49 protein-coding genes and 2 pseudogenes (1 of these 51 running past the window's edge) are annotated in these 57,671 nt (G+C 70.0%); 23 read left to right on the top strand and 28 right to left on the bottom strand.

Going from position 1 to position 57,671, the window contains the following annotated elements; translation table 11 throughout:
• Positions 1-159: 159 nt before the first annotated feature.
• Both ACIQRL_RS36175 and ACIQRL_RS36170 read left to right on the top strand, forming a co-directional pair.
• Entirely contained in the window at positions 160-1,347 is a 1,188-nt protein-coding gene (locus ACIQRL_RS36175; protein ID WP_401339632.1) for an MFS transporter, read from the top strand.
• 102 nt (positions 1,348-1,449) lie between these two features.
• The gene (locus ACIQRL_RS36170) at positions 1,450-2,295 is read left to right on the top strand and encodes an aldo/keto reductase (RefSeq protein ID WP_401339630.1); all 846 of its coding nucleotides are present in this window, start codon (positions 1,450-1,452) and stop codon (positions 2,293-2,295) included.
• Positions 2,296-2,372: 77 nt separating this feature from the next.
• On the opposite strand, the gene uvrA is transcribed toward ACIQRL_RS36170, so the two are convergent.
• Entirely contained in the window at positions 2,373-4,841 is a 2,469-nt protein-coding gene (gene uvrA / locus ACIQRL_RS36165; RefSeq protein ID WP_401339628.1) for an excinuclease ABC subunit UvrA, read from the bottom strand.
• 418 nt (positions 4,842-5,259) lie between these two features.
• Between uvrA and ACIQRL_RS36160 the strand changes: the two genes are divergently transcribed.
• Positions 5,260-6,378 carry a hypothetical protein gene (locus ACIQRL_RS36160; RefSeq protein ID WP_401339626.1) on the top strand — a complete coding sequence of 373 codons (1,119 nt, stop codon included), beginning with the start codon at positions 5,260-5,262 and terminating at the stop codon, positions 6,376-6,378.
• A gap of 289 nt (positions 6,379-6,667) precedes the next feature.
• Here the strand turns inward: ACIQRL_RS36160 and ACIQRL_RS36155 are convergent, their stop codons facing one another.
• Positions 6,668-6,970, bottom strand: a complete 303-nt coding sequence (locus ACIQRL_RS36155) for a putative quinol monooxygenase (protein ID WP_401339624.1) — start codon at positions 6,968-6,970, stop codon at positions 6,668-6,670.
• 234 nt (positions 6,971-7,204) lie between these two features.
• Positions 7,205-7,453 carry a hypothetical protein gene (locus ACIQRL_RS36150; RefSeq protein WP_401339622.1) on the bottom strand — a complete coding sequence of 83 codons (249 nt, stop codon included), beginning with the start codon at positions 7,451-7,453 and terminating at the stop codon, positions 7,205-7,207.
• Positions 7,454-7,794: 341 nt separating this feature from the next.
• Here ACIQRL_RS36150 and ACIQRL_RS36145 point away from each other — a divergent pair, with 341 nt between their 5' ends.
• The 3 genes and pseudogenes from ACIQRL_RS36145 to ACIQRL_RS36135 form a co-directional block, all read left to right on the top strand.
• On the top strand, positions 7,795-8,970 hold the full coding sequence (locus tag ACIQRL_RS36145; protein WP_401339619.1) for a glutathione-independent formaldehyde dehydrogenase: 1,176 nt from the start codon (positions 7,795-7,797) through the stop codon (positions 8,968-8,970).
• 285 nt (positions 8,971-9,255) lie between these two features.
• Positions 9,256-11,433, top strand: coding sequence for an FUSC family protein (locus ACIQRL_RS36140; protein WP_401339617.1), 2,178 nt, complete (start codon positions 9,256-9,258; stop codon positions 11,431-11,433).
• A 30-nt stretch (positions 11,434-11,463) separates the two neighbouring features.
• Positions 11,464-11,667, top strand: a pseudogene (locus ACIQRL_RS36135) (hypothetical protein); the annotation flags it as partial.
• A 278-nt stretch (positions 11,668-11,945) separates the two neighbouring features.
• Here ACIQRL_RS36135 and ACIQRL_RS36130 read toward each other — a convergent pair.
• The 4 genes from ACIQRL_RS36130 to ACIQRL_RS36115 all read right to left on the bottom strand — a co-directional run bounded on the left by ACIQRL_RS36130 (position 11,946) and on the right by ACIQRL_RS36115 (position 18,183).
• On the bottom strand, positions 11,946-13,550 hold the full coding sequence (locus tag ACIQRL_RS36130; protein ID WP_401339615.1) for a family 43 glycosylhydrolase: 1,605 nt from the start codon (positions 13,548-13,550) through the stop codon (positions 11,946-11,948).
• Positions 13,551-13,611: 61 nt separating this feature from the next.
• Positions 13,612-13,956 carry an MFS transporter gene (locus ACIQRL_RS36125; protein ID WP_401339612.1) on the bottom strand — a complete coding sequence of 115 codons (345 nt, stop codon included), beginning with the start codon at positions 13,954-13,956 and terminating at the stop codon, positions 13,612-13,614.
• A 294-nt stretch (positions 13,957-14,250) separates the two neighbouring features.
• Positions 14,251-16,692 carry a beta-glucosidase gene (locus ACIQRL_RS36120; RefSeq protein WP_401339610.1) on the bottom strand — a complete coding sequence of 814 codons (2,442 nt, stop codon included), beginning with the start codon at positions 16,690-16,692 and terminating at the stop codon, positions 14,251-14,253.
• A gap of 201 nt (positions 16,693-16,893) precedes the next feature.
• The gene (locus ACIQRL_RS36115; RefSeq protein ID WP_401339608.1) at positions 16,894-18,183 is read right to left on the bottom strand and encodes an MFS transporter; all 1,290 of its coding nucleotides are present in this window, start codon (positions 18,181-18,183) and stop codon (positions 16,894-16,896) included.
• 188 nt (positions 18,184-18,371) lie between these two features.
• Here ACIQRL_RS36115 and ACIQRL_RS36110 point away from each other — a divergent pair, with 188 nt between their 5' ends.
• A complete protein-coding gene (locus ACIQRL_RS36110; RefSeq protein ID WP_401339605.1) occupies positions 18,372-19,382 on the top strand; it encodes a LacI family DNA-binding transcriptional regulator in 1,011 nt (336 codons plus the stop codon).
• Between the two features lie 456 nt (positions 19,383-19,838).
• Here the strand turns inward: ACIQRL_RS36110 and ACIQRL_RS36105 are convergent, their stop codons facing one another.
• The 5 genes from ACIQRL_RS36105 to ACIQRL_RS36085 all read right to left on the bottom strand — a co-directional run bounded on the left by ACIQRL_RS36105 (position 19,839) and on the right by ACIQRL_RS36085 (position 24,708).
• A complete protein-coding gene (locus tag ACIQRL_RS36105; protein WP_401339603.1) occupies positions 19,839-20,150 on the bottom strand; it encodes a hypothetical protein in 312 nt (103 codons plus the stop codon).
• Positions 20,147-20,455: a transposase gene (locus tag ACIQRL_RS36100; RefSeq protein ID WP_401339600.1), complete on the bottom strand. Its 309-nt coding sequence runs from the start codon at positions 20,453-20,455 to the stop codon at positions 20,147-20,149. Before ACIQRL_RS36100 ends, ACIQRL_RS36105 begins: the two co-directional genes overlap by 4 nt.
• Positions 20,456-20,635: 180 nt before the next feature.
• The gene (locus ACIQRL_RS36095; protein WP_392179093.1) at positions 20,636-20,929 is read right to left on the bottom strand and encodes a putative quinol monooxygenase; all 294 of its coding nucleotides are present in this window, start codon (positions 20,927-20,929) and stop codon (positions 20,636-20,638) included.
• Between the two features lie 31 nt (positions 20,930-20,960).
• Positions 20,961-23,522, bottom strand: coding sequence for a GH32 C-terminal domain-containing protein (locus ACIQRL_RS36090; protein WP_401339596.1), 2,562 nt, complete (start codon positions 23,520-23,522; stop codon positions 20,961-20,963).
• A 223-nt stretch (positions 23,523-23,745) separates the two neighbouring features.
• Complete coding sequence (locus ACIQRL_RS36085; RefSeq protein ID WP_401339593.1) at positions 23,746-24,708, bottom strand: carbohydrate kinase; 963 nt, start codon at positions 24,706-24,708, stop codon at positions 23,746-23,748.
• Between the two features lie 256 nt (positions 24,709-24,964).
• Here ACIQRL_RS36085 and ACIQRL_RS36080 point away from each other — a divergent pair.
• From ACIQRL_RS36080 to ACIQRL_RS36060, 5 genes and pseudogenes are all read left to right on the top strand, one after another.
• A pseudogene (locus ACIQRL_RS36080) lies at positions 24,965-25,992 on the top strand (sugar ABC transporter substrate-binding protein).
• Positions 25,993-26,132: 140 nt separating this feature from the next.
• Positions 26,133-27,128 (top strand): ABC transporter permease, encoded by a 996-nt coding sequence (locus ACIQRL_RS36075; protein WP_392179089.1) that lies wholly within the window; start codon positions 26,133-26,135, stop codon positions 27,126-27,128.
• The gene (locus ACIQRL_RS36070; protein ID WP_401339590.1) at positions 27,125-27,964 is read left to right on the top strand and encodes an ATP-binding cassette domain-containing protein; all 840 of its coding nucleotides are present in this window, start codon (positions 27,125-27,127) and stop codon (positions 27,962-27,964) included. The genes ACIQRL_RS36075 and ACIQRL_RS36070 overlap by 4 nt, the downstream gene beginning before the upstream one ends.
• Before the next feature lie 69 nt (positions 27,965-28,033).
• On the top strand, positions 28,034-29,056 hold the full coding sequence (locus ACIQRL_RS36065; RefSeq protein WP_365880717.1) for a LacI family DNA-binding transcriptional regulator: 1,023 nt from the start codon (positions 28,034-28,036) through the stop codon (positions 29,054-29,056).
• A gap of 622 nt (positions 29,057-29,678) precedes the next feature.
• Positions 29,679-32,045, top strand: a complete 2,367-nt coding sequence (locus ACIQRL_RS36060) for a SpoIIE family protein phosphatase (protein WP_401339587.1) — start codon at positions 29,679-29,681, stop codon at positions 32,043-32,045.
• A gap of 147 nt (positions 32,046-32,192) precedes the next feature.
• Here the strand turns inward: ACIQRL_RS36060 and ACIQRL_RS36055 are convergent, their stop codons facing one another.
• A complete protein-coding gene (locus tag ACIQRL_RS36055; RefSeq protein ID WP_401339585.1) occupies positions 32,193-32,321 on the bottom strand; it encodes a hypothetical protein in 129 nt (42 codons plus the stop codon).
• 900 nt (positions 32,322-33,221) lie between these two features.
• Here ACIQRL_RS36055 and ACIQRL_RS36050 point away from each other — a divergent pair.
• Genes ACIQRL_RS36050 through ACIQRL_RS36040 form a run of 3 tightly spaced genes read left to right on the top strand, consistent with a single transcriptional unit; the run spans position 33,222 to position 35,445 of the window.
• The gene (locus tag ACIQRL_RS36050; RefSeq protein WP_401339583.1) at positions 33,222-34,286 is read left to right on the top strand and encodes a Rieske 2Fe-2S domain-containing protein; all 1,065 of its coding nucleotides are present in this window, start codon (positions 33,222-33,224) and stop codon (positions 34,284-34,286) included.
• Positions 34,283-34,513 carry a hypothetical protein gene (locus ACIQRL_RS36045; RefSeq protein WP_401339580.1) on the top strand — a complete coding sequence of 77 codons (231 nt, stop codon included), beginning with the start codon at positions 34,283-34,285 and terminating at the stop codon, positions 34,511-34,513. The genes ACIQRL_RS36050 and ACIQRL_RS36045 overlap by 4 nt, the downstream gene beginning before the upstream one ends.
• Positions 34,510-35,445: a PDR/VanB family oxidoreductase gene (locus ACIQRL_RS36040; RefSeq protein ID WP_401339578.1), complete on the top strand. Its 936-nt coding sequence runs from the start codon at positions 34,510-34,512 to the stop codon at positions 35,443-35,445. Before ACIQRL_RS36045 ends, ACIQRL_RS36040 begins: the two co-directional genes overlap by 4 nt.
• On the opposite strand, the gene ACIQRL_RS36035 is transcribed toward ACIQRL_RS36040, so the two are convergent.
• Entirely contained in the window at positions 35,396-36,211 is an 816-nt protein-coding gene (locus tag ACIQRL_RS36035) for an IclR family transcriptional regulator C-terminal domain-containing protein (protein ID WP_401339577.1), read from the bottom strand. The two genes, ACIQRL_RS36040 and ACIQRL_RS36035, sit on opposite strands and share 50 nt — an antisense overlap.
• 186 nt (positions 36,212-36,397) lie before the next feature.
• Here ACIQRL_RS36035 and ACIQRL_RS36030 point away from each other — a divergent pair, with 186 nt between their 5' ends.
• Genes ACIQRL_RS36030 through ACIQRL_RS36015 form a run of 4 tightly spaced genes read left to right on the top strand, consistent with a single transcriptional unit; the run spans position 36,398 to position 39,823 of the window.
• On the top strand, positions 36,398-37,369 hold the full coding sequence (locus ACIQRL_RS36030) for an ABC transporter substrate-binding protein (RefSeq protein WP_401339575.1): 972 nt from the start codon (positions 36,398-36,400) through the stop codon (positions 37,367-37,369).
• Entirely contained in the window at positions 37,366-38,175 is an 810-nt protein-coding gene (locus tag ACIQRL_RS36025; RefSeq protein WP_401339573.1) for an ABC transporter permease, read from the top strand. The genes ACIQRL_RS36030 and ACIQRL_RS36025 overlap by 4 nt, the downstream gene beginning before the upstream one ends.
• 5 nt (positions 38,176-38,180) lie before the next feature.
• Entirely contained in the window at positions 38,181-38,990 is an 810-nt protein-coding gene (locus ACIQRL_RS36020; protein ID WP_401339656.1) for an ABC transporter permease, read from the top strand.
• Between the two features lie 20 nt (positions 38,991-39,010).
• Entirely contained in the window at positions 39,011-39,823 is an 813-nt protein-coding gene (locus ACIQRL_RS36015) for an ABC transporter ATP-binding protein (RefSeq protein ID WP_401339571.1), read from the top strand.
• 47 nt (positions 39,824-39,870) lie between these two features.
• Here ACIQRL_RS36015 and ACIQRL_RS36010 read toward each other — a convergent pair whose 3' ends face one another.
• The 11 genes from ACIQRL_RS36010 to ACIQRL_RS35960 form a co-directional block, all read right to left on the bottom strand.
• On the bottom strand, positions 39,871-41,472 hold the full coding sequence (locus ACIQRL_RS36010) for a glycoside hydrolase family 13 protein (RefSeq protein WP_401339568.1): 1,602 nt from the start codon (positions 41,470-41,472) through the stop codon (positions 39,871-39,873).
• 39 nt (positions 41,473-41,511) lie between these two features.
• Positions 41,512-42,387 carry a carbohydrate ABC transporter permease gene (locus ACIQRL_RS36005; protein WP_401339566.1) on the bottom strand — a complete coding sequence of 292 codons (876 nt, stop codon included), beginning with the start codon at positions 42,385-42,387 and terminating at the stop codon, positions 41,512-41,514.
• A complete protein-coding gene (locus tag ACIQRL_RS36000; protein ID WP_401339564.1) occupies positions 42,384-43,355 on the bottom strand; it encodes a carbohydrate ABC transporter permease in 972 nt (323 codons plus the stop codon). Before ACIQRL_RS36000 ends, ACIQRL_RS36005 begins: the two co-directional genes overlap by 4 nt.
• 8 nt (positions 43,356-43,363) lie before the next feature.
• Positions 43,364-44,713, bottom strand: coding sequence for an ABC transporter substrate-binding protein (locus tag ACIQRL_RS35995; protein WP_401339562.1), 1,350 nt, complete (start codon positions 44,711-44,713; stop codon positions 43,364-43,366).
• 191 nt (positions 44,714-44,904) lie between these two features.
• Entirely contained in the window at positions 44,905-45,903 is a 999-nt protein-coding gene (locus tag ACIQRL_RS35990) for a LacI family DNA-binding transcriptional regulator (protein WP_401339560.1), read from the bottom strand.
• A 95-nt stretch (positions 45,904-45,998) separates the two neighbouring features.
• Positions 45,999-46,688 carry a GntR family transcriptional regulator gene (locus tag ACIQRL_RS35985; protein WP_401339558.1) on the bottom strand — a complete coding sequence of 230 codons (690 nt, stop codon included), beginning with the start codon at positions 46,686-46,688 and terminating at the stop codon, positions 45,999-46,001.
• Positions 46,689-46,804: 116 nt separating this feature from the next.
• A complete protein-coding gene (locus ACIQRL_RS35980) occupies positions 46,805-47,806 on the bottom strand; it encodes a proline racemase family protein (RefSeq protein ID WP_401339555.1) in 1,002 nt (333 codons plus the stop codon).
• A gap of 58 nt (positions 47,807-47,864) precedes the next feature.
• Complete coding sequence (locus ACIQRL_RS35975) at positions 47,865-48,764, bottom strand: dihydrodipicolinate synthase family protein (protein ID WP_401339553.1); 900 nt, start codon at positions 48,762-48,764, stop codon at positions 47,865-47,867.
• Between the two features lie 230 nt (positions 48,765-48,994).
• Positions 48,995-50,569, bottom strand: a complete 1,575-nt coding sequence (locus ACIQRL_RS35970) for an FAD-dependent oxidoreductase (RefSeq protein WP_401339551.1) — start codon at positions 50,567-50,569, stop codon at positions 48,995-48,997.
• Positions 50,562-50,861, bottom strand: coding sequence for a (2Fe-2S)-binding protein (locus ACIQRL_RS35965; protein WP_401339549.1), 300 nt, complete (start codon positions 50,859-50,861; stop codon positions 50,562-50,564). Before ACIQRL_RS35965 ends, ACIQRL_RS35970 begins: the two co-directional genes overlap by 8 nt.
• Positions 50,858-52,009, bottom strand: a complete 1,152-nt coding sequence (locus ACIQRL_RS35960) for an NAD(P)/FAD-dependent oxidoreductase (RefSeq protein ID WP_401339547.1) — start codon at positions 52,007-52,009, stop codon at positions 50,858-50,860. The genes ACIQRL_RS35965 and ACIQRL_RS35960 overlap by 4 nt, the downstream gene beginning before the upstream one ends.
• A 407-nt stretch (positions 52,010-52,416) precedes the next feature.
• Between ACIQRL_RS35960 and ACIQRL_RS35955 the strand changes: the two genes are divergently transcribed.
• The 4 genes from ACIQRL_RS35955 (at position 52,417) to ACIQRL_RS35940 (ending at position 55,785) form a co-directional block, all read left to right on the top strand.
• Positions 52,417-52,935, top strand: coding sequence for a toxin-antitoxin system HicB family antitoxin (locus ACIQRL_RS35955; protein WP_401339545.1), 519 nt, complete (start codon positions 52,417-52,419; stop codon positions 52,933-52,935).
• An 82-nt stretch (positions 52,936-53,017) separates the two neighbouring features.
• Positions 53,018-53,860 carry a DUF4097 family beta strand repeat-containing protein gene (locus tag ACIQRL_RS35950; protein WP_401339544.1) on the top strand — a complete coding sequence of 281 codons (843 nt, stop codon included), beginning with the start codon at positions 53,018-53,020 and terminating at the stop codon, positions 53,858-53,860.
• A 150-nt stretch (positions 53,861-54,010) separates the two neighbouring features.
• On the top strand, positions 54,011-55,006 hold the full coding sequence (locus ACIQRL_RS35945) for an ATP-binding cassette domain-containing protein (RefSeq protein WP_401339654.1): 996 nt from the start codon (positions 54,011-54,013) through the stop codon (positions 55,004-55,006).
• A complete protein-coding gene (locus ACIQRL_RS35940) occupies positions 55,003-55,785 on the top strand; it encodes an ABC transporter permease (protein ID WP_401339541.1) in 783 nt (260 codons plus the stop codon). Before ACIQRL_RS35945 ends, ACIQRL_RS35940 begins: the two co-directional genes overlap by 4 nt.
• A 104-nt stretch (positions 55,786-55,889) precedes the next feature.
• Here the strand turns inward: ACIQRL_RS35940 and ACIQRL_RS35935 are convergent, their stop codons facing one another.
• The 3 genes in view from ACIQRL_RS35935 to ACIQRL_RS35925 are tightly spaced (at most 10 nt apart) and all read right to left on the bottom strand, a layout consistent with a single transcriptional unit that may run on beyond the window.
• Positions 55,890-56,705 (bottom strand): ABC transporter permease, encoded by an 816-nt coding sequence (locus tag ACIQRL_RS35935; protein WP_401339540.1) that lies wholly within the window; start codon positions 56,703-56,705, stop codon positions 55,890-55,892.
• Positions 56,706-56,715: 10 nt separating this feature from the next.
• Positions 56,716-57,606: an ABC transporter permease gene (locus ACIQRL_RS35930; RefSeq protein ID WP_401339537.1), complete on the bottom strand. Its 891-nt coding sequence runs from the start codon at positions 57,604-57,606 to the stop codon at positions 56,716-56,718.
• Between the two features lie 7 nt (positions 57,607-57,613).
• A protein-coding gene (locus ACIQRL_RS35925) for an ABC transporter substrate-binding protein (RefSeq protein WP_401339534.1) crosses the window boundary here: on the bottom strand, positions 57,614-57,671 show its 3' end. The gene runs 1,151 nt beyond the window's last position; 58 of the gene's 1,209 nt are visible here — the last part of the coding sequence; the start codon falls outside the window, past its right edge; the stop codon is at positions 57,614-57,616.

The raw sequence follows: 57,671 nt of genomic DNA, 5'->3' as shown, positions 1-57,671 counted from the left end.
GTACCCCTGCCTGCCGTACCGACGCCGCTCAGCCGTCCCACAGCCCACGCTCCCGGCGACCCGACCCACCGGATACCAGCACCCGCTCCCGCCGACCTGCCGCCCCGCGCCCCCGCCCGGCGCCGTACCTCGCACACGACCGGCTTCTGGTTCGTGGCGGTGGCCTTCACCGTGCTGATGGCCTTCGGCACCGCGCCGACCCCGCTGTGGCCGCTGTACGAGGCCCGGGACCACTTCGGCGCGACCACGGTCACGGTGGCGTACGCCTCGATGGTCGTGGGCGCGGCGGCCGCCTTCCTCGGACTGGGACACCTGTCGGACCGGCTCGGCCGGCGGCGCATCATCGTCCCGGCGCTGCTGGTCGGCATCGTCGCGTCGGTCGTACTGATCGTGTGGCGGGACCTGCCGGGGCTGATCGCGGGCAGAATCCTGAACGGCGTCGGACTGGGGCTGATGGCCTCGACCGCGACGACGTACCTGCACGACCTCCACCACGAGGCCCACCCGGAACGGACGGGTTCGGTGCTGCCCGGCATCGTGGCCACCGCCGCCAACCTCGGCGGCCTGGCCTCAGGCCCCCTGATCGCCGGAGCCGCCGCCGAGTGGCTTCCCACGCCCCTGATCACCACCCAGGCGATCTTCACGCTCGCCATGGCAGTGTGCCTGGCGCTGGTGCTGTCCACCCCGGAGACCGTGGACCTGGAGCTGCCCGCGGCCGAACCGCCCAGCAGGTTCGTCCTGCGCCCCGGCGGCCGGCGGACGTTCGGCGCGGCCGGCGCGCTGGGCGCCTTCGCCTTCGCGATCCTCGGCCTGATCTCCTCCCTCGGGGCGAGCGTGCTCCACGGCACCCTGCACACCGACTCGCACCTCGTGGTCGGCCTGGCCGCCTTCCTCATGTTCGGTTCCGCGGCGGCCGCCCAGCTGGTGCTGGGCCGCCTCCCGCTGCCCCGGGTCCTGACCGTGGGGGCAGTGGTCTTCCCGGTCGGCCTGGTCCTGTGCGTCGTCGCCCTCTACCACCCGGCGCTCTGGCTCTACCTGGTCGCCGTGTCCCTGTCGGGAGCCGGCTCCGGGCTGCTGTTCAAGGGAGGCGTCGAACGTGCCGTTTCAGGGGCCGAGCCCGCCTCACGCGCGGGGGTCCTCGCCGTGTTCTTCGTCGTCGCGTACCTGGGAATGGGCCTGCCCTCCATCCTGTTCAGCATCGCCCTGAGGCATTTCGCCGTGCAGACCGCGATGATCGGCTTCGCGGCGGTCCTCTCCTGCGGCGCCGTCGTGTCGGTCGCCGTCGCGTTGCGCGACCGCGCACCCGGTCCCGGCACGCTCCCGGCGCGCTCCGCTCGCCCCTCCTGACCTCCCTGCGCCGCATGCGACCCCGGTTGTCTGGGAGGCGCGGACCTGGGCACTCGGTGCGGGCGCGCGTGACACGGATCCGCGGCAGACGGGAGACCCGAGATGTCTGTGGAATCGGCCAGAACGATCGCGCTCCCCTCCGGTGAAGAGATCGCGGCACTTGGGCAGGGCACGTGGTACCTGGGCGAGGAACCGGCCCGGCGTGAACAGGAGATCGCCGCGCTGCGGCTGGGCGTGGACCTGGGCATGACCGTCGTCGACACAGCGGAGATGTACGGCGACGGCGCAGCCGAGGAGCTCGTCGGGGAGGCCCTCCGGGGACGCCTGGAGGAGGTCTTCCTCGTCAGCAAGGTGCTGCCCGGCCACGCCGACCGGAAGGGCACCGTCGCCGCCTGCGAGGGCAGCCTGCGGCGGCTCCGTGCGGAACGGCTGGACCTCTACCTGCTGCACTGGCGGGGACGGTGGCCCCTCGAGGAGACTCTTGCGGGCTTCACCGACCTGATGGAGGCGGGGAAGATCCGCTACTGGGGCGTGAGCAATCTGGACGTCGCCGACATGGTCGAGCTGACCACCCTCCCCGGTGGCGACGCCGTGGCCGTCGACCAGGTGCTGTACAACCTTTCCCGGCGCGGCATCGAGTGGGATCTGCTCCCCTGGTGCCGCGAGGCCGGGGTGACGGTCATGGCCTACTCACCGGTCGAGCAGGGGCGGCTGCTGAAGGTCGAGGCACTGGATGCCGTGGCCCGGGCCCTCGGAGCCACGCCGGCCCAGGTGGCACTCGCCTGGGTGCTGGAAAAGGGAATGGCCGCGATCCCGCGTTCCGCATCGCCCGACCACGTGCGGGAGAACCGCGGCGCGGTGGACCTCCACCTTCCCACCGAGGCGGTCGAGGCCCTCGACGAGGCGTTCCCGCCGCCCAGCGGGCCCACGCCCCTGGAGATGCTCTGAAGCTGGAACGCAGCATCGACGCGCGCGATCCTGCGCCCCGGACCCGGCTGACCGGTGCTCAGCCCCTCGCCCCGTCGTCATGAGCGCGCGAGCCGGGCCGCGAGATAGGGCGCGGTGGCGCTGCGGCGGGCCCTCGCCACCTTGGCCGGCGGGCCCGCCGCGACCACCCGCCCGCCCGCGTCGCCGCCGCCCGGCCCGAGGTCGATGACCCAGTCGGCGGTGGCGATCGTGTCCAGGTCGTGCTCGACGAGGACGACCGTGTTGCCGGCTTCGACGAGCCGGTGCAACTGTCGCAGCAGCAGCGCGATGTCCGAGGGGTGCAGCCCCGCCGTCGGCTCGTCGAGCAGGTAGAGCGCGTGACCGCGGCGGGCTCGCTGGAGTTCGGTGGCCAGTTTGATGCGCTGCGCCTCACCACCGCTGAGTTCCGTCGCGGGCTGCCCCAGCCGCAGATACCCCAGTCCCACCTCGCGCAACGTCTCCAGACTGCGGGAGGCGGCCGGGACGGCGGACAGGAACTCGGCGGCGGCGTCGACGGACAGCGCCAGCACTTCCGCGATGTTCTTGTCGCGGTAGGTGACTTCCAGCGTTTCGGCGTTGTACCGGGCGCCCTGGCAGGTCGGGCACGGCGCGTAGGTGCCGGGCAGGAACAGCAGTTCCACCGCGACGAATCCTTCGCCCTGGCAGGTCTCGCAGCGCCCTTCGGGCACGTTGAAGGAGAACCGTCCGGCCGAGTAGCCGCGCGCCCTGGCCTCGTCCGTCGCCGCGTACAGCTTGCGCACCGCGTCGAACATCCCCGTGTACGTGGCCAGGTTGGACCGGGGAGTTCGGCCGATGGGCCGTTGGTCGACCCGGACCAGCCGGTCGAACGACTCGACCCCCGACGCGTCCAGGACGTCGACCTCCAGCTGCGCCTCGTCGGGCTCCTCGGGTACGAGTCCGAGGTGGCCGCGGACGACCTCGGCGAGCACCTGCGTGACCAGCGTCGACTTTCCGGAACCGGACACGCCCGTCACCGCCGTCAGTACGCAGAGCGGTACGTCGACGGACACGTCGTGCAGATTGTGGCGGGAGACGCCGCTCAGGCGCAGCCAGCCGTGCGGTGTGCGCGGGCGGTGATCGAGCGGCTGGGCGCGCCCGAACAGGTACTGGCCCGTGGCCGACTCCCGGACCTGCTCAAGACCGGCGACCGGGCCGCTGTACAGCACGCGTCCACCGCCCTCACCCGCGCCGGGGCCGATGTCGACCACCCAATCCGCCCGCCGTACGACGTCCATGTCGTGCTCCACGACGAACAGGGAGTTGCCCGCCGCCTTGAGGCGGTCCAGCACGTCCAGCAGCGGTTCCGCGTCAGCCGGGTGCAGGCCGGCGGAGGGTTCGTCGAGGACGTAGACGACGCCGAACAGCCCCGAGCGCAGCTGGGTGGCGATCCGCAGGCGCTGCGCCTCGCCGGGCGACAGGGTCGTCGAGCGGCGCCCGAGGCTGAGATATCCGAGGCCCAGGTCGAGCAGTACGTCGACCCGCGCGACCAGATCGCCGCAGATCCGGACCGCGACCTCGGTCGTCTCCCCGGATCGGGCGGTCGACGTGGTGGCGTCGGCCTCGGACCGCCCCGCGACGGGCCGCAGCAGCGCCACGACCTCGGTGAGCGGCATCGCGTTGATCTCGGCGATGGAGCGTCCGGCGAAGGTCACGGCGAGTGCCTCGGGCCGCAGTCCGCTGCCGTGACACTCGGGGCAGGGCACACTCCTGACGAACCGGAGCGCCCGTTCGCGCATCCTCTCGCTCTTGGAATCGGCGAGGACGTGCATGACGTGCTTGCGGGCGCTCCAGAACTTGCCCTGGTAGCCGTAGTCGACGCGGTCCTCCTCCGGCTCGATGTACACGGAGGGCTGCTCGTCCGTGTACAGCAGCCAGTCCCGGTCCTTCTTCCTGAGCCTGCGCCACGGTCGGTCGATGTCGATCCCCAGGCCGCTCACGACACTGCGCAGGTTGGCGCCCTGCCAGGCGCCCGGCCAGGCGGCGATCGCCCCCTCGCGGATGCTCAGCGAGGGGTCCGGGACGAGCAGGTCCTCGGCGACGTCGTGCACGACGCCCAGTCCGTGGCACTCCGGGCAGGCGCCGGCCGCGGTGTTGGGTGAGAACGACTCGGCCTCCAGCCGTGCGGCCCCGGGCGGATAGGTGCCGGCGCGGGAGTACAGCATGCGCAGCAGATTGGACAGCGTGGTGATGGTGCCGACCGTCGAGCGCGAGCTGGGCGACCCGCGTCGCTGCTGCAGGGCCACGGCGGGTGGCAGCCCGGTGATTTCCTGCACGTGCGGTGCCCCGACCTGTTGCAACAGCCTTCGGGCGTACGGTGCTACGGACTCGAAGTAGCGCCGCTGGGCCTCCGCGTAGAGCGTGCCGAACGCGAGCGAGGACTTGCCCGAACCGGAGACGCCGGTGAAGGCGACCATCGCGTCCCGCGGAACGTCGACATCGATGTTCTTCAGGTTGTTCTCACTGGCGCCCCGGACATGCACGAAGGAATCGGTCGCGTCCTTGTTCACCGTTCCTGATTACCTGATCGAGCCGGGAACCGCGCGACAGGCGCCGTCACGGGGTCCCGCTCACACGGGCGTCTGGAGTATCCCGGATCCATTTTCGATACACGGCCTTGGGCGGCGCACACTCCGCGGTTGGCGGACGTAGAGGAAGCGATGCCCATGAAGGTGATCACGGTGACGAGGTTGAACAGGAGGCGGGCCTGTTGCCGATCGATCTCGTCGCGGTGCCCGGGGTGACGCGGAGCGGGTATGCACGGTGGCGCACACAACCGTGGCCCGATAGTGGAACAAGCGCCCTGTGCCGGGAGGACGTGCCGCCTGCACCTGCCGGCAGGGGCCAGCGTGTCACGCGGCGTCGGCGATACCTCGGGGGCATCCTGGGGGCACGGGCGATCGCGGGGGCAGCCGACGCGAAGGAGTCATGCGGGTGTCGTCTCAGGGCGTTACGGTCGTGGCTCTCCTGTCGGATCCTGACGCGCCCACGGAGATCGCGCAGCGCATGGCACGGACACTTCCCGCTCGGCTCGCCGACAAGTCAGGCCAGGGGCGACGGTTCGACGTCGAGGTGGTCAGTGAGCCCTTCACCGCAGGAACCGAGGACCAGCCCACCTTGATGCGCCGGATCATGGACCGCGGAAGAGCGGAGAGTTGGGACATCGTCGTGGCCCTCACCGACCTTCCGCTGCACTCACACGGACGCAAGCTCGTTCTGGATCTGAGTCACGAACACGGCTTGGCCCTGCTGTCCCTTCCCCCGCTGGGGGGCTTGCGTCTGCAGACGCGTGCCCGGCGGGCCGTGGAAGAAGCCGTGCTCAGCTTGGCGGGCCCCCTGGCCACCGGGGCTGAGGGACCTCCGCGGAGTCAGCCGCTTCTGGGGCCCTTCGTCAGTCGCCTCGCGCCTATTCACCCGGGCCAGGTCGGTGAGGAGGAGACCGCTGATCTTCGGTACGTCGTCAGCGGACCGCGCGGTTACCTGAGGGTGCTCGTCGGTATGGTCCGCGCCAACCGGCCGTGGCGACTGGTGCCGGGCTTGTCGAAAGCCCTGGCGGCCGCACTCGCCACGGGAGCAGTCGCCACGGTGAACTCCACCATCTGGAACCTGGCCGAGTCCCTGAGCGCGCCACGCCTCGTGATCGCCACGGTCGGGTCCGTCGCGCTCATGATCGGCTGGCTGATCGTGGACGCGCAGCTGTGGCATCGATCAGCGGAGGCCTCGAGGGAGGCGAGGCAGAAGGCGAGGCTCTACAACGCCTCGACGGTCATGACCGTGGGTATCGGGGTGCTCGTCTGCTACGCGGGTCTGATCGTCATCAACTTGGTGTGGGCCCTGTTCATCCTCAACGGCCAGGTGTTCGCCTCCACGACACGAACCCCGCTGAACGCCTCGGCATACTGGACGTTGTCCTGGTTCGTCGCTTCGGTCGCCACGGTGGGCGGGGCGCTGGGATCAGGCCTGGAGAGCGACGAGGCGATCCGGGCAGCCGCCTACTCCAAGCGCGAGCAGGACCGCCGTCGAGTGCTCCAAGACGACGGCGACTAGGGAGACGATATCCAGCTGAACGTGACGCCGATCATCCGGCTCATGCCCGCGATGGAAAAGGGAGTGCCGTCGGGGGTTTCCCAGAGCGTACAGCGCTTGTCGGCGAAGCACGTGTCGGCCCAGGATCGGCGTCTATGGTGACTGGCTCCCCGACGGCCTTGGCGACTCGCCGCACCAGAACGCATCGCACGCGTGGAGCGCAGGGCACGGCGCCCCGCGCGGTACGCGGCGACGAGTCCGGCCGCCTGCTCGCTGCGTCATCTCTCATGTCCTGCCGATCCGTCCTGGGTCATGTCGGGAGCTTCGATGCGAGTACGTCGACGTTCTCGATCGCGGGCGACACGGTGAACAGCTCCGCTGCCCGCTCCCCGAGCGCCGCGCCCACGCCTCCGGCCAGGTGCGCCTGCCGACCCGCGTCGTCAGGGAACACGTCGAAGATGCCGAACGTGGACACGTCGAACTGGATGGCGAACCAGGCGCGGGTGTCGGGCTCCTGGTCGACGATCGCCTGCGCGTCTGCCAGGAATTGCGCTACTTCCGCTTCCTTGCCCGGTTTCGCCTGTACCCGGACCAACAGCCCGACCCGCACCATGGCTCCTCCTTCGATGGGTACCTTCATGTCAACTCTTCTGCGAATATCGCAGCGTGTGTGGCAGTTCGATCTTCGGGACACGCCGATCGGGCAGCCGTCCGGGGGGCGGGTCCTGCTCGGATGGGTCAGCCCATGCCGCCGCTCGTACTGCCGGGGCCCCGCGTCGGGATGCTGGGGAGTGTGCAACGAAGCGCTCAGCCGCCCCGCCGTCATACCCCTTCAGGAGCCGACTTCTCATATCCCGGGCATGACCACCCGCCCATCAACGTTGGCGATCGGAGTCGCTGCCACGATCCGGCGTGCCACCTCGATGTCGACCTCGGCCTCCTTGGCCGCGAGTTCGGCGCCGACCTCGGTGTCGCCGTCGACCTGGTCGACCAGCCGCGTGGCCACCGTCTGCCGCGCGAAGGCGAGTGCCTGCGGGAGCCCGAGCTGCACCGCGCCGCGCGAGGCGTTGGAACAGTCACATGATCGGCCGGACACCTCCTCTGGCTGGTGACCCGAGTCGGAGACTCGCTGGTCACTGATGGTTGCTGGTCGTCGGTGGTATGTGGTCGTCCGTCTACGCAGATTCCGCTGATCGATCGGCGCGTGGTCGTTTCGCGTCAAGGGCCGGTGGGGACTCGGAAGGCACGCCGCCGGAGCGCCGAAGCTCCGCCGGACAGGCCCAGGGCGGCACCACCGTTCACCTGGACCGGGTGAACGGCCCACAGAGGCATGCCGGAGCCACGGACCCCGTCGCACCAACTCCGGGAGTCAGGCTCGGTAGGCCGTCCCCATCGCACCCGTGCTGCGGTCGTGCCGCGGCACCGAAGGAAGCGATCATGAAAGCAGCGGTATATGAAGGCCCGCGAACCGTCACGGTGAAGGACGTACCGGACGCGAAGATCGAACACCCCTGCGACATCATCGTCAAGATCACCACTACCAACATCTGCGGTTCGGACCTGCACATGTACGAGGGCCGCACCTCGTTCGAGTCCGGCCGCACCCTGGGACACGAGAACATGGGTCAGGTCGTGGAGGTCGGCCCGGCCGTCCGCAAGGTCCAGGTCGGCGAGTATGTGGTCCTGCCCTTCAACATCGCCTGCGGCTTCTGCAAGCAGTGCGAGCAGGGTCTGACCAGCTACTGCCTGACCATGCAGCCGGAACCGGCGCTCGCCGGAGCCGCCTACGGATTCGCCGAAATGGGCCCCTACCAGGGCGGCCAGGCGGAACTGCTGCGCGTGCCCTACGGCGACTTCAACGCGCTGCGTCTGGGTGAGGACGCCGCCGACCGGCAGACCGACTACGTGATGCTCGCCGACATCTTCCCCACCGGGTATCACGCCACCGAGATGGCCCACGTCAAACCGGGCGACCAGACGATCGTCTTCGGGGCCGGTCCCGTCGGGCTGATGGCGGCCTACTCCGCCCTCCTCAAGGGCGCCGGCCGCGTGTGGGTGGCCGACCACCAGCCCGACCGGCTGCGCAAGGCGGAGGAGATCGGGGCCATCCCGATCAATACCGCCGAGCAGAATCCGGCGGAGGTCGTCAAGGAGGCCACCCTCGGTCTGGGCGCCGACAACGGCTGTGAGTGCGTCGGCTACCAGGCACACGACCCCGAGGGGCACGAGGACGCCAGCCTCACGCTCAACGGACTGATCGACTCGGTCAGGTTCACGGGCGACATCGGCGTGGTGGGCGTGTTCCTGCCCCAGGACCCCGGCGGCGCTGAGGCCCAGGGGGAGCTGGAGGCACAAGGCAAGGTCCCGATCGACTTCGGCATGATGTGGTTCAAGGGCCAGCGCATGGGCACCGGGCAGGCGCCCGTGAAGAAGTACAACCGGGCGCTGCGGGATCTGATCGCCGGTGGGAAGGCAACGCCGAGCTTCGTCGTCTCCCACGAACTCCGTCTGGACGAGGCCCCCGCCGCCTACCAGCACTTCGACGCCCGTGACGAGGGCTGGATCAAGGTGGTCCTGCACCCGAACGGACACGGGAACGGCCACAAGCGGTAGGCGACCCGGAGCCGCCGCCCCGCCCGTCCTCCGGCCGGGGCTGGGGACAATCGCCCGCGCTCCGGTCGGACCTGAACCAACGGCGATTGCCCGCGCTCCGGCCCGGTGGGACGGACGGCGGACGCTCAGCAGTGTCCGCACAGGCTGCACCCCGTCCAGCGGCTGCGGCCGACGGCCTGTTCGCGGGGCGGGTGGGAGGCTTCCCTGCCCGACGATGCCCGACGGTTGCCGCACCTCAATCGGACCGATGCGACCCGGCAGGGTGTTCCGGCTAGGCTCACACCCGTGACGTGGCTGCGGGCCTTCGGAGAGGTCGTGCGATCCGGGCTCACGATCGAGGAGACGCGGCTGGAGCCCCTGCTCGCGCTGCGCACGGCCGCTGGGGTGGCGATCGTCGTCGGGCCGGCGCTGTGGCTCGTCTCCCCTGCGTATGCCGCGTCCGCCGCCCTCGGCGCCTACTCCGCGGGGGGGGCCACCTTCCAGCGCACCTGGCGTCCACGCAAGGTGATCGCGCTCGGCGCGGGCGCGGGTCTGGCGCTCAGCACCTTCGTGGGCTACCTGGCGGCGGGACGACTCGTGACGTTCCTCCCCCTGCTGGCCGTATGGGCCTTCGCCGCGGGGATGGCGTGGGCCGTCGGATCGACCGCAGGGATCGTCGCAGCGACGACGGTCGGCAGCATGCTGGTGACCGTCACCCTGCCCACGAGCGTCGGGCGAGCCCTGGAGCACGCCGGGGTCATCGCGCTCGGGGGCGTGGTGCAAGCCGTGCTGATCTTACTGTTCCCGATCCGCCGTTGGGGGGCGCATCGCGACGCGCTCGCCGACGCCCTGGCCGCAGTGGCGGACTACGCCCGCCGACTACGGCACGACCCGACGGCCCCGTTCGACCCGGAGCCGTTGATGACGGCCCGGGACGCGGCCGCCGTGACGCCGTCACAGGCCCGTACCCGTCCCTCCGTCCTCCACGGCCCCCGAGGACTCGCCGAGCGCATTCGGCCGGTCGTCGCCGCGCTCGCCGACCCGGACGTCGGCGCCCCGGCGGAGGGACCCGGGAGGGACCGCGCGCGGGAGCTGCTCGACGCGGCCGCCGACGTCCTGGATGCGGCCGCCCGTTCGATCCGCCGCGGCAGTCCCGCCGAGGTACGGCCCGGGATCACGGCCGTCCTGCGTGTCGACGAGGAGCACGAGGTGCTGGAGGGCCCCGCGCGGCAGGCCGCCGAGCGGCTCGTGGAGCTGCTCGGCGAGGCGTTGGAGATCGCCGGGAGCGGCGGCGCACGCGGGAGGACGCCCACGCCGCCCGGCTCGACGAGCGCCCAGTTCCTGGTGCGCCCGACCATGTTCCGGCTGGTCCCGGTCGTCGTCCGGGCGGTCCGCCGTGAGCTACGCCGGGACTCGCCCGTGTTCCGGCACGCCGTCCGCCTGGCGGCGGTGGCCACGCTCGGCTATCTGATCGCCGCCCGGCTGCCCCTGGGTCACAGCTACTGGGCGCCCATCGCCTCGGTGATGGTGATGCGGCCGGACTTCCACCGGACGTACGCGCGCGCGGTGGCCCGTTTCGCCGGGACCCTGGCGGGGGTCGCGCTCGCCACCGGGATGGTGCGGGCCCTGGGCCCGGACGCCCATGTGTTCGGCGCGCTGGCGGTGGTCTCGGCGGGCCTGTCGTACACGCTGATCCGTACCGGCTACGCCTTCTCCCAGTGCTTCACTGCCGCGTACGTCGTCTTCCTGCTCGGCATGGGCGGCCAGACGTGGGAGCAGACGGTCCCGGAGCGGGTGGTGCTCACCCTGCTCGGCGGGGCCCTGGCCATGCTGGCCTACGTGGTGTTCCCCGCGTGGGAGACGCCCCGGCTGCCGGGCCGGCTTGCGGACTGGCTCGCCGCCAACGGCCGCTACGCGGCCGCGGTGCTCCGCAGCTACGCCGAACCGACCCAGGAGCGTCACGCCGACCTGCGCAGGGCACTGCTGGCGAGCAGGGATGCACGTGCCGCCTGGCAGGAGACATACGACCGGGCAAGGCAGGAACCGGTCCGCCCCAGAGGTCTGACCTCGCGTGAGGCGGAGGAGGCGCAAGAGGCACTGAAGGGGTTCGGCCGGGCGGTGATGCTCATGGAGAGCCACGTCCCGCGGGCCGACAGCCGTTTCGTCCCCGAGGCGGAGCGGTTCGCCGAGGCCCTGGAGACGGACACCGCGAAGGCAGCAGTCGACGTGCGCGAGCACAGGAATCCGGACTGGGGGCGTGTGGAGGAGGCGCTCCACGCGTGGGAGGACGCTGCCGCCGGCAACCGGAGCCCGGTCGTGCGGCGCGAGGCGGAACTGCAAAAACGCGCCTTGGAAGACCTCGCGACGGCCGTGAGTCGCACACCCCTGGAGCGGGACGTCGGCTCTGCTCGCGAGGAGCAGCGGGTGCGGGCTGCCGTGGCGGCGGAAGGTGACGGATCAGGCACCGCGCACCGGGGTGGGTGACGAAGTCGGCCATGGGGAGCGCCGCGCCTCCTGGAGCGGCAAAGCACTTTTCCGGCCGCGCCGGGCGCCGCCACACGTACACCGCTGTCGCCCGTGGCCCAGCTCTACGCCCGCGACGTCCCTCTCCCGGCCAGCCCTCCCGGAGCCGACCTTCTCCAGGTCCTGTGGTGCCCTTGCGACCACGAGGAGTTTGCACACCCCCGAACCGCCCTCTTCTGGCGTTCCTGTAGAACTCCTGCGGGTCCAACGCGCCGGTGCGGGCGGCTCGGGCGGGGCCTCGAGGACGTCGGTGACGGAGGCGGAGCATCGCCGGCGCCTACAGCCTGCAACTCCACGCCTGCCCAGCGTCCCCGGACCATCCGCACATCGAACTGGTCCAGTGAGCCCTCACGGAAGTCCTCCGTGCCGACGTGTACGCCGCAATCGGCACTGCGATCGACTCTGCGGTCAGCGGCCTTGGCCAACTACCAGGCGATCCAAACCACGGGCCCTAGCGGCTCGAGTGCCGCGTGCTACTCGGCGGCGTCCTCGCGTCGCTGGAAGGCGAACAGGGACAGGTCGCCGAGCGGGCCGCTGTCTGGTTCGAACACCATGAACAGGGCGTGCGACCCGGTCACGGCGGCCGTGGTCACCCTGAGGGTGCGCCATCCCGCGCCGACGGCGCTCGCCGGCACCGGCACGGTCGCGATGTGCGAGCCGGTGTGCGGCGCGTCGACGTACACCTGGATCCGGCCGGCGCTGCGTGCGTCGATCTCGACGAGGAGAGTGTGCGGGACGCGGTCCGGTCCGAAGTCCAGGTACTTGAATCCGATCGAGCCGCCGCGGTGGGTGTCGCTGACGACCTGGAGGGTGCGTCGCCCGGACTCGTCCTCGGTGCCGCGCGGGGCCTCTCGCAGCACGATCGACGGGCGCCGGGAGCGGCCTGGCAGGCTGCGCGGTCCGACCAGGTGGCAGGCGATCGAGGCCGGCCAGGCCCGGAACGCGTCGAGGTCGCGGGTATCCAGGCCCCGGGAGGTGTATTCGGCGTGCTCGAACCCGCCGTGCGGGGCGCGGGTGAGCGGGGTGGCGCAGGCCTGCCGTCCGTCCGCGGTGTGGCGGTGGTAGACCTGGTACCAGGTGCCGTTCGCCTCGAACATTCCGCCGTGGGTGTTGCCCACCCGGTCCGTGGGCCCCGGTGGGGTGTCCTTCCACGCATTGCCCAGCGAGACCAGCGGGCCCACGGGCTGGAAGGGGCCGAGCGGGTGGTCGGCGACGGCGTGGTACATCCCGAAGAACCCGCCACCGCCGACTGCCCAGTAGGACAGCCAGAACCGGCCGTCGATCTCTCGGATGGAGGGGCCGTTCATGAACGCCGTCCTGCGTCGCCGGCCCGAGGCCAGGGCGAGTGCGGGGGCGATCGCGCTGGTGCGGAAGATCGGCGTCACGTACTGGCCGGTCGTAGCGTTGCGCACGACGGTGCGCTTGTCGGCCGGGTCCAGCTCGATCACCGAGCAGTTGGCCAGGCCGAAGTAGAGGAAGAGCCGCCCCTGGTGGTGCAGCAGGGCCGGGTCGTAGGGGTATTCCTTCGACATCCGGCCGTTGCGGAACAGCCCGACGTTCTTGCCGAAGGGCAGGTCTTCGTCGTCGATACCGTCCTGGTCGTCGTGCCATCCGGCCGACTGGTCCGCCGCCGGGTAGCGGACCCGCCCCACGTACTCGAACGGTCCCGTCGGCGATGTCGCTGTCGCGACGCCGAACCCGGATTTGGACATCCCGACGCCGTAGTACAGGTAGTAGGTGTCGTCGATGCGGATGACGTCCGGCGCGAACAGGCCGGACACCAAACCGTTCGGGTCCGGCCTGTCTGCGACGCTGCGCACGTACGGGTCCTGCAGCCGCCGGTAGATGACGCCCTCGTAGCGCCAGTGCGCGAGGTCGTCGAGGGCCGCCGACCAGCAGACGTAGTCCCCCGCGCACATGCGCGTCGCGGCGCCCGCCACGTCGTGCGACCCGTAGAGGTAGACGCGGTCGCCGAACACGCGCGGCTCCCCGTCCGGGATGAACTCGTTGCCGGGCAGGAACGGGTTGACGGACCGGTCCCTGGTGCCCAGGGGAACGTCCTCGATCGTGGTACTCACGGCAGCAGGCCCTTTCGTGGGTGCGGCGCGGCCTTCGCGCCGGCGTGGCGGGATGTCCGGGTCAGCGGGCGTTCTTGATCGGGAAGATGCGGGCGGCGGCGAGCACGCACGCGAGGTACATGTTCTGGAACAGCTGGAGCACGCACCACACGAGCAGCAGGACCGGGAACGTCGGCGCGGCTCCCAGGGCGAGCAACGACAGTCCCAGACCGACGGCACCGGCGAGGATGCACGGCGAGCGGGCGCCGAAGCGCGACCGCGTCCGGTCCGAGAACGCCCCGAAGACGATGTTGGCCACGAGCGCGACAACCGACCCGGCGACGGTGACGGTGGCGAAGTCCGTGACCTTGTGCGCCTCGTCGAGCTGGTCGAGACGCGCGGGCAGGAGCACGATGAGCGACGCCATGAACGGCACCGTCCACGCCTCGCAAGGAGTCTGACGCGGGGTGCTCCGCCGTCTGCGGAGACAGGGGAGATCAGTGGGGTGGAACTGGTTGAGACGCACCGTGGTCCTGCGGGCCCCCGCGCCCCGCAGGACCAGGGAAGCCCGGCGAGGACCTTCGCGCCACACCGTGGTGACCACCCCCACGGTCCTGCGCGAAGGTCTTCGCCAGTCACGCGGCGCGCTTCGCGGGAAGCGCGCCCGCTCAGGACGTCACAAGGGAGAACGAGCGGCGTCGAGAGCGGAATGTCGCGCGAATCAGCCGACCCTCGATTCCGACAGGAACGAGCGCGCGCGACCGAGCCGGACCGTCGGACCGACGACCTCGAAGGCCCCTCGTGCGCGGATGTCGTCGGAAGCGGACCCGAGGAGTACGTCGATGGGTCCCGGCTCGATGATGAAGCCGCTGCGGTCGAGTCCGAGGTAGCCGAGCTGGTCCATCCGCACCGAGAAGGTCACCGTCTTGACCTCCGCGGGTGCGAGCGTGATCCGGCGGAATCCGACGAGCTCCTGTGCCGGTCGCGCGAGGCCGGTCGCCGTGTCGCTGACGTACAGCTGCACCACTTCGTCGCCGCTCACGGTCCCGGTGTTCTCGACGGCGACGCTGATCTCGACGGAGCCGCCACTCTCGACGGTGGTGCCGCTCAGGGTCAGGGCGCTGTAGGCGAACGACGTGTAGCTGAGACCGTGGCCGAAGGCGAACAGCGGTGTCGCGGGTAGGTCGCGGTAGCCCTTGTGCATGTCGGAGGCCGTGCGGCGGTAGCCGCTGCCGTTGTGCTGCCCCGCGTAGAGGGGGACCTGGCCGGTGTGCCGGGGCATGCTGTAGGGGAGCTTGCCGCCGGGGTTCGTGATGCCGAACAGCGCCTTCGCGACCGCACGCGTTCCCTGCTGGCCGCCGTAGTACGCGTGCACCAGGGCGGACAGCGACGGGAGGGACTCGGTGAGGGCCATCGGCCGTCCGGTGGAGAGAACGCCCACGACGGGAGTGCCCGTCGCCGCGACAGCATCGAGCAACGCGCGCTGGGTACGCGGCAGTTCGATGTCGGCCGAGTCGGAACCCTCGCCCTCCGTGGTCGCGCCGAAGAACCAGCCGCCACGGCCGCCGATCGCGGCGATCACGACGTCGGCGACCGCGGCGGCCGCGATCGCGGCGTCGATGTCCTGCGGCTCCGAGTCGAGCACGCCGCAGCCGGGCACGACCGTGACCTCGGCGTCGGGCGCCAGTTCCCGGATCGCCTCCGCGAGACTGATGGCGTTGTACCGCTGGCGGATGTAGTCCTCCGGGCCCACCGCCAGTGCCGGACCGAACTCGGCACCGGCGGCGGCCATCGCCTCGGGCGGCACTTCGCCGCCGAGAGCGTCGAGACCCGCCATGGCACCGTCGCCGCCGCCCATCATGGCCCCGAGCATCCCGAGCGCGACCGGATAGGTGTAGCCCGGGAAGGCGAATCCGACTTCGTCCGCATGAGGGCCGACGATCGCGATCCGCCGCACCCCGGTGGACAGTGGCAGGACCGCTCCCTCGTTCTTCAGCAGGGTCAGCGATTCGCCGGCGAGGCGGTCGGCGAGGTCGCCGCCTTGGTGGGCGGTCTCCGTCAGGACGACCGGGTCCTCGTCGACGTAGGGACGGTCGAACAGTCCCAGTGCGAACTTGTCGCGCAGTACGCGCCGTACCGCGGCGTCGAGGACCTCCTCGGCGACCGCCCCGGAGCGCACCTGGTCGGCCAGGTTGGAGCCGTAGCCCACCACCGCGGGCAGCTCGACGTCCAGGCCCGCTGTCAGGGCCAACGCACCGGCCTCGGCGAAGTCCCGCGCGACGCTCTGCCGCGCGTGCAGCATCCCGACGGTCTGGTAGTCCGAGACGACGGTGCCCTCGAAGCCCAGTTCGTCGCGAAGCAGCCCGGTGAGGATCTCCTTGGACGCGCCGACCGGGATTCCGTCGACCTCGGAATAGGAGTTCATGATCGAGCCGAGGCCCGCGAGCTCGATCGCCGCGGCGAACGGCCGTGCGTACACTTCGCGCAACTCGCGGGCGGTGGCCTGGGTCGCGGCCATGTTCTGCCCGCCCTCGGTCATCGCGTAGCCCAGGAAGTGCTTCGCCGTGGCGATGACACCGTCGCGCAGATCGGCTCCCTGCAGCCCCTTCGTGAACGCCACGCTCAGCGCCGAGACCAGGTAGGGGTCCTCACCGTACGTCTCGTGGACGCGACCCCAGCGGGCGTCGCGGGCGACATCCATCACCGGTGACAGTGCCTGCAGCAGCCCGACGCTGCGCATCTGCCGGCGCGTCAGGTCCGCCATCTCCTCGACCGCTTCGGGATCCCAGGTGGCGGCGAGACCGATCGCGGTCGGGAAGACCGTGAAGTCCGGCGCCAGGACCCCGTTGAGGGCCTCGTTGTGGAAGATGGCCGGGATGCCCAGACGCGTGCGTTCGACCAGGAAGCGCTGAATCGAGTTGACCGCGTGGGCGATCGTCCCGGGCGACTTGTGTCCGAACAGCCCGATGGCCGACACGTGTCCGATGCCGGATCCCAGCAGCTTGGCCGCCTGCGGCTCGATCAGGCCCTCGACGCCGAGCAGCGGGATCGGAATCGTCGCGGACAACTGCATCGCCTTCTCGTCGAGGGTCATCTGCGAGAGCAGGGCGTCCGCACGCCGCTCGGGGGATGCGCCGCTGTTCCAGGGCCTGTCCGTGCTCATGGTCTGCTTTCCCTGTCTGGATCGGTCGTTCAGTGTCTGGTTTGGTGTCGGTCGCTCGACACCTTTCGTGCGGTACGCGAGTCCCGCGTCGGGGACCCGCCGCCCGCGGGTGTCCGGTCCGGCGGACGGCGGGTCCTCAGCGGGCGAGCGGGGGTCACGTACGCACCCGGGTCCGCTCCCGTTCCGATTCGGGGCGTCGGGTCAGCGGACCGAGCGGATCGGCTTCACGCTCAGCGCCGCGGCCACGATCAGGACGATCGCGACGGCGAACAGCGAGCGGTACCCGCCGAGCAGGGTGACGGCGACAGCGGCCAGGGCCGGGGCCAGCGCCTGGGGTCCGGCGTTGGCGATGTTGAGGACACCCATGTCCTTGGCGGCATCGTCCGGATTGGGCAGGACCTGGGTCATCAGGGCGGTGTCCACGGCCATGTAGGTGCCGAAGGAGAGGCCCACGAGCACCGAGTAGGCGAACATGGCGCCTTCGGACGGGACGGCCAGCGGTACGGCGACCGCGAGGGCCATACCCAGGGAGGCGGCGACGACGAACGGCTTGCGGCGGCCGATGCGGTCCGACAGCGGGCCCATCACCACGATCATGATGATCATGCCGGGCAGCATGGCGAGGCTGAGCAGCGGGACCAGGTGGTTGGCACTGCTGTGGCTCAGACCTATGTAGTCCTCCAGGATGTAGAGCTGGTAGGACGCGACGCTGAAGTAGCCCAGGACCATCAGGAAGCGGCCGAGGAAGGCCCACGCGAAGTCCGGGTGACGGCGCGGGCTGACCCAGAACCCGGCCAGGAACGACTTCAGGTGGAACGGGGCGACCTGGGCGCCGGCCGTGGAAGGTTCCCGGTTGAGCAGGACGAACACGGCGGTGCCGGCGATGACCAGCAGGCCGAAGACGGTGAAGCCCAGCCCCAGTGCGTTGGCGAAGCCGGCGGCCAGTGCGGTGCCGAGCCCTCCGCCGAGCATCTGCGCCAGTCCCGCCGCCGAGGAGAAGAATCCGCGCCGGCGCACGGGGGTGCGATCGGGGACGACAGCGGTCAGCGGTGCCTGCAGGACGTTGAGGGACATCTGCGCGAGGGTCCAGGCGACGGCGACCCACACCAGGCTGTTGCCCGACCCGACCGCGATCAGCGACAGGCCGCCGAGCAGCGCGCCGCCCGCCATCCACGGCGCGCGCCGTCCGAAGCGGCTGCGGGTGCGGTCGGACAGCGCCCCGGCGATGGGGTTGGCCAGCGCGGAGCCGACCGCCGAGATCGCGCTGATGACGCCCAGGGCGGTGGCCTTGCCACCAGGGTCGATCTCGCCGACCAGATTCGCGAGCAGCACGGTCGGCACCGCACCGTAGACGGCGAACAGGGTGATGCTGTTGGCCATGAGGCCGCCCAGCAGGCGGCGCTCGCCGGGCGTGCGTCCGGGTCTGGCACCGGACTCGTCCAAGGGCGCGCCACCGGAGACGGCAGTGCGCTCGGAACTCGAAGTGATCATGGTGACCTCGTTGTCAGTACACACGCAGGGCATCTGACGTCCTGGCATGGTCCGTGCTCGGCTCGTACAGCTCCGACAAGTGGTGACACGTGTGACCACTTGCCCGGAGCGATGGTCACACGTGTCACCATGTTTGTGAAGACCCCGCTAGGATTCGGGAGCGAAGCCACAGAACCGCAGGAGACGCCGTGAACTCAGCCGCCGGACGGGCGCCGACCAGCGCGGACGTCGCACGACTGGCACGCGTGTCGCGTTCCACGGTCTCGCTCGTCGTCAACGACGTCCCCACCGCGCGCATCCCCGAGGCCACCCGCGAACGGGTTCTGGCCGCCGTGCGTGAGCTCGGCTACGCGCCCGACGTCTCGGCGCGCCGGCTACGGGCGGGGACCAGTCGACTGGTGCTGATGCCGCTGCCCCAGATCCCGCTCAACCCCTCGATCGACACCGTGATCGAACATCTCTCCGAAAAGCTCCGCCAGAGCGGCCTGACCCTGCTCGTCCACGGGGACCGTACGACCACCGGCACCTCGGCGGCCCGCGCGTGGGCGGAGCTGCGCCCGGCGGCGGTCCTGGTGCCGGCAGACCGATGCACCAAGTCCTCCGTCGCCCTGCTGCGCCGCGCCGGGATCGAGGTCCTGATGATCTCCGAGCGGCCCGTGCCCTGGACCGACGCCCTGGTGTTCGACCAGGGGCGGGTCGGGGCCGAAGCGGCCGAGCACCTGCTCGATGTCGGCCACCGGCACATCGCGGCGATCGTCCCCTCCGGCCCCCTTCAGGGCCTGGGCCGCGACCGCGCCGAAGGACTGAGGGACACGGTTCACGCGGCTGGTGCGCGTAGTGAGGAAATCCCCATGGACGCGACCCATGATTCCGCCGCCGCAGCAGCCGCAGCCGTACGACGCCCGGGCGGCCCGACCGCGGTGTTCACCTACAACGACGAGTACGGGGCGCTGCTGCACCGCGCGCTTGACGACATGGGTGCGGCGATGCCGGACGACGTCGCCCTGGTGGGCGCCGACAACCTGCCCATCGCCACATTCCTGAGACCGGCCCTCTCCTCGATCGCGCTCAATCCGGTCGAGATAGCCGACCGTATGGGTGCCGCGATCAGCTCCCTACTGGAACGGGCTGGCCACACCGAACCCATAGAGGCCGGGGTACTGGCGCCCCCTGTCCTGATGCGCCGCGAGACGTCCTGATCCTGTACCGCACGAAGCACTGCCGCCACCGACCCCGTGCACTACGTATCCGAGGCGACCTGACGCCCGGCATGCTCGACGAGACGCCCTGACCTCGGGCGCGCCGCCCTCGGGTTGAACACCAACACCAGGAAGCCACGACCGAGTGACTTCCTCGGCGCGGAAGTCCGCCAGAAACAGATGCCGTCCTCAGCACCCACCGCGAGCAACGGCCCAGCAGGAGCTGAATCCTCGCCCGACAGGTGCAACAAAAAACGAGCGGCGGAGCATCCGGCGGACCCGACATCCGACAGGCCAGCAGGACCCCTCCGACGTCGACCGAGCGTTGATCAACCATGTCCGGAGGAGAGGCGGACGGATCCTGCCGCAGGATCGGCGTTCACCAGTGGCCGAACCACCATCCTCAGCCGGCATCAGCACCCCGGGCCCTCAGCCACACGGTTCTGGCCCTGATCTTCAATTGCCGACAACTCCGTAAGAACCTTCCTGGCCACACGACACGCTCCACCATCGGTTGTCCCGGCAGATCCGCCAGGCGGTCCGGTCCGCCATGCCGGCTCCCATGCTGCGGGCTTCGTCGGCCAGGAAGCGGTAGCCGAACTCCGGATCCTCACGGTGGGCGTCGAACAACGCGTTCGCGCGAGCGGCCTGCTCGAACTCGGCATCGGTCACCGGCCGCTCCAGCCAGCGGTAGTAGGGCTGTCTGGCGAGCTTCAGGACCCGACACGTCACCGTGACGGGCACACCGTCCCCGGCCAACTCTTTCACGAGCGGGTAGATCCTTTTCCCGGCAGATGCGCCTGCGACAGGTAGGCCGCGGCCCGGCGCAGGACCTCGTTCTCCTGCTCCAGCAGCTTGATCCGCCGACGTGCTTCCCGCAGTTCCGCGCTCTCCTGGCTGGTCGTCCCGGGCTTTGTCCCGTCGTCGATGTCCGCGCGGCGCATCCATTTCCACAGCGTCATCGCGTGGACTCCGAAGTCGGCGGCCACCTGCTCCACCGTCACGCCCGGGCCGCGGTTCCTCGCGACCCGCACGACGTCCTGACGGAACTCTTCCGGATAAGGCTTGGGCACAGCGACATCCTTCCCACCCGCCCCACAGGGCAAGCCACTTCAGACGTCACCCGATCGTGCATCAGACCCGCGCCGAAGTGCACGATGCCGCTGGACCGACGGCAGCGGCTCGTTACGGTTTCGTGGTCGCTGGATGTGTGCAGTGGTGTTCGCTGCGTCCGGGAGGTGGGCCGGGTACCGTTACGCCAGCGGATCGAGGAAGGTCAGCACGGAGGCATCCTCTTCGACCAACGGGCTGAGGGCGGCGTTGAAAGGGCCGCCGTACGGGGCGTTCAGGTGCGCCTGGAAGGCGTCCTCGTCCTGGTACACCTCAAAGATCCAGAAAGCGCGCGGGTCGGCTTCCTTCGTGTAGACGTCGAAGGCGATGTTTCCTTCTTCCTCGCGCACCTTCAGGGCGTAGTCGCCGATCAGGCTGACGATCTCGTCCTGGGCTCCCTCGCGGGCGGTGAACTCGGCGAGCAGGGTTTTCCTCACGGTGTCGTGTCCTTGTCGGTCGTGGGCGGGATCAGTTGTGGATGGAGTCGAGGTGCCAGACGACGGCCCTGTCCAGCTTCACCGAGCCGTTCTCGGCGAAGACCTGCACGCCCTGGCTGGCAGGGTCCGGGAAGATCTGGTCGGTGATCGCGGCCTCGCCTCTGCCGCCGAAGACCTCGACGGACGACCAGTCGACGAGGATCCGCATTTTCACCTTGCCGTTCTTGGCCTTCAGCGGTGCGGTCTGGACGCCGGGGAAGCTGGTGTTGAAGTCGACGGCGCCGGAGTGGGTGCGGTCGACGTACAGCTCTTGTGCCATGGCGTCGTAGCCGATGACGGTCTCCTCGCCGCCTGCGCCGGTGCGTACCTTCAGGCCGAAGCGTTCGGCGTCCTTGAGGGAGAACGTCGCCTCGATGTCGAGGGCCTTGCCCTTGGCCGCGGGACCGATCAGGTTCTTGGAGGTGTTCTTGACGGTGCCGTCGGCCGCGGACGCCGGATGCTTCTGCCGCAGGGACGTCACGCTGTTCACGGGCTTGCTGGTCAGCCGGATGCGGCCGTCGATGGTGCGCAGGGCCATCTCCCGGGGGATGCTCTGCGCGCCGCGCCAGGGGGACGTGGGGGTGGCTCCGCTGTAGTCCCAGTTGTTCATCCAGCCGATCATGTAGCGCTTGCCGCCCGGCGCGTTCTCCCAGGACACCGCCGCGTAGTAGTCCTTGCCGTAGTCGGCCCAGTCGGCGCGCTGCACGACGGACTGCGCGGCCGTGTCGGCGGCGGTGAACTGGTCGGCCAGGATGTGACCCCAGCCGGCGGTGTTCATGTCGACGATCTGGATCTGCGCTTCCTTGCCGGCGTAGGGGCGCATGTCGAAGGAGGCCCGGTCCAGGGTCTCGCTGTTGGAGCCGGTGGCGCTACGGACGACCTTGCCGTCGACGATCAGGTTGACGGACGTCTCCTGGGAGACGGGCTGGGCCTGTGTGTCGGAGAGCATGATGTGGTCGACGTCGAGGTGGCCCCAGCCGCTGTTGTTGTCGTCGACGATCTTGATCTGTGCCTTCTTGCCCGCCAGGTCACGGACGTCCCATGAGGCCCAGTTGAGTGCCTCGCCGTCCTGTCCGGTGGTGCTGCTGACCACCTTGCCGTCGACGAGGAGCTCGACCGCGGTGGGGTTGTCGGAGTCGGCAGGGTGGTTGCCGCCGCCGATGAGGAAGTTGACGTAGTCCTTGTCGATGGTGAATTCGGGCGAGGTGAGGGTGCCGGTGGTGGAGTCGCCGTTCAGGAAGCTGTCGACCAGACCGCTCCCCAGGAAGCCGGAGACTTCCATCTGGTTGGGGAGCGTGCCGGCGGCCGGTGTGGTGCCGAAGGCGTCCCCGGTGGTCGTCCAGTCGCCGTACGTGCCGCCCTCGAAGTCGGCGATGACCGTGCCGGCCGGCGGCGGGCCCTGCTCCATGGCGGTTCCCGGCATGTGCGGGTGCCGGCCGCCGCCGACCCTGAAGTTGAGGTACTTGCTGTCGACAGTGAAAGGGGGCGAGGTCAGCGTGCCGGTGGTGGCATCACCCGAGTGGAAGCTGTTGGCGAGACCCCTGCCGTCGAACCCGGCGACCGTGCCCTGCCCCTCCACTGCCCCGGCTGTCGGCGCCTGGCCGAACGCGGTGCCCGTACTCGTCCACGAACCGAAGTCCGTGCCTTCGAAGTCCTGCATCACGTTGCCGGGTGGCGGGGTGTAGGTGCCCTTGTCATCTGCGGTGAACTTCTTGCCGTCGAAGTCGCCGATGAAGTACTGGGAGGCCGAACCTCCGGCGATACCGCCGGGGTTGATGTTGACGACCAGGACCCACTTGATCTTCTTCTTGTCGCCGTCGACCGCGAGGGGGAACAGGTCGGGGCACTCCCATACGCCGCCCGTGGCGCCGGACGGTCCGAAGTCGCTCAACAGGCTCCAGTCCTTGAGGTTCTTGGACGAGTAGAACCGCACCTTGTGCTCGGTGGACAGCGACACCGTCATCAGCCAGCTCTTGGTGGGCGCGTACCACTGGACCTTGGGGTCGCGGAATTCCTTGGAGCCGATGTCCAGGACGGGATTGCCCTGGTACTTCGTCCAGGTGCGGCCGCGGTCGGTGCTGTAGGCGAGCGACTGGGCCTGGATGCCGGTGGACTTGGAGTAGCTGGTGTAGATCGCAACCATGGCCGGGTTCTTCTTGGTGCCGAATCCGGTGGTGTTGTCCCAGTCGACGACCGCGCTGCCGGAGAACACCATCTCCTTGTCGTCGTGCGCCAGGGCGAGCGGGAGCTGCTTCCAGTGCACGAGGTCCTTGCTCACCGCGTGGCCCCAGGACATGTCACCCCAGGAGTTTCCGTTGGGGTTGTACTGGTAGAAGAGGTGGTATTCGCCCTGGTAGTACACGAGGCCGTTGGGGTCGTTCATCCAGTTCTTCTCGGGCGTGAAGTGGAACTGGGGCCGGTAGGTCTCCGTGTTGGGCGGGGTGTCCGCGGCTACGGCACGGGGGGCGAGCGGGGCAGCGGACAGTGCGCAGACGGTCGCTACCGCCGCGATCATCCGTGTGCGGGCATGCCGGGATACACGTCCAGAGCTCATGGTGTCTCCTGTGGTGTGGCCATCCGCTGGGCAGAGCCCGGGGGCTCTGGCCGAGACCGGCTGAAAGGTGATGCCCGGGTCGCCGTCCTCGCCCATGCCGTCGGCCCAGGAATGTCATCGTTGACTTGTGTCATCGATGACATCGAGTGGCCCGATGATGAGCGCGATCCGGCCGATGCGTCAACGGGTCGGGCGGGATTGCCCGGCGCCGCTCCCCCGGCCGTCAGACGCCTCCGGTGGTCGCGAGCTGTTCCAGTTGGTTGCGCCAGGGAGGGTTGGGGCCGGCGACCGAGCAGGTCAGGGCCGCGACCTGGGCACCGAACCGGCAGGCTTCCGCGACATCGTCGAGACCGAGAGCGTCCAGCCGGCCGCCGAGGAGTCCGCGGGCACCGAGATGGTGCAGCAGCCCGGCCGTGAAGGAGTCTCCGGCGCCCACCGTGTCGACCACCCGCGTGGCCGCCCCGGACACCAGCAGTCGCCGGCCGTCGAGTGAGGCCAGGGCGCCGTCGGCGCCGAGGGTGATCACGACGAGCCGCGCTCCCGCAGCGTGCCAGAGGTCGCATGCCCGCTCGGGCGCGGTGCCTGGCAGGAGGATGCCCAGGTCGTCCTCGCTCAGGCGCAGGATGTCGGCAAGGCGGCACCAGTGTGCGAGCTTTGCGCGGTAGACCTCGGGATCGACCAGCAGGGGCCGGACGTTGGGATCGATACTGATGGTGACCCGGGGGGAGGCCGCTGCCAGGAACTCCTCGACCGCAGCCGCGCCAGGCTCGCTGACCAGGGCCAGTGAGCCGCTGTGCACGCAGGCCGTTTCGGTCAGGTCCACTCCGGCCAGTTCCCCGGGGGCCCACTGCCAGTCCGCCGTGTTCTGCGCGTGGAAGGAGAACGCGGCCTGCCCAGCGGCATCCAGTTCAGCCACGGCCAGCGTGCTGGGCTCGGCTGCGGCGACGGCGTCCGACAGGTCCACGCCGGACGCCTCCAGGTGAGCCCGGAACATGCGGCCGAACACGTCTCCGGACAGGCGCGCGAGGAATCGGGTCGGCACGCCCAGCCGGGCCAGGGCCACGGCCGTATTCGCAGGCCCGCCGCCGGGCAGCACTCGCAGGGCGAGTTCGTTCGCGGTGTTTGCCGGCTCGGTGAAGGCGTCCGCGACGCACTCTCCCAGAACGGTGATCTGACGCGGGCTCATGGGCTGCTGCTCTCTCTCGGAACGGTTCAAGACCGGGAAGGGGGCCGTGCGGCGGCACGGCGGCCGACCGACTGTGCGGAGGCGACAGGCGCGGACGTTGCCGATTTATGACGAGCGGAAGGCATTGACGTTGCCGGGATCCGCAGTCCATCATCCTCGCCAGGCAGTGTCAACGATGACATAAGTCAACGATGACACCCAGGCGGCCTGCTCTGATCCCATCCCCGTGCCTCTCGCTATCCCACAGGAGTCGATCGTGTCTCGCACCACTCGTCTGTCTTCCTCCCTCCTCAGAGCCGCCGCGGTCACCGGCGTTGCGGCCCTCACCCTCACGGCCTGCGGGTCCGGCTCCGGCTCGGGCTCCACCGGCTCCGGCTCGGGCAGCGTCAAGGTCGGCCTGATCACCAAGACCGACACCAACCCGTTCTTCGTGAAGATGAAGGAGGGTGCGGAGAAGGCCGCGAAGGAGAACGGCGCCCAGTTGTCCACCGCGGCAGGCAAGTTCGACGGGGACAACGCCGGTCAGGTCACAGCCATCGAGAACATGGTCGCCTCCGGCGTGAAGGGCATCCTGATCACCCCGAGCGACTCCAAGGCGATCGTGCCCGCCATCCAGAAGGCCCGCGCCAAGGGCGTCCTGGTGATCGCCCTCGACACCCCGACCGACCCGCAAAACGCGGTCGACGCGCTCTTCGCCACCGACAACCTCAAGGCCGGCGAACTGATCGGCGAGTACGCCAAGGCCGCCATGAAGGGCAAGACGGCGAAGATAGCCACCCTCGACCTGGCGCCGGGTGTCTCCGTCGGCGTCCAGCGGCACAACGGCTTCCTGAAGGGCTTCGGCGCCACCGACAAGGACGTCGTGTGCGCCCAGGACACCGGTGGCGACCAGGCCAAGGGCCAGACCGCGATGGAGAACTGCCTGCAGAAGGCACCCGGCATCAACGTCGTCTACACCATCAACGAACCGGCTGCCCTGGGCGCCTACACCGCGCTCAAGGCGAAGGGCCGGGAGAAGGACGTCCTGATCGTGTCCGTCGACGGCGGCTGCACCGGGACCCAGGCCGTCAAGGACGGCAAGATCGCCGCCACGTCCCAGCAGTACCCCCTGAAGATGGCCGCCGAGGGCGTCAAGGCCGTCGTGACGTACGCCAAGGACGGCAAGAAGGCGTCCGGTTACACCGACACCGGCGTCACGCTGATCACCGACAAGGCGCAGGACGGGGCCACGTCGAAGGACACCGGCAGGACACCGGCTACGGCCTGGAGAACTGCTGGGGCTGAGCCGCCCCACCCACGCCACTCCCCTCAGGGGGGCGGCCGGCCCCCCTCCCCGCCCAGGCCGACCGCCCGCTGTCCCGGCAGCGAGGGTTTCGCCCTCGCTGCCGGCCACAAGGACTTCTGTCTTCCACCAAGGACTTCGCATGACAGCCACGACAACGCCCTACTCGGAGCTCAAAGCACCGACCACGGCGCGCAGACTGCTCGCCGCACCGACCACCGGACCCCTGGTCGCCCTCCTCCTGGCCTGTGCCTTCTTCTCCCTCTCGACCGACCAGTTCCTGACCGGCGGGAACTTCTCGCTGATCGTGCAGCAGGTCATGGTCGTGGGCACCCTCGCCATCGGCCAGACCCTGATCATCCTCACGGCGGGGATCGACCTGTCGAACGGAGCGGTGATGGCGTTCGGCAGCATCGTGATCGCCAAGATGGCGGCCGAGGGCTCCGTCCCCCCGCTCGTCGCGATCGCGCTGGGCCTGGCCGTCTGCGGTGGCTTCGGCCTGCTCAACGGGTTGCTGGTGCAGAAGATCCCGCTGCCCCCGTTCATCGTGACCCTCGGCATGCTCAACGTGGCGTTCGCACTGACCCACATCTACTCCGCGGAGCAGACGGTCACCAACCTGCCCGGCCCGCTGACGGCCCTCGGCGAGACCTTCCCGCTCGGCCACACCGACATCACCTACGGCTCCCTGGTCACCATCGCCCTGTTCCTGCTCCTCGCCTACGCGCTGAGCAGCACCGGCTGGGGGCGGCACGTCTACGCCCTGGGCAACAGCGCCGAGGCCGCCCGGCTCAACGGCATCCGCACCTCCCGCCTGACCATCGGCATCTACACCGTGGCCGGCCTGCTGTACGGCATCGCCGCCCTGCTGCTCATATCCCGCACCGGAGTCGGCGACCCCCAGGCCGGGCAGACCGACAACCTCGACAGCATCACCGCCGTGGTCCTCGGCGGCACCAGCCTCTTCGGCGGCCGCGGCTCGGTCCTTGGCACCTTCGTCGGCGTCCTCATCGTCGGCGTGTTCCGCAACGGCCTTCAGCTGATGGGCGTCGCCTCCATCTATCAGACCCTGATCACCGGCGTTCTGGTGATCCTCGCGGTGACCGTCGACCAGATCTCCCGGAAGAAGGTCCGATGACCGCCACCTCCTCCTCCCCCACGCCCGTTCTGCAGGCCCGCGGTCTGGTCAAGCGGTACGGCCAGGTCACCGCCATCGACGGCGCCGACTTCGACCTGCTGCCCGGCGAGGTCCTCGCCGTCATCGGCGACAACGGCGCCGGCAAGACCAGCCTGATCAAGGCCCTCACCGGTGCGGTGGCCCCGGACGCCGGCGAGATCCGCCTCAACGGCGAGCCCATCGCCTTCTCCGGCCCGCAGAGCGCGCGCGCCCACGGCATCGAGACGGTCTACCAGGACCTGGCCGTGGCCGCCTCGATGGACATTGCCTCGAACATGTTCCTCGGCCGCGAGCTGCGCCGCCCCGGCGTCCTCGGCAATGTGTTCCGCATGCTCGACAAGAAACGGATGCGCCAGGAGGCCGCTGAGCACATGGCCGATCTGAAGATCGGTCTGCGGTCGCTGACGCAGTCGGTCGAGACGCTGTCCGGCGGGCAGCGGCAGGCCGTCGCGGTCGCCCGTTCCGTCGCCTGGGCCCGCTCCGTCGTCGTCATGGACGAACCCACCGCAGCCCTCGGCGTCAAGGAGTCCGGCCAGGTCCTCGACCTCATCCGCCGGGTCCGCGACAAGGGCATGCCGGTCGTCCTGATCAGCCACAACATGCCCCACGTCTTCGAGATCGCCGACCGGATCCACGTACACCGGCTGGGACGGCGAGCCGCCCTGATCAGGCCCTCCGACTACTCCATGGCCGAGGTCGTCTCCATCATGACCGGCGCGCTTACCGTCGACGAGGCCGGAGATACTGTCGTAGCGGATTCGGAGGCCGCGAAGGCCGCCGGAGTCCAAGCGCACTGACTTCAGCATTCCAGGGTTCCGGCCGCCACCGCGGCCGGAACCAACGAGCCCACCAGGAACGGTCATTTGATGGCAGCAAGCCGCCGACCCACTCTGGCCGACGTCGCCCAAGAGGTAGGCGTCAGCGCCAAGACGGTGTCCCGTGTCCTCAACGAGGACGGCCCCGTTTCGGCGCAGACCAGAGAACAGGTGCTCGCCGCCGTGGCCAGACTCGGCTTCCAGCCGAACCTCATGGCGCGCAACATCCGCGTCGGCGGCCCGGACACCACCATCGGCCTGGTCATTCCCGACCTCGCCAACCCCTTCTTCGGGGCCGTGGCCAGAAGCATCGAGGACACCGTCCGCGAGCGCGGACTGACTCTCCTCATGGGCTCCTCCACGGACGATCCTCACCGCGAACGCGTCCTGACGGACAAGTTCCTCGGCCGCCGCGTCAGCATCCTGATGGTCGTGCCGTCCGTCGGCGCCGACCACTCCCACCTCAAGACCCATCGCGCGGCGGGCCTGCCCGTGATCTTTCTCGACCGCCCGGGAGTGGACCTCGCCACGGACAGCATCGTCAGCTCCAACCGGGCCGGAGCCCATGACGGTGTCGCCCACCTCATCACCCACGGACACCGGCGGATCGGCTTCGTCGGAGACCTTCCCGAGAAGCTGTACACCCGCCGTGAACGCCTGGCCGGATATCGCTCGGCCTTGCAGAAAGCCGGACTCCCCTACGACCGCTCACTGGTCACCAACGCCCACGACCAGCAGGGCGCCGCGACCGCGACCTCCCAGCTCCTCGACCAGGCCGACCCCCCCACCGCCCTGTTCGCCGGCAACAACATCATGGCGCTCGGCATCGTCGCCGAACTGGCCCGCACCAAACGCAAGCACGTGGCCATCGTCGCCTTCGACGACCTGGTACTGGCCGAAGCCCTTGAACCGGCCCTGACTGTCGTTGCCCAGGACCCCGAAGAGATCGGCAGAACGGCAGCGACCACCGCCCTGAACCGACTCGACGGCGACCGCTCCCGCGCCCGCACCGTCACCGTCCCCACCAGACTGATCATTCGAGGCTCGGGCGAGCAACTCGCCCCAAGGCCGTAGGCGGCTCAGTGCAGTGCCTGATCACCACCCACGCAGGTCGCACGTCCGTACGTGCCACTCGAACGTGCGGCTACGGCCGGGCCACGACCGTCACAGCCTGATGACCGCTGCCCCGGCCGGCTGCCTCTCCCCGGCCGTCCGGTTCATGATCCGTGCAGCGGTGCCGGTGTGCCGGACGTAGAGGTACCGACTCCGCATGCTGGAGCCAGATGCGAAGTGGGTTCGGGTGACGGCCATGTAGGCGGGCCTCCCTTCGGCGCCAAGGAAGGAGATCTCCGGGCCGGGCACGATCGAACGAGGGCTTCACGCTACGGTGAGTGACCGCGTGCGGACACGGGGTACGAGGGTGACTCTTTGAGAATCCGTCGTGAATGCAGGACGCAGGCATGACCACCGTCCCATGCCATGGCCGCCTCACGGTCGCTTCGTCGTACCAGAACCGGCACGGCAGGCTCTCCTGCGGCAAGTGGACGGCGTGAGCTGAACTCGATGATGCGCGGGCCGTGAGCGCTCGGAGGGGCGCCGATTGCCAGGTGGCGGACTCTGTGGGCAAATGGGGGTATCTCTGTCGTTCCGGGACCGGAGGTGCGGCCATGGCACAGCCTCTGGCGGCACTCGCCCCATGACTGCACGCCCGCGCTCCGCCCATCTCGTGGTCGACGAGCGAGCCACCGTCGTGGAGTGGAGCCCAGAGGCCGAAAAGCTTCTCGGCTACTCCGAGAAGGAGGCGCTGGGCCGGCACGTCTCCCTGTTCCTGGACCAGGAACAGGGCGGCACGGAAGCCGGCGAACAGATTGCCGCGCAGCACCGGGAGGGGCGGCGGGTGGTGGTCCGCGCAGCGGTCGACACCCTGGCCCGGCCCGGCGAGCCCCCGCACTGGACTGTGCGGTTGAGCACGGCGTCGGACACCGCCCAGGACGAGATCGACACCGCACTGCTGCGGGCACTGTTGACCGACTCCCCGCTGGGCGTCCAGGCCGTCGACGGGGACCTGCGCCTGCTGCGCCTGAATCTGTCCGGGCCGGGTGTCCGCGGTGCCGTGGGGCACGAGGCCATCGGCCGGCATGTCCGCGACATCGCGCCAGGCCTGATAGACGAAACGGTCGAGCAGAAGCTGCGCCATACGGTCGAGAGCGGTCAGCCCCTGAGTTTTCTGCACAGGGGCCGCCCTCCCTCCGATCCCGCCCACGAACACGTCTACTCCGTGACCCTGCTGCCGCTCAGGGACTCGGCCGGCCGCGCCGTCGGGGCTCTCGTGGCTTCCCAGGACGTGTCCGAAGGGGAACAGGCCCGGGCCCGCCTGGACCTCATGGTGGAAGCAGGCGCCCGGATCGGCACCACGCTCGACGTCCGCACCACGGCGCGGGAACTGGCCGCCGCCACGGTTCCAGCCATCGCGGACATCGCCACGATCGAGGTCCTGGACGGAGTCCTCCACGGCGAGGCGTACACACCCGGGCCGGTGGGCAAGCAGACCCGACTGCGACGCGTGGCCTTGAAAAGCGCCCGGGAACTCGCCGCCCGGGCGGCCTATGACACCGGAGAAATGGTCGAATACCTGCTCCCCTCCCACATCGCCGGCCTGACCGAGCTGCACCCCACCCTGGTGCCGCACCTTCGGCACGGCGAGGCGCCCGCCGACGACCCTCGCACAGCACGCATCCGCGCCGAGGGCGCCCACTCCCTGATGGTCGTCCCGCTCGCCGCCCGCGGTGTGCTCCTCGGCCTGGCCAGCTTCTACCGGGTCCAAGAACCCGATCCGTACGACGAGAGCGACCTGGTCCTGGCCTCCGAACTCTGCGCCCGAGCGGCCGTGTGCCTCGACAACGCGCGTCAGTACACCCGTGAGCACAACGCGGCCCAGGCCCTGCAGCGCACCCTCCTGCCCCGATCCGCGCCGTCACAGAGCGCAGTGGAGGTGGCCTGGCGGCATGAACCGGCGCAGAGCCCGGGCGACTGGTTCGACGTCATTCCCCTCTCCGGCGCGCGGGTCGCGCTGGTCGTGGGCCGTATGGCCGGCCAAGGGATCGACGCCGCCGCCGCGATGGGGCAACTGTGCATGGCCACCAACACACTCGCCGCCCAGGACCTCGCCCCCGACGAACTTCTCGGCCGACTGCACGACATGGTGACCGGACGCAGTCACGAATCCACCGACGATCCCCGCGCGGCATCCGCCAGGAACCACATGCAGGGAGCCTCCTGCCTGTACGCGGTCTACGACCCCGTCTCACGCCGCTGCACGCTCGCCCGAGCCGGCCACTCGGCGGCGGTGGTCGTCGACCCGCAGGGCAAGCCCGAGGTCCCCGACATCCCCGAGGGCCCTTTGCTGGGCACAGACCACCCGCCGTACCGGAGCGTGGACCTGCAACTGCGGGAGGGGACCACCCTGGGACTGTTCAACGCCGCTCCGGCACCACCCAAGAGCGCCGGCCCGCCACCTGCTGCCCAGATCCTGGGCCAGATCCTGGGCAGCGATCCCCGTCGCGACCTGGCGGACAGCTGCGAGGCGTTCATCCGTGCCGGCAAACCCACCGAAGACGAGGGCTCCCTCGTGCTGCTGGCCCGCACGCGGGCGCTGGCCACGGACCGGGTGGCGACCTGGACCCTCCCCCCGGACCCGGCGGTCGTCGCCGAGGCCCGGACCATGAGCCTGCGACAACTCGCCGACTGGGGCCTGGAAGACCTGGACTTCTCCACCGAACTCATCGTCAGCGAACTCGTCACCAACGCCATCCGCTACGGGACCGGACCCGTCGGCCTTCGCCTGATCCGTGACCGAGCGCTGATCTGCGAGGTCAGCGACGGCAGCAGCACCACTCCTCATCTGCGGTACGCCTACGAGACCGACGAAGGCGGCCGCGGTCTCTTCCTGATCGCTCAGATCGCCCACCGCTGGGGCACCCGCTACTCCGCCCGCGGAAAGACCATCTGGGCCGAACAGGTCATCTCCGGCCCGGACACGACCGGGCCGGAGAAGATGCCGTAGGAGGACGCGCAACCGACTGCCTTCCGCAAGGACGCCCCGGCGTGCGCACCCGCAGATGCGTACCACCGGACTGGCCGACTGTGTCGACCTCGCGCTCCTACTGGGGGCGATCCGTCGGCAGTGGCGGGCTGGGCCCGAACTGCTCATTCATGACGGTTGCACGCCACGCGCAACATCCACCGTGAGGCAGCCATCCATCTCCAGCGGTTCGATGGTGCCGATGAGCACAAGCCACAGTGCCGACAGCGCCACCTGCCAGACGAGGGTCTCAGCCACGACGGCCGTCCGTCCCACCCTGATGCCAGGGTCACGGCGCCGTCGGCCGGAAGGGATGTGGTTGTCGCGCGCAAGGTGACCTCCGCGTGGTCGTGGTTCGCTATCCCCGTCGTCGTGGCGCGCGAGCCCGGCGATCCAGTGCCCTGCGGGGCTGCGGGAATGCACCGCGCCGGACGGGCGCGGCCCGCGGGAAGCGGCAGCGGGGTGGTCCCCGCGCGGAACCGTCGGCGTCGGACGGACGCGGGACGGTCCGACGATCACCTGCACCATCACGAACGAGAGGGGTACGTGCGCGTCACTCCACACCCGCGCGAGGAAACGAGGACGTCGTGAGCGAGCCCCGCCCGCAAGGCCCCGGGACCGGTGAGGGGCCGATGCCGAAGCCCATACCGAAGGACATCTGAGCCGTGTACCACCAGCAGACGAAGAACCTGCCGGTGGCCGCCCCTGGCCCTCGGGTTCTGCAGCCACTCACGCGACCCTGGCGTGATGACATCTGATCATGCTATTGACCTGCAACAACCCACCGAACGGGGCGACTGGAAGGCGATTCGACCCGGATTCGACCCCGGCTCCCTTCCGGCACGGCAACGACGAGCTTTGATCTACAGCTATGGAAATTCTGCCGCTGTACCAGCTTTATGTCGCCTGAGAATCGCCAGGGGTGCACCAATAAGGCCATACCTCGCAAATCATTGATCACAGGCCAACGCCGGTCGGCCACACAAGTCCAAGGCGTGACTGCCATCCTCTTTGCCGGCGGGCATCAGCACCACTCCCCTCGTCCCACCTCTCACCAGGCCTTTTCCGACTGGTCTTCCGTGACACGGAAGTCTTCTTGCGCACCCCCGGAGCCCTTCCCGACGATGTCGCCACGACCCAATGACGGGAGCCGACACCATGCCGCACAGCACCGCCTTCGCCAGGAACCAGTGGTACGTCGCCGCCTATACGTACGAAGTGGGGCGGGAGTTGCTCGGACGGACGGTGCTCGGGGAATCGATCGTTCTGTACCGGACCGAGGAGGACGGGACGGCCGTCGCCCTGTCCGACCGGTGTGTGCACCGGCGTTTCCCGCTCTCGGAGAGCCGGCTCGACGGTGACCGGATCGTCTGCGGCTACCACGGGTTCACGTACGACACGACGGGAACCTGCGTGTCCGTGCCGGGACAGAAACGAATACCGCGCACCGCCCGCGTCGCCTCCTACCCGGTCGTCGAGCAGGACCTGTTCGTCTGGATCTGGATCGGCGACCCGGCGCTCGCCGACCCGGCGGCCGTCCCGCGTGCCCCGCACATGGACTCGCCGGACTGGACGACGGTCAGCGGCATGGAACCCATCGACGCGGACTACGGACTGCTCGTCGACAATCTCCTCGACCTCTCGCACGAGACGTATCTGCACGGCGGGTACATCGGTACGCCCGAGGTCGCCGAGACGCCGATCGCCACCGAGGTGGACGAGGGCGCCGGGATCGTGCGCGTCTCCCGGCACATGGACGACGCCGAGTGCCCGCCGTTCTACGCACGTTCGACCGGTATCGAGGGCCGCATCACGCGCTGGCAGGACATCGAATACCACGCGCCGTGCCTCTATCTGCTGCACAGCAGGATCGCTCCGGTCGGTGTGCTGCCCGAGGCGGACGGCAGCGATCCGAACGCCTTCCACACCGAGATCACGTACGCCATCACGCCGTCCGGCGACGGCAGGGTGTACGACTTCTGGGCGGTCTCCCGCGACTTCGCCCGTTCGGACGACGAAGTCACCACCTTCCTCAGGGACTTCAACCACACGGTCGTCATGCAGGACGTCGACGCGCTCAACCTTCTCCACAAGACCCTCGCCGCCGAACGCGCCGGCTACCAGGAGCTGAGCATCAACATCGACACCGGTGGTCTCGCGGCCCGGCGCATCCTGGCCCGCCTGGTCGAGGAGGGCGACAAGCCGATGGAGAGGGTGCGGTGACCGGCCCGACCGGCGAGATCTACCGCGTCCACTGGCTCCCGGGCACCGACGCGCTGCACGGCACCTGCCACTGCGGCGCCGAACACACCGCCCAGGACCCGGCCGCGATGTGGGAGTGGATGCTCGCCCACCCCGAGGGACACGAGCCACGGGCCGGCGGCCAGGGGCAACAGCGGAGCGGGCACGGGAGCGGGAGCGTTCTCGGCTCGCGAGGAAAGAGGTCATGAGCATGTACGAAGCCGAACTCGTCGTCGAGCGGCGGGACTTCGTCGCCGACGGCGTCCTCGCCCTGACCCTGCGCCATCCGCTCGGTGCCGAACTCCCCTCCTGGGAGCCGGGCGCCCACATCGATGTCGTACTCGGGCCGGAACTGGAGCGGCAGTACTCCCTGTGCGGCGATCCGGCGGACCGCGGGGCCTGGCGGATCGCGGTGTTGCGCGAGCCGGACGGACGCGGCGGATCGGCCCACGTGCACGGGCAGTTGGGCGAGGGCGACAAGGTCCACGTCCGGGGTCCGCGCAATCACTTCGCGCTCGCCCCCGCCCCGCGCTACCGCTTCGTCGCGGGCGGTGTCGGCATCACCCCGATCCTGCCGATGCTCGCCGCGGCCGAGGCGGCGGGCGCCGAGTGGACACTGCTGTACGGCGGCCGGACCCGCGGATCCATGGCCTTCACCGAGGAGTTGGGGCGATACGGGGACCGGGTCACCCTCGCTCCGCAGGACGAGACCGGACTGCTGGACCTCGCCTTCGTGCTCGACGAGGTTCCCGAGGGCACCCTCGTCTACTGCTGCGGTCCCGGGCCGCTGCTCGACGCGATGGAGGAGCGCTGTCCGGCCGGAGCGCTCCATGTCGAGCGGTTCCGGCCGAAGACCCAGGAGGCGGGCGGGGAGACGGAGTTCGAGGTCGTTCTCGAACGGTCGGGACACCGTCTGACCGTCGCGCCCGGCGTCTCCGTCCTCGACGCCGTACGCGCCGCCGGGGTCGAGGCGCTCTTCTCCTGCACCAAGGGCACCTGCGGGACCTGCGAGACGGACGTACTCGAAGGAACCCCGGACCACCGGGACTCGGTACTCACGGAATGGGAGCGCGAGGCGGGCGAGACGATGCTCATCTGCGTGTCCCGTTGTCGGGGGAGCCGCCTCGTACTGGACCTGTGACCGCGAGGTCCCCCTCGATCCGAACAACCGTCTCCAGCAGGTGGGGAAGCAGATCGCGGCGGACCGATTCGAGGCTGTTGCGGCTGGCGTGCACGGGAATGTTCACGGCGGCGACCACGGTGCCGTCCCGGTCCCGCACCGGGGCGGCCACCGAGCGCAGGCCCGCTTCCAACTCCTGGTCGACGATGGCGTATCCCTGGCGCCGCGCCCGAGCGAGTTCCGCCCTGAGAAGGTCCGGCGAGACGATCGTGCGCGCCGCCCAGGGGCGCAGATCGGCCCGCTTAAGCCGGGCGTCGATCTCCTGATCCGTGAGGTGCGCGAGGATCACCCGTCCCACGGAGGTGACATGGGCCGGGAAGCGGGTTCCGACGGTGATCGTCGCCGTCATGATGCGCCGGGTGGGGACCCGCGCCACGTACACGATGTCGTCGCCGTCGAGGACACAGAGCGAGCTCGACTCCCCCACCTGTTCGGCGAGTTGCTTCAGATGCGGCAGAGCGATCTCCGGGAGGGTGAAGCCGGAGAGATAGGCGTAGCCGAGTTCCAGCACGCGCGGGGTGAGCCGGAAGACCCGGCCGTCCGTGTGGACGTATCCGAGATCGACCAGGGTGAGCAGGAAGCGGCGGGCCGCCGCGCGGGTCAGGTCGCAGCCGCGCGCGACCTCACTGAGTGTCAGTTCCGGCCGCTCGGCGCCGAAGACGCGGATGACGGCGAGTCCGCGTTCGAAGGACCGGACGAAATACGGCGCTCGGTCTGCTGCAGGCATCGTCGCCTCCAGAGGGACTCACGGAGCGCTCTCCGCGCGAGTCGAGAGCGCACTTCGATAACTGTCAACAATATTGTCAGCCAAGGCCATTGACCCGGCACGGACGGGGTTCTACCTTCGCGCTGAGCACCATTGTGCGGTGTGCGCACAACCTGTCGGAACCCTTTCGTCTGCACAGGAGGAGCCATGCGTCGTCTGCTCGCCGGTATCGCGGTCGGAGCCTTCCTGGTCGCCGCGTCGGCCTGCGGTTCGTCCGGCGGCGGTGGCGCCTCGGACAAGAACTCTTCGTCCGGCGGTACCACCACCGTCAAACTCGGGGTCATCCCCATCGTCGATGTCGCCCCGGTCTATCTGGGCCAGCAGAAGGGCTTCTACGGCAAGCACGGTCTGAAACTGTCGATGACGCTCGCGCAGGGCGGCGCCGCGATCGTGCCGGGTGTCGTCTCGGGCCAGTTCCAGTTCGGGTTCTCGAACGTGACCTCGCTGATGATCGCCCAGTCCAACGGCGTTCCGGTGAAGGCCATCGCGAACGGTGTCGCATCGACGGGCGTGGCGGGCAAGGACTTCGGCGCCATCACGGTGAAGAAGGGCAGCGCCATCACGTCGGCGAAGGACCTGGAGGGCAAGAAGGTCGCCGTCAACACGCTGAAGAACATCAATGAGACGGCCGTGCGCGAGTCGGTGCGCAAGGCGGGCGGCGATCCGTCCAAGGTGAAGTTCGTCGAGCTCGCCTTCGACCAGATGCCCGCGGCCCTCGACAGCGGCCAGATCGACGCCGCCATGGTGGTCGAGCCCGCGCTCGCCACGGTCAAGAGCCAGGGCGCGACCGAGATCGCCTCGTCCCTGGTCGATGTGGCGAAGGACCTCACCGTCGCCATGTACTTCACCTCGAACCAGTACGCGACGCAGCACCCCGACGTGGTCAAGAAGTTCCAGGAGGCCACCGCGGAGTCCCTCGCCTACGCCGACGCCCACCCGGACGAGGTCCGGCAGATCGTCACCACGTACACGAAGATCCCGGCGGCCGTCCTGGCGAAGGTGACCCTGCCCAAGTGGCCGGCCGAGCCGAACCGGACCTCGATCGAGGCGCTGGAGAAGCTGGGCGAGCAGGACGGCCTCTTCAAGGCGACGCCCGATCTGGACAAGCTGCTGCCGTGACGCCGAAGCAAGCGCGTGGCGGCGGCTCCGCCGGACGGGCCGTGAACGCCGCATTGGGCGCCGCCGGACTCGCGGCCTTCCTCGTCCTCGGCGAGGTGGTGCCGCGGGTCGGCATCGTCAAGGAGCGGTACTTCCCGCCGACCAGCCGGATCGCGCGGGCGTTCGGCGCCGAGATCACCGACGGCACCTTCTGGACGGATCTCGGCGACACCCTCACCGGCTGGGCGCTGGGCCTGGTGATCGCGGTCGGCGCGGGCATCGTGGTGGGCGTGGTCGTCTCCGTGGTGCCGTATCTGCGCGAGGCGACCGCCTCGACGATCGAGTTCCTGCGCCCGATCCCCTCCGTGGCCCTGATCCCGCTCGCCGTCCTCCTCTACGGAACCGAGCTGCGGTCGGTGCTCCTCCTCGTCGTGTACGCGTCCTTCTGGCAGGTCCTCGTCCAGGTCATGTACGGGGTGCGGGATGTCGACCCGGTGGCCGAGGAGACGGCGCGCTCGTACGGTCTCGGCGCCTGGGCCCGGGTCCGTCATGTGCTGTGGCCCACGGCGCTCCCGTACGTCATGACAGGGGTCCGGCTCGCCGCGGCCGTCGCGCTCATCCTCACCGTGACGGCCGAACTCGTCATCGGGGCACCGGGGTTGGGCGCGCGCATCGCGGTCGCCCAGACCTCGCAGGCCGTGCCCGAGATGTACGCGCTGATCGTGGTCACGGGCCTGCTCGGGCTGCTGATCAACGTGGGCGCGCGGTCGGTGGAGCGGCATGCGCTGGCCTGGCACCAGTCGGTCCGCGGGGAGGTGGCGGTGTGACGGACATCCCGGCCGGCCGGACGAGGCCGAGCGCCTGGGGCGGCCTGTTGCTGAAGGCGCTGTTCGTCGTCGCGCTCCCCGCGCTGCTGGTCGTCGTCTGGTGGCTCGCCTCGGACGGCAGCACCGATGTCTACTGGCCACCGCTGCGGACGATCCTGCGCACGTTCCCCGACGTCTGGACACGCGCGCGGCTCCGCGCCGATCTGGTGCCCAGCCTGCTGCGGCTGCTCGCCGGCTACGCGTCGGCGGCGGTCGTGGGGGTCGCGCTCGGCACGGTCATCGGCTCGTACCGGAAGGTGCGGGCGGTGTGCGAACCGGTCCTTGAGTTCCTGCGGGCGGTCCCGCCGCCCGTCCTCGTGCCGGTCATCATGCTGTTCGCGGGCATCGGGGACACGATGAAGATCCTGGTGATCGCGAGCGGCTGCGTCTGGCCGGTCCTGCTCAACACGGTCGAGGGCGTACGCGCCGTCGACTCGGTGATGTCCGAGACGGCCCGCTCGTACGGCATCACGGGAACGGCACGGATGCGCGCCGTCGTCCTGCCGTCGGCGAGCCCGCAGATCTTCGCGGGCCTGCGCCAGGCGCTGTCCATCGGGATCATCCTGATGGTCATCAGCGAGATGTTCGCGGCCAGCAACGGACTCGGCTTCACCATCGTGCAGTTCCAGCGCGGCTTCGCGATCCCCGACATGTGGACCGGGATCCTCGTCCTCGGCCTGCTCGGCTTTCTCCTCTCGGTCGTCTTCCAACTGGTCGAGCGCCGGGTGCTCGGCTGGTACCACGGTCTGCGCGACTCCTCCCGGCGGTCCCCGTGACGCTCGCGAAAGGGCGGTCCATGCACGCGTCTTTGGTCGTATCCGGCCTGCGGAAGGTCTACGAGGGGTCGGGGCGCCGGGTGGAGGCGATCCGCGATCTCACGTTCACCGTGGACGCGGGTGAACTCGTCTGCCTGGTGGGCCCGTCGGGCTGCGGCAAGACCACGCTGCTGAAATGTATGGGCGGCCTGCTCACGCCGACCTCCGGCGAGGTGCTGCTCGGGGGCCGGCGGGTGAGCGGGCCGCCGCCCGGCATGGCGTTCGTGTTCCAGGAGTACGGGCGCAGCCTGTTCCCCTGGATGCGGGTGGGCGCGAACGTCGAACTGCCGCTGAAGCAGAAGGATCTGAGCAAGGCGCGACGGCGCGAGCTGGTCGTCGACGCACTCGAGTCCGTCGGCCTGGCCGATGCCGCCGGGGCCTATCCGTGGCAGCTCTCCGGCGGGATGCAGCAGCGGGTCGCCATCGCACGGGCCCTGGCCTACGAGCCCGAAGTCCTGCTCATGGACGAGCCGTTCGCGGCGGTCGACGCGCAGACCCGCGCCGATCTGGAGGATCTGGTGCGCCGGCTGTGGCGGCAGCGCGGGATCACCATCCTGTTCGTGACGCATGACATCGACGAGGCGGTCTACCTGGGTGAGCGGGTACTGATCCTCTCGGCCTCCCCCACCGTCGTACAGGAGCAGCTGAAGGTCGATCTCCCGGAGGAGCGGGACCAGTTGCACACCCGGGTCGCCCCGCGCTTCGCCGAGCTGCGGACCCATGTGTACGAGCAGATCCAGGCGGCGAAGCGCGGGGAGCAGGGCACGAGGACGGATACGCCTCCACTTCACTGAACTGGTGCGCGTCGGCAGGTGCGCGGGCTGCGCGCTGCGGTGTGCTCTCAGGCGCGCAGCCAGACCGCCGTGTCCGGCGGAATGAACCCGTCGGCGTCCAACGGGCCGCTACCGAGGAGGAGTTCGGAGTGCTCCGGGAGCTCGACCGGTTCGTCGGCCAGATTGACGACGCAGAGCAGACCGTCCGTGCGGGCGAAGGCGAGGACGCCCTCCGGCGCGGGCAGCCAGCTCAGCGGACCGTCGCCGAAGCCCGGTTCGCTGCGGCGGATACGGAGCGCGGCACGGTAGAGGCTGAGCATCGAGGCGGGGCCCTCCGCCTGGCGGTCGGCCGCGTACGTGGACCAGTCCGCGGGCTGCGGAAGCCAGGGGTCGCCGCCGAATCCGGCGTCCGGGGCCTCGGCGGCCCAGGGCAGCGGGACCCGGCAGCCGTCGCGGCCCGGGTCCGTTCCGCCGGACCGGAAGTGCATCGGGTCCTGGATGCTGTCGAGCGGCAACTCCACCTCGGGAAGGCCGAGTTCCTCACCCTGATAGACGTACACGGAGCCGGGCAGGGCGAGCGAGAGCAGGGCGGCGGCGCGGGCCCTGCGGGTGCCGAGAGCCAGGTCGGTGGGGGTGCCGAAGGCCTTGGCGGTGAAGTCGAAGCCGGTGTCCGTGCGGCCGTAGCGGGTGACCGTGCGGGTCACGTCGTGGTTGCACAGCACCCAGGTGGCGGGGGCTCCGACGGGGGCGTGCTCGGCCAGGGTCTCGTCGATGGAGGTGCGCAGCCGTCCCGCGTCCCAGGGGCAGGACAGGAAGGAGAAGTTGAAGGCGGTGTGCAGTTCGTCGGGGCGCAGATAGCGGGCGAAGCGCTCGGAGTCGGGGAGCCAGACCTCGCCGACGAAGATGCCGTCGTAGGCGTCGGCGACCGCCCGCCAGGAGCGGTAGATGTCATGGAGCTCGTCGCGGTCGACGTACGGGTTCGGGTCGCGGCCCTCGACGAAGTCGGGCAGGTCGGGGTCCTTGGCGAGCAGCGCGGCCGAGTCGATGCGCACGCCGGCCACCCCGCGCTCGAACCAGAAGCGCAGGATCTCCTCGTGTTCGCGGCGGACCGTCGGGTGGGCCCAGTTGAGGTCGGGCTGCTCGGGGGTGAAGAGGTGGAGGTACCAGTCGCCGTCGGGCAGCCGGGTCCACACCGGTTCGGCGGAGCCCGCGAACTGGGACGGCCAGTCGTTGGGCGGGATCTCACCGTGTTCGCCGCGTCCGGGGCGGAAGTGGAAGAGGTCGCGCTCCGGGCCGCCGGCCAGCGCCGCCCGGAACCAGGGGTGCCGGTCGGAGACATGGTTCGGCACGATGTCGACCAGGGTACGGATGCCCAGTTCGCGGGCCTCGCCGATGAGTTTCTCCGCCTCCGCGAGGGTGCCGAAGGCCGGGTCGATGGCGCGGTAGTCGGCGACGTCGTAGCCGCCGTCGGCCAGGGGTGAGAGATACCAGGGGGTGAACCACAGGGCGTCCACGCCGAGTTCGGCGAGGTACGGGAGTCTGGCGCGGACGCCCGCGAGGTCGCCGGTGCCGTCGCCGTCGCCGTCCGCGAAGCTGCGGACGTACACCTGGTAGATGACGGCGGAGCGCCACCACGCGGACTGATTTCGGGCAGGGCGAGGCTGTCCCACGGTGCGTTGCCTTTCGTTCGAGGAGGTCGAGAACAGGCGTCAGCCCTTGGTGCTGCCCGCGCTGATTCCGGCGATGATGTGCCGCTGGAACACCAGGAACATCACGACCATGGGGATGCTGGCGATCACCATCGCGGCGATGAGCACGGTCAGTTGGATGTTCTGCGAGAGCTGGACGAGGGCCACGCTGATGGGCTGTTTGTCGGTGTCGGAGAAGACCATCAGCGGCCAGAGGAAGTCCTGCCAGACGGCGACCAGGGCGAAGATCGACACGACTCCGAGGACGGGCCGGGACATCGGCAGCACGATCGACCACAGAGTGCGCAGCCGTCCGGCGCCGTCGATCTCGGCGGCCTCCAGGACATCGCGCGGGATCTGGTCGAAGAAGCGCTTGAGGAGATAGAGGTTGAAGGCGTTGGCGACGGCGGGCAGCCAGATGCCGAGCGGCGAGTTGAGCAGGCTGGTGTGCAGGACGGGCAGGTCGGCGACCGTCAGGTACTTGGGGACCACCAGGGCCTGCGCGGGGACCATCAGGGTGGCGAGGATGCCGCCGAGGATCACCTTGCCGAAGGCCGGCTTCAGCTTGGACAGGGCGTAGGCGGCGGCCGTGCAGAAGACGAGCTGGAGGATCCAGGCGCCCGCCGCCTGGACGACCGTGTTCCACAGGTGCGTGGGCAGGTCCATCAGGTCCCACGCGTCGGTGTAACCGCTGAGGTGCCAGTGGTCCGGCACGAGGGTGGGAGGGGTGCGCGTCACCTCGTCCGGCGACTTCATGGCGCCTGTCACCATCCAGTAGACGGGGAAGAGGAAGGCCAGCGCGAAGAGCACGACGACACCGCTGAAGACCGTCCAGTAGACCGCTCTGCCGCGCGGGCGGGCCAGGGCGAGCGGGGAGACCAGGGTGCGGGTGCTCATGCGTCCTCCCCTTCCGAGCGAGTCAGCCGCAGGTAGAAGGCGGAGAAGACGCTGAGCAGGACGAGCAGCATGACGCTCAACGCGCACGCTCCTCCGAAGTCGTTGTAGAGGAAGGCGTACTTGTAGATCAGGTAGAGCACCGTGACGGTCTTGTCCTCGGGGCCGCCGCCGGTGATCACGAACGGCTCCGTGAACACCTGCATGGTGGCGATGATCTGAAGCAGCATCAACATGAGGATGATGAACCGGGTCTGAGGGATCGTCACATACCGGATCCGCTGCAGGATGTTCGCGCCGTCCAGTTCGGCCGCCTCGTACAGCTCGCCGGGGATGCTCTGGAGCGCGGCGAGGTAGATGAGGACGGTGCCGCCGAGGTTGGCCCAGGTGGCGACGATGACGAGCGAGACGAGGGCGGTGTCGGCGCCGTTGGACCAGTTCGAGGTCGGCAGGTGGAGAAAGCGCAGCGCCTCGTTGGCGAGGCCCGCTCCGGGGTCGTAGAACCACTTCCACAGCAGGGCGCTGACGACCGGCGGGATCATCACCGGCAGATAGACCACGACTCTGAAGAACGCCTTCGCGTGCCGCAGTTCATTGAGCACCAGCGCCATCACGAAGGGGACGGCGAAGCCGATGAGCAGGGCGAGGAACGTGAAGGTGAGGGTGTTGCGCCAGGCCGCGGTGAACTCCGGGTCGTGGAAGACCCGGGTGAAGTTGGCCGTGCCGACCCACTCGCCGCCGCTGCCCGGCGTGTACTTCTGGAAGGCGATCACGACCGCGCGGATCGCCGGGTACCAGGAGAACAGGGCGAAGCAGAGCAGGCCGCCGATCAGGAAGGCGTACGCACGGGATTGGTCGGCCAGGCGCCGGCGCCATGATCCCCCGGTCCGGCGCCCGGCCGACCGCGGCACCTCCGGCACGCCGACGGCGGCCGGAGGGAGCGCTGCGGGGGGCTTCGATGCGGTCTTCATGAACGGTGTCAGCCTCGGGCCAGGATGGAGTCGATCTTGCCGGAGGCGTCCTTGAGGAGCTGGTCGATGTCGGCGTCCTTCTTGGTGAGGACCGCGGACACGGCGGCGTCGAGGACGGAGTAGATCTGCTGGGCCTGCGGGGGCTCGATCTTCATCTGCAGGCTCTGGTTGCCGTCGAGGAAGGCCTGGTAATTGTCCACGGGCACGTTGGCGTTGGCCTTCTTGACCTGCTGGTCCTTGGCGTCCGCGGCACCGGTGAACAGACGCGGTTCGGGCAGGCCGACCGGGGCGTTGTTCTGCTTGGCGCGGGCGTAGTCACCGAGGAAGCCGGCTCCGGGCGTCAGGAACATGTGGTCGAGCCACTTGAGGCCGGCCTTGATCTGCTCCGGGGTGTCCTTCTTGTTGAACATGTAGCCGTCGCCGCCGATGAGCGTGCCCTTGCCGCCGGGCATGGGCGCGAGGGCGAGGTCGTTGTAGTTGCCGCCCTTCTCCTTGACGAGGATCGGGATGTTGTCGGGCGCGGAGAGGTACATGCCGAGCTTGCCGGAGCCCATCATCTGCTGGACGTCGTTGATGACCAACAGCTGCTTGCTGCCCATGGAGTTGTCGCCCCAGCGCATGTCCTTCAGGTTCTGCAGGACCGCCTTGCCCTCGGGGGTGTCGATGGTCGCCGTCTTGCCGTCCGGGGCGACGACGTTCCCGCCCTGCGAGTACAGCTCGGCGGTGAAGTGCCAACCGCCCTGGTTCTGGGCGCTGTAGTCGGCGTATCCGACCGTGCCCTTGCCGAGCGCGGCGATCTTCTTGGCGTCCGCGCGCACCTCGTCCCAGGTGGCCGGGGGCTTGTCGGGGTCGAGGCCGGCCTGCTGGAAGAGCTTCTTGTTGTAGATGAGGCCCATCGAGTAGCCGGTGCGGGGGACTCCGTAGATCTTGCCGTCCACGGTGTAGATGTCGCGGAGTTGCTGCTGGATGGTGCTGTAGCTCTTGAGGTCCTTGACGTAACTCGTAATGTCCGCGGCCTGGTTGACGTCGACGACGTGCTTGGCGTCGGTGAAGTACGTGTAGAACACGTCCTCCATCTGGCCGCCGGCCAGCTTGGCGTCGAAGGTCTTGGGGTCCTGACACGGGAACGCGTCGTGCGCGACGACGTCGATGCCCGGGTTGGCCTTCTCGAACGCCTTGATGTCGGCGTCGAAGAACGTGCGGTCGACCTTGGCGCTCTTCGGCGGCTCGCAGTTGACCGTGATGCGGGTCTTTCCGTTGGCCGCGTCGTCGCCGCTCGAACCGCAGCCGGCGGCGGTGAGCGCGACGGAGGACGCCATGAGCATGACGAAGGTACGGCGGAACCCGGTACTTCTCATTGGTGGACCCCTTCGGGCTGGAGCGAGGAAGGCCCACGGCGGGCGTGCCGCCGTGTTCTGGCGCCGCACACTCAAGCACCGCCGACATCGGTCCGCAAGATGTCGCGCAGAATCTGTAATTATTTGACAGCGATCGGGGTCTCTGTGGCAGGTGATTGCAGGCCCCCGGTCGGGAACCTGCGCTCCGCGTCTCAGCCGCGTGGTGCTTGAGCGGTCGACCCGCGCACCACCAACTCCGGTTCGAACAGAAGCTCTTCGGCGGTCACGCTGCTGCCGCCGATCTGCGCGCTCAGCAGTTCCACCGCGGCACGCCCCATGGCCTCGATCGGTTGGCGGACCGTGGTCAGCGGGGGTTCGGTGCAGTTCATGAACGCCGAGTCGTCGTACCCGACGACGGAGATCTCGCCGGGGACACTGAGCCCCTTGCGGCGGGCGGCCCTCACGGCGCCGAGCGCGAGCGGGTCGCTGGCGCAGATGATGCCGGTGACTCCCCGGTCGAGCAGCCGGGTGGCCGCGGCCTGTCCGCCCTCCAGCGAGAACATCGCCCGTGCCACGTACTCGTCGGGCAGCTCCGGCGAGAGGGCGCGGGCCGCCGCGAGCTTGCGGCCGGAGGGCATGTGGTCGCCGGGGCCGAGGACGAGCCCGATCCGCTCGTGGCCGAGCGAGTCGAGATGACGCCAGGCCTGCTCGACGGCGACGGCGTCGTCGCAGGAGACACAGGGGAAGCCGAGGTGTTCGATGGCCGCGTTGACCAGCACCACCGGAATGTTGCGGTCCGCGAGCTGGCGGTAGTGGCCGTGCGGCGCGTCGGCCTGCGCGTACAGACCGCCGGCGAAGACCACGCCGGACACCTGCTGCTGAAGCAGCAGCTCCACATAGTCGGCCTCGGAGACACCGCCCTTGGTCTGGGTGCACAGCACCGGGGTGAGGCCGAGCTGCGCGAGCGCCGCGCCGATCACTTCGGCGAAGGCCGGGAAGATCGGGTTCTGCAGCTCGGGCAGGACGAGACCGACGAGCCGCGCGCGTTCGCCGCGCAACTGGGTCGGCCGCTCGTAGCCGAGGACGTCGAGGGCGGAGAGGACCGCCTGCCGGGTGGAGTCGGAGACACCGGGCTTGCCGTTGAGCACCCGGCTGACCGTGGCCTCGCTGACCCCGACCTTCTTCGCCACCTGAGCAAGTCGTCGCGTCATGCACGCAAGAATAGCGCAAGAAATGCAAGTCGCTTGCGTAAAATTCGGCCTCTTCACGCCCGCGCCGGCGGACCCCACAGGGCGCCACCCCTTCCTCAGGGCGCCGCCCACAGTCCGCGGACATGCCCCAGGTGACGCGTCATCACCGCGTGCACGGCGCGCTCGTCGCGCTCCAGGAGGGCGTCGAGGAGTTCCAGGTGCTCCCGGGCCGAGGCCTCCAGCCGGCCGGCCTCGACCAGGGCGGTGAGCCCGTACAGACGCGAGCGCTTGCGCAGGTCGCCGACGACCTCGACGAGATGGGCGTTGCCCGCGAGGGCCAGCAGACCGAGGTGGAAGCGGATGTCCGCCTCCACGTAGGCGATGAGGTCACCGGCGGCCGCCGCAGTCACGATCTCCCGGGCGGCCGGACGCAGCGCCTCCAGCGAGACGGGGTCCGCCGTGGCGGCCAGCCGCACGACGGTCGGGATCTCGATGAGCGAGCGGATGTGGGTGTACTCGTCGAGCTGCTTCTCGGAGACCGCCGTGACCCGGAACCCCTTGTTGGGGACCGTGTCGACCAGACCCTCCTTGGCCAGGTCGAGCATGGCCTCACGGACCGGCGTCGCCGAGACTCCGAAGCGGGCCGCCAGGGTGGGCGCGGAATAGACCTCGCCGGGCCGCAGTTCGCCCGCGATCAGCGCGGCGCGCAGCGCGTCGGCCACGCGCTCGCGAAAGCTGCTCCGCCTGCCGCCCAGCGCGGGCAGGTCGGGAGCGGCTGAGGGTGCGCTGCTGCGCCGGTCGGCCATCGGGGTCTCCTCGGACGGGTCGTACGGGCCGGTGCGCGGTCGTCCTGGCGCATCGGCCTTGTGCCATATCACGTGTTACTCGGACGACCAGTATCTACGGCCTGGAGCGGGGCCGCTCACAGGACGAACCCGGCCGGGAACGGGTCCGAGGGGTCGAGCAGGTACTGGGCGGTTCCGGTGATCCAGGCGCGGCCGGTGAAGCTGGGCAGCACGGCGGGCATTCCGGCCACCTCGGTGGTGCCGAGCAGCCGCCCGGTGAACCGTGTCCCGATGAAGGACTCGTTCACGAACTCGGTGTCCAGCGGGAGTTGTCCGCGCGCGTGCAGTTGGGCCATGCGCGCGCTGGTGCCCGTACCGCAGGGTGAGCGGTCGAACCAGCCCGGATGGATCGCCATCGCGTGCCGCGAGAAGCGGGCCGTCGCCCCGGGCGCGTACAGATGGACGTGGTGACAGCCACGGATGGACGGGTCCTCGGGGTGCACCGGCTCGCCCTCGGCGTTGACCGCGTCCATCAGGGCCAGTCCCGCCGCGAGGATCTCGTCCTTGCGGGAGCGGTCGAAGGGCAGGCCGAACTGCTCCAGCGGCAGGATCGCGTAGAAGTTCCCGCCGTAGGCCAGGTCGTACGTCACCGTGCGCCCGTCGGCGAGCGTGGCCTCGCGGTCGAGGCCGACGGCGAAGGACGGCACGTTCCTGAGCGTGACCGCCTTCGCCGCTCCGTCCTCGACGGCGACCTCCGCGACGACGAGACCCGCCGGGGTGTCGAGCCGGATCGTGGTGACGGGCTCGACGACCTCGACCATGCCGGTCTCCACCAGCACGGTGGCCACGCCGATCGTGCCGTGTCCGCACATCGGCAGATAGCCCGACACTTCGATGTAGATCACCCCGTAGTCGCAGTCCGGGCGGGTGGGCGGCTGGAGGATCGCGCCGCTCATCGCCGCGTGCCCGCGCGGCTCGTTCATCAGGAGCCGCTTGATGTCGTCGCGGTGGTCGCGGAAGTACAGCCGCCGCTCGTTCATGGTGGCGCCCGGGACCGTGCCGATCCCGCCGGTGATCACCCGGGTGGGCATGCCCTCGGTGTGCGAGTCGACGGCGTGCAGGACGAGTTTGCTGCGCATGGGGCTCCTCGGTGGTGTCGGCGGGCGGCCACGCTGCCGGCGGGCGGCCGGTGACGGCTCAGGCGAGACCGGCGGCGACGGCCCGGTCCGTGGCCAGGCGTACGGCGGCCTCCTGCTCCGGCAGCAGCGGGACGCGCGGCGGCCGGACCGGACCTCCGTGACGGCCGACGATGTCCATGGACAGCTTGATCGCCTGGACGAACTCGACCTGGGAGTCCCAGCGCAGCAGCGGGTGCAGTTGACGGTAGAGCTTGCCCGCCGTGTCGAGGTCACCGGCGACGGCGGCGCGGTAGAGCTCGACGCTCGCGCGGGGCAGCGCGTTCGGGTAGCCGGCCACCCAGCCCTTGGCGCCCGCGACGGCGAGTTCGAGCAGGACGTCGTCGGCGCCGATCAACAGGTCGAGTTCCGGGGCGAGTTCGGCGATACGGTAGGCGCGGCGCACATCTCCGGAGAACTCCTTGACCCCCTGGATGAGACCGGCGGCGTGCAGCTTCGCGAGGAGTTCGGGCACCAGGTCGACCTTGGTGTCGATCGGGTTGTTGTACGCGACGACCGGGACGCCCGCCCGGGAGACCTCTTCGTAGTGGGCGAGGACGGAACGCTCGTCCGCGCGGTACGCGTTGGGCGGCAGCAGCATCACGGCGCCGCAGCCCGCGTCCCTCGCCTGCTCGGCCCAGCGGCGGGCCTCGGCGGAGCCGTACGCGGCGACGCCCGGCATCACCCGGGACCCGCCGATCGCCGTGACGGCGGTCTCGACGACCTTGGCGCGCTCTCCGGGCGTGAGCACCTGGTACTCGCCGAGCGAACCGTTCGGTACGACGCCGTCGCAGCCGTTCTCGACGAGCCAGGCGCAGTGTTCGGCGTACCGGTCGTGGTCCACGGAGAGGTCGTCGTTCAGCGGGAGCGCGGTGGCGACGAGGACACCGCGCCAGGGACGGCTGTCGGGGGTGACGGTCATGAGGTACTCATCCTCTCGATACGGTGTGACATTTCACTGTCGGCCGAGGTGCGACGCCAAGGTGCGGCAGGGGTCGAGGTGCGGTGGGAGCGGGCCCCGCCGCCCTTGTGGCGTGTCGGCACGGCCCGCATCGACGAGGGAGCGCGTCGGTACGGGGACGGCGAGGCGGGTCGGCGCGGGTCACCGCGGGGCCGGGGGACGGTCCGGACCCGGTGGCGGGTCGGCGCGGGTCACCGCGGGGCCGGGGGACGGTCCGGACCCGGTGGCGGGTCGTCGTCCGCACCGGTGCCGGCGAGTACGCCGAGCGGTACCGGGCGCGCCAACAGCCTTCGTACGGGGGTCTGTTCGCAGCCGACGAGACCGGCGACCGCGGGTTCGCACATCCGACCCTGGCACCACCCCATCCCGGCACGGGTGAGCAGTTTGACCGTCCGTACGTCGCCCGCGCCGAGGTCGGCGACGGCCTCGCGGACGCGGCGGGCCGTGACCTCCTCGCAGCGGCACACGAGGGTGTCGTCGGTGATCTGGTCCGTCCAGTGCGCCGGGGGCGCGTACACCGCGTCGAGTGCCGAGGCGAACGACCGCATTCCCGTACGGGACTTGGCGGCTCGGGCCGCCCCGTGCGGGTCGGGTTCGGTGCCGGAGAGCCGGGCCGCGATCGACCGGCCCGCGAGATGCCCCTCGGCCAGGGAGAGCGCGGCGCCGCCGATACCGGTGGTCTCCCCCGCGGCCCAGACGCCCGGCACGTCGGTGCGCTGCTCGTCGTCCACGGCGACCTTCGACCCGTCGAGACGGCAGCCGAGGGCTCCGGCGAGATCGGTGTGCGGGATCATCCCGTGCCCGACGGCGAGCGTGTCGCAGGGGATGCGGCGCCCGGTTCCGGACCGCACCCGCCCGTCGGGGCCGAGTGCGGCGACGGTGACGGCTTCGAGCCGTTCCTCTCCATGGGCTTCGACGACGGTGTGCAGGGGAACGAACGGTACCCGGTGGCGCAGGAGTTGGGCCGCGTACCGGATTCCCTCGACGACCTTGCCGGGCTGGGACGCCAGTACCCCGGCCCTGCGGATGAACCCTCTTGGATCGGCGGACTCCACGAGCGCGGCGACCTCGACCCCGGCGGTGGCCAGTCCGGTCGCCACGGGCATCAGCAGGGGTCCGGTCCCCGCGACGACGGCTCTTCGGCCCGGCACGACGAGACCGCCCTTGAGCATGGCCTGGGCCCCGCCCGCCGTGACGACTCCGGGCAGGGTCCAGCCGGGGAAGGGCAGCACCTTCTCGTATCCACCGGTGGCGAGGAGCACGGCGTCGGCGCGCACGGCGACGGAACGCTCCTGGAGGGGGCCGATGAGGGCGTGGACGGTGAATCCGAGCCGTGCGACGGGGGCGGTGTGCGCGCGCTCGGCGGAGGCGCCGTGACGGGTGGCCCCGGGCCCGGCCTCAACCTCCTCACCGTCACGAGCACCGGTATCGGCGCCCGCACTAGCACCGGCACCCGCACCGACGAACGTCGCTTCGGGCCGTTCCACCAGCCATGCATGATGGTCCGTCAAGTGCTCGACGGTGCCCCCTTCCAGGTGTTCGGCGAGCCCCCGCTCCAGCCGTTCCCAGGTGCGCCACTCGTGGTGCAACGCCCAGGGCCGCCGGGCGCCGAGACCGCTCGCGGGCCGGCGGTAGAACTGCCCGCCCGCCGCCGCTGCCGAGTCGATCAGCGTCACGTGGATGCCGCGTGCCGCCGCGGCGAGGGAGGCGGCGAGGCCGGCCGGACCGGCACCGATCACCGCGAGGTGGTGGCGTCCGTCAGACATCGTGACCGCTGCCCTCCTGTGTGCGGATCGTGTCGCCCGGAGCCAGCGGAACCAGACAGGCCCGCTGGTTGGGGCGGTCGTTGACGGTGACGAGACAGTCGAAGCAGACGCCGATGCCGCAGAAGACACCGCGAGGCCGGCCCGCGTCCCGGGTGGTGCGCCAGGAGGTGACGCCCTCGGCCCACAGCGCGGCGGCGACGGTCCGGCCGGGCAGCACTTGGATGTCCCGGCCGTCGAGCGTGACGGTGAACTCGGGGCCGGGCTCGGCCCGTACGAGGTCCAAAGGGTTCACGCGGCCTCCTCGGAGAAGCGGTCGGGGCGGAACGGCGCGAGGTCGAGGTCGGGTGTCCTGCCCGCCAGGACCTGCGCGATGAGGTGTCCGGTCCCGGTGGACAGTCCGATGCCGGCCCCCTCGTGCCCGCAGGCGTGGAAGAGACCCGGTGCCCGGGGGTCGGGGCCGATGGCGGGCAGATGGTCGGGAAGGTAGGGCCGGAACCCGAGGTAGGTCCGCAGGGCGCGCACCTGCGCCAGGAAAGGGAAGAGCCGCGTGGCACCGGCGGCCAGTTGCCGTACGACGGGCAGCGAGAACGACCGGTCGAAGCCCACCCGTTCCCTGCTCGCGCCGATCAGGATCGGGCCGGCCGCGGTCCCCTCCACCACCGGCGACGTCTGGAGAGCGGCCGAGTCGCTGGCGACGTCGGCGACGTAGTCCGCGGCGTAGACCTTGTGCCGCACCCGGCGCGGCAGGGGCTCGGTGACGAGGACGAATCCCCGGCGCGGCAGGACGGGGAGGGTGACGCCGGAGAGGGAGGCCACCTCTGCGCCCCAGGTGCCGGCCGCGTTGACGACGGCGGGCGCGTGCAGCTCGCCCCGGTCGGTGCGTACGCCGCGGACCGAGCCGTCCCTCGCTCGCAGCACCTCGGTCACGGTGTGCCCGGTCAGCAGCCGCGCCCCCGAATCCCGTAGCAGACGCGCCGCGGCCAGGGCGGGCATCACCTGGGTGTCCTGCGGATAGTGGACGGCCCCCGCGAGCCCCGGGGCCAAGTACGGTTCCAGGTCGTGCAGTTGATCGGCCGCTACCGGTTCGGTCAGGACACCGGCCGTCCGCTGGCCCGCCGCGAAGGTCTCCAGCGCGGCCAGGCCCTCGGGCGTGGAGGCCACGACGACGCCGCCCTTGGCCTCGTACTCGATCGCCTCCGCGCACTCCTCGGCGAGGTCGGCCCACAGGCGTCCGGACAGCAGGGCGAGGTCGAGTTCGGGTCCGGGTTCCTTGTCCGAGACGAGCAGATTCCCCTCACCCGCGCCGGTCGTGCCGCCGGCCACCGGGCCGCGGTCCACCACGGCGACGTCGAGGCCCGCGCGAGCCGCGTACAGGGCGCAGGCGGCGCCCACCATTCCGGCTCCGACGACTACTACATCGCAGGTATAGGGCTGGCTCACGTCAGTACTATGTCACATACCTCTCTCGCACATCCGAAGACTGCAGGAGGAGCGCCGGAAGAATGTCGGAAGCCTGGCGGACTCGACCTTGCCGCGGGACAACAGGCGGGGGCGGGCGACCTCTTTGCGGCATCGCAGGGCGCGCGCGGCGCCACATGAGGCAGCACGAGGGCGTCAGACGACACCCGGTGGCACCAGATGGCACCACCCGGCGCCACTCAGGGCCATCCGGCGCCATCCAGCGCCGCTGCGCACCCTCGAATGGCACATGAGCGCACATGGCACCACCGTGACCCAGATTGGCACACTCACGTTCTCGCAGCTCAGATGGGTCACTTACGAAACCGTTCCCCACGAAGCGCCAGTCGGGCTTGCGAATGGCGCCATAGTGGTGCCACCATGTCGTCATGGACCTCACTCCGTATGTCGACACCCTCCGCCGCGAACTCGCGGTGGCCGCCGAAGCCGGCGGGGAAGAAGCCCGTGAGCTGGCCGAGCGCCTCACCGCTCCCCTGGAGTCGGCGACGCGTCTGACCCTGCTCAATGTGCTCTCCGCCGCGATGGACGAGATCACCCGCGAACTCGCCCCCGGCTCGGTCGACGTACGGCTGCGCGGACTGGACCCCGACTTCGTGGTGACGCTGCCGCCCTCCTACGGCGGCCCCGCGGAAACGGCCGACGCGCCCGTCGAACCCTTCAGGGCGCAGGCTCCCGCGGACGGCGATGCGGGCGGCACCGCCCGCGTCAATCTGCGCCTGCCGACCCATCTCAAGGCGCGCGCCGAGGAGGCCGCGAACCAGGAGGGCCTGTCGGTCAACGCGTGGCTGGTGCGGGCCGTGTCGGCCGCGGTCGACGGCGGCGCGCGGCCGCGCACGACGGAGAAGGCCCGCACGATCGGACAGAGCTTCACGGGCTGGGTGCGCTGACCGCGCCCGCGCCCTCACCACTTCACCCACACCGAGCCCCACCTGCGGGGACGGCTCAAGGACTCACGAGGACGGGACAGCCATGCCTTCTTTCGACACTCCCCAGCCGATCTCGGTCACCGCCGAGGTGGCCGCCGGTTCCATCCGGCTCACCGCGGGCGACCGCGCCGACACGGTCGTCGAGGTGCTGCCACGCGACCCGAAGCGGGACAAGGACGTGCGGGCCGCCGAGCAGACCGAGGTGGTGTACGCGAGCGGTGTCCTGACGGTCAGGACCAAGCACCGGCCCCTGGTCGGCCCCAGCGGTCTCGTCGATGTGACGGTCGACCTGCCCACGGGCTCCCAGGTCGACATGACCGGCTCCTGGGCCCAGTTGCTCGGCGAGGGCCGGCTCGGCGAGGTCCGGGTGAAGACCTCGGCCGGCGATGTCCGCCTCGACACCACCGGCCCGCTGAAGCTGACCGTGTCGCACGGCCTGGTCACCGTGGACCGGGTCGAGGGCATGGCCGAGATCACCAGCAGCACCGGCAACGTACGGGTCGGCACGGTCGAGGGTCCCGCCGTCCTGAAGAACGCGCACGGCGCCACAACCGTCGGCACGGTCACCGGCGAGACGCGGGTGAGCAGCACGAACGGCGGCATCGACATCACACGCGCCGGGGCGTCGGTCAGCGGCACCACGACGAACGGGCACCTGCGCCTCACCGAAGTCAGCGGCGGCGAGATCCGGTTGGAGACGTCCAACGGCTCCATCGAGGTCGGCATCCGCGAGGGCGTCGCCGCCTGGCTCGACGTCAGTTCCAACCGCGGCCAGGTTCGCAACAGGCTCGCCGCGTCCGAGGCTCCGGAGCAGACCGAGGGAACCGTCACGGTCCGCGCACGGAGCAACTGGGGGAACATCGACGTCCTCCGCGCCAGGTCCTGAGCCCTCCCGCCCCCGCGCCGTCGCCGTTCCCGCTCCCGCCTTCTCTCTTCCGGCCCCATTTCCTCATCTCTTCCGGACCCTCATTCACTTCTCTTCCGGACCCTCATTCACTCAGCCTTCGAACGGGAGAACTCCATGCCTTCTTCTGTCATGCCCATGCCTAGGCAGGGTGTCGATCCGGCGCCCCCCGCCGTCTCCACCATCGGTCTGCGCAAGTCGTACGGCGACAAGACCGTGCTCGACGGCATCGATCTGCGTATCCCGGCCGGTTCCGTTTTCGCGCTGCTCGGGCCCAACGGCGCCGGCAAGACCACCACCGTGCAGATCCTCTCCACGCTCATCGCCCCCGACGGCGGGCAGGCCCAGGTCGCGGGCCACGACATCGCCACCTCCCCGGACGGGGTACGCGCCGCGATCGGGGTCACCGGGCAGTTCTCCGCGCTCGACGACCTGCTCACCGCCGAGGAGAACCTGCTCCTCATGGCCGATCTGCTGCGCCTCGGCAAACGCGAAGGCCGGTCCCGTACCAAGGAGTTGCTTCAGCGGTTCGACATCGCGGACGTCGCGGGCAAGCGGGCCGCGACCTTCTCCGGCGGTATGCGGCGCCGGCTGGACCTCGCCATGACGCTGGTCGGCGACCCTCAGGTGATCTTCCTGGACGAGCCGACGACCGGGCTCGATCCGCGCAGCCGTCGCACCATGTGGGACACGGTCCGCTCGCTCGTCGCGGGCGGCACCACCGTCTTCCTCACCACCCAATACCTCGAAGAGGCCGATCAGTTGGCCGACCGGATCGCCGTGCTCGACGGCGGCCGGATCGTCGCCGAGGGCACCGCCGACGAGCTCAAGGCGCAGATCCCCGGCAGCCACGTGCGGCTGCGGTTCAACGAGCCCGCGGAGTACGAGCGCGCGGCCGGCGCGTTCCCCGGCGCGGCCCGCGACGACGAGGACCTCGCGCTGCGGGTGGCGGGCGACGGCGGCCTCGACGCGCTGCGCGCCCTGATCGACCGGCTCGACGCCGCCGGCATCCGGGCCGCCGACTTCTCCGTGCACACCCCCGACCTCGACGACGTGTTCCTCGCCCTGACCGGCGAGGGCGCTACCGGGTCCGGCAGCCCACTTCACGTCAAGGAGACCCTGCGATGAGCACCCTCACCTACGCCGTGCACGACTCGATGACGATGCTGCGGCGCAATCTCAAGCACGCGCTCCGCTATCCGAGCGTGTCGCTCGGCTCCGCCCTGATGCCGATCCTGATGCTGCTGCTGTTCGTGTACGCCTTCGGGGACTCGATCGGCGCCGGTATGGGCGGCGGCCGGGACGCCTACCTGGAGTATCTGACACCCGGCATCATCGTCATGGGTGTGGCGGCCGGGGCGATGTCGACCTCGATCGCGGTCTGCTCCGACATGACCGAGGGCATCATCAACCGCTTCCGCACCATGAACATCACCCGTTCGTCGTTCATGACGGGCCATGTCGTCGGCAGTGTCATCCAGACGATGGTGAGCATCGTCCTGGTCGTGGGGTTCGCGCTCGCCGTCGGTTTCCGCTCGGACGCGAGCCCGCTCGAATGGCTGGCCGCCGCGGGCCTGCTCGCGGCCATCGCGTTCGCGGTGACCTGGCTGTCGGCGGCGCTCGGCCTGATCTCCAAGACCGTGGAGTCCGCGAGCAACAAACCGCTCCTGGTCCAGTTCCTGCCGTTCCTCGGCTCCGCGTTCGTACCGGCCGGCTCGATGTCCCCGGGCCTGCGCTGGTTCGCGGAGAACCAGCCGTTCACCCCGATGACCGAGACGCTGCGCGGTCTGCTCTCCGGCTCGGCGATCGGCGACAGCGGCTGGATCTCGCTCGCCTGGTGCGCCGGGATCAGCCTGGTCGGCTATCTCTGGTCGCGCTCGCTGTTCAACAGCACCACCAAGCGCTGAGAAACCGCCGTACAACCTGCCGGTGAGGGGCGCCCGGAGTCCGTGTGCAACGGACCCGGGCGCCTCTTACTCAGTTCAACCAGTAGCCCGGCACAGGCGGTTCGTCAGATCCGGCTCTCGGTGGCCGTGTCCGCGGACAGCCGCTGCGCCGCGTAGATCGGGATCACCGAGAGCAGGACGAGCACGGCGGCCACCACGTTCACGACCGGTGCCTGCCGCGGTCTGGTCATGTTGTTGAAGATCCAGATCGGCAGCGTCTCGATGCCGGGCCCCGCCGTGAACGTCGTCACGACGATCTCGTCGAAGGACAGCGCGAAGGCGAGGAGTCCACCGGCCAGCAGCGCCGAGCGCACCAGCGGGAAGGTGACGTCGACGAAGGCCCGGAAGGTGTCCGCGCCGAGATCCATCGCGGCCTCCTCGTACGTGCCGGACGTACGGCGCAGTCGCGCGACCACGTTGTTGAAGACGACGACGATGCAGAAGGTCGCGTGACCGACGATCACGGTGAACATGCCGAGTCCGACGCCGAGCGGTTCGAGCACCGTACTGAACGCCGAGTTGAGCGCGATGCCCGTGACGATGCCGGGCAGCGCGATCGGCAGGACGACCACGAAGGAGATGGCGTCCCGGCCGAAGAACCGGTGACGGGCGACCGCGAACGCGATCAGCGTGCCCAGCACCAGCGCGATGGCCGTGGCGCCGAGACCGGCCTTGACCGAGACCCACAGCGCCGCGCGGGCACCCTCGTTCTCCCAGGCGGTCGACCACCAGTGGAAGGTGAGCCCGGACGGCGGCCAGCTCGCGCTGCGGTCCCGGTTGAAGGAGTTGACCAGGACGAGCGCGAGCGGCACGTAGATGAAGGCGAAGCCGAGCCCGGCGGCGGCGCGCAGCGCGATGCGCGCGGAACGGGAGAGTTGCACAGCGGGCTCCTCAGAGACTGCTCAGGGCGCCCGTGCGGCGCATCGCGAGGAGGTACACCACGATGACCACGACGGGGACCGTGCCGAGCGCGGCGGCCATGGGCAGGTTCAGTTCGATGTTGGAGTAGACGACGTTGCCGATGAGCTGGGTCTTGCCGCCGACGATCTGCACGGTGATGTAGTCGCCGAGGCTGAGCGAGAAGGTGAAGACCGAGCCGGCGGCCACGGACGGCAGGACCATCGGCAGCACCACCGATCGGAAGGTGCGGCTCGCCCCGGCCCCCAAGTCCGCTGACGCGTCGAGCAGGTTGGCGGGAAGCTGCTCCAGCGCGGTGTGGATCGGCAGGATCATGTACGGCAGCCAGAGGTAGGTCAGCGCGATGATCGCCGCCACCGGTCCGTACCCGGGTCCGCTCAGTCCGAGGGGCTTCAACACCCAGTCGGCGAGGCCGCCTTGGGAGAGGATCAGCCGCCAGGCGTACACCTTGACGAGGTAACTCGCCCACAGGGGCGTGAGGATGGCCACGACGAGCAGCGGGCGCCGCTCGGGCCGGGCGATCCGTGCCGTGTAGAAGGCGACCGGGAAGGCGATCACCGCGCACAGGGCGGTGACCGCGAGGGCGACGCCGATGCTGCGCAGGATCACCTGCCGGTACACGGGCGTGGTCAACAGTGTGTGGAAGTTGTCGGTCGACCAGACCTTCACGACCTCGGAGGTGAAGGAGTCCGTCGTCCAGAACGCCGAGACGAACAGCACGGCCAGTGAGCCGAGATAGAGCACCGCCAGCCAGAGCAGGGGTGCGGTCAGCAGCAGGGACAGCCGCAGCCGGGAGTGCCGGTGCAGGGTCCCCGCGAGCCGCCGGACGGGGGAGCGTCCGGCGGCCTGCGAGGTGGAGGTCATCGTTCGGTCAGCCCTTGATCTCGGTCCAGGCCTGGACCCACTTCGCGTACGGGACGCACTTGACG

Source organism: Streptomyces sp. NPDC091209 (assembly GCF_044757755.1).
In the GTDB taxonomy this organism is placed as follows: Bacteria; Actinomycetota; Actinomycetes; order Streptomycetales; family Streptomycetaceae; genus Streptomyces.
The sequence above is the reverse complement of the archived record's forward strand: the minus strand, read 5'-3'. Positions and strand labels throughout refer to the sequence as shown.

Coding starts and splice junctions, on each gene's coding strand:
- ACIQRL_RS36170 (WP_401339630.1), top strand. CDS start 1,450: ATGTCTGTGGAATCGGCCAGAACGATCGCGCTCCCCTCCGGTGAAGAG.
- ACIQRL_RS36160 (WP_401339626.1), top strand. CDS start 5,260: ATGCGGGTGTCGTCTCAGGGCGTTACGGTCGTGGCTCTCCTGTCGGAT.
- ACIQRL_RS36155 (WP_401339624.1), bottom strand. CDS start 6,970: ATGGTGCGGGTCGGGCTGTTGGTCCGGGTACAGGCGAAACCGGGCAAG.
- ACIQRL_RS36145 (WP_401339619.1), top strand. CDS start 7,795: ATGAAAGCAGCGGTATATGAAGGCCCGCGAACCGTCACGGTGAAGGAC.
- ACIQRL_RS36125 (WP_401339612.1), bottom strand. CDS start 13,956: ATGGCGTCGCTCATCGTGCTCCTGCCCGCGCGTCTCGACCAGCTCGAC.
- ACIQRL_RS36120 (WP_401339610.1), bottom strand. CDS start 16,692: ATGAGCACGGACAGGCCCTGGAACAGCGGCGCATCCCCCGAGCGGCGT.
- ACIQRL_RS36115 (WP_401339608.1), bottom strand. CDS start 18,183: ATGATCACTTCGAGTTCCGAGCGCACTGCCGTCTCCGGTGGCGCGCCC.
- ACIQRL_RS36090 (WP_401339596.1), bottom strand. CDS start 23,522: ATGAGCTCTGGACGTGTATCCCGGCATGCCCGCACACGGATGATCGCG.
- ACIQRL_RS36085 (WP_401339593.1), bottom strand. CDS start 24,708: ATGAGCCCGCGTCAGATCACCGTTCTGGGAGAGTGCGTCGCGGACGCC.
- ACIQRL_RS36075 (WP_392179089.1), top strand. CDS start 26,133: ATGACAGCCACGACAACGCCCTACTCGGAGCTCAAAGCACCGACCACG.
- ACIQRL_RS36070 (WP_401339590.1), top strand. CDS start 27,125: ATGACCGCCACCTCCTCCTCCCCCACGCCCGTTCTGCAGGCCCGCGGT.
- ACIQRL_RS36065 (WP_365880717.1), top strand. CDS start 28,034: ATGGCAGCAAGCCGCCGACCCACTCTGGCCGACGTCGCCCAAGAGGTA.
- ACIQRL_RS36060 (WP_401339587.1), top strand. CDS start 29,679: ATGACTGCACGCCCGCGCTCCGCCCATCTCGTGGTCGACGAGCGAGCC.
- ACIQRL_RS36050 (WP_401339583.1), top strand. CDS start 33,222: ATGCCGCACAGCACCGCCTTCGCCAGGAACCAGTGGTACGTCGCCGCC.
- ACIQRL_RS36040 (WP_401339578.1), top strand. CDS start 34,510: ATGAGCATGTACGAAGCCGAACTCGTCGTCGAGCGGCGGGACTTCGTC.
- ACIQRL_RS36035 (WP_401339577.1), bottom strand. CDS start 36,211: ATGCCTGCAGCAGACCGAGCGCCGTATTTCGTCCGGTCCTTCGAACGC.
- ACIQRL_RS36030 (WP_401339575.1), top strand. CDS start 36,398: ATGCGTCGTCTGCTCGCCGGTATCGCGGTCGGAGCCTTCCTGGTCGCC.
- ACIQRL_RS36015 (WP_401339571.1), top strand. CDS start 39,011: ATGCACGCGTCTTTGGTCGTATCCGGCCTGCGGAAGGTCTACGAGGGG.
- ACIQRL_RS36005 (WP_401339566.1), bottom strand. CDS start 42,387: ATGAGCACCCGCACCCTGGTCTCCCCGCTCGCCCTGGCCCGCCCGCGC.
- ACIQRL_RS36000 (WP_401339564.1), bottom strand. CDS start 43,355: ATGAAGACCGCATCGAAGCCCCCCGCAGCGCTCCCTCCGGCCGCCGTC.
- ACIQRL_RS35995 (WP_401339562.1), bottom strand. CDS start 44,713: ATGAGAAGTACCGGGTTCCGCCGTACCTTCGTCATGCTCATGGCGTCC.
- ACIQRL_RS35990 (WP_401339560.1), bottom strand. CDS start 45,903: ATGACGCGACGACTTGCTCAGGTGGCGAAGAAGGTCGGGGTCAGCGAG.
- ACIQRL_RS35985 (WP_401339558.1), bottom strand. CDS start 46,688: ATGGCCGACCGGCGCAGCAGCGCACCCTCAGCCGCTCCCGACCTGCCC.
- ACIQRL_RS35980 (WP_401339555.1), bottom strand. CDS start 47,806: ATGCGCAGCAAACTCGTCCTGCACGCCGTCGACTCGCACACCGAGGGC.
- ACIQRL_RS35975 (WP_401339553.1), bottom strand. CDS start 48,764: ATGACCGTCACCCCCGACAGCCGTCCCTGGCGCGGTGTCCTCGTCGCC.
- ACIQRL_RS35970 (WP_401339551.1), bottom strand. CDS start 50,569: ATGTCTGACGGACGCCACCACCTCGCGGTGATCGGTGCCGGTCCGGCC.
- ACIQRL_RS35955 (WP_401339545.1), top strand. CDS start 52,417: ATGGACCTCACTCCGTATGTCGACACCCTCCGCCGCGAACTCGCGGTG.
- ACIQRL_RS35950 (WP_401339544.1), top strand. CDS start 53,018: ATGCCTTCTTTCGACACTCCCCAGCCGATCTCGGTCACCGCCGAGGTG.
- ACIQRL_RS35945 (WP_401339654.1), top strand. CDS start 54,011: ATGCCCATGCCTAGGCAGGGTGTCGATCCGGCGCCCCCCGCCGTCTCC.
- ACIQRL_RS35940 (WP_401339541.1), top strand. CDS start 55,003: ATGAGCACCCTCACCTACGCCGTGCACGACTCGATGACGATGCTGCGG.
- ACIQRL_RS35930 (WP_401339537.1), bottom strand. CDS start 57,606: ATGACCTCCACCTCGCAGGCCGCCGGACGCTCCCCCGTCCGGCGGCTC.